The sequence below is a fragment of the Pseudovibrio flavus genome (assembly GCF_009711345.1).
GTDB lineage: Bacteria > Pseudomonadota > Alphaproteobacteria > Rhizobiales > Stappiaceae > Pseudovibrio > Pseudovibrio flavus.
Genome location: NZ_SMMA01000059.1, coordinates 106347 through 155737, shown reverse-complemented (window position 1 = coordinate 155737; position 49391 = coordinate 106347). Strand labels below are relative to the sequence as shown.

52 protein-coding genes (1 of these 52 only partly in view) are annotated in these 49391 nt (G+C 54.2%); 39 read left to right on the top strand and 13 right to left on the bottom strand.

What is annotated here, in order from left to right; translation table 11 throughout:
- The coding region (locus tag E1162_RS08240; RefSeq protein ID WP_155129381.1) for a GFA family protein at positions 1-285 on the top strand (285 nt) is incomplete at its 5' end.
- 4 nt (positions 286-289) lie between these two features.
- On the opposite strand, the gene E1162_RS08235 is transcribed toward E1162_RS08240, so the two are convergent.
- The 3 genes from E1162_RS08235 to E1162_RS08225 are packed head-to-tail and all read right to left on the bottom strand — an operon-like array spanning position 290 to position 2882.
- On the bottom strand, positions 290-1153 hold the full coding sequence (locus E1162_RS08235; RefSeq protein WP_155129253.1) for an SDR family oxidoreductase: 864 nt from the start codon (positions 1151-1153) through the stop codon (positions 290-292).
- Between the two features lie 17 nt (positions 1154-1170).
- Positions 1171-2007: a TrmH family RNA methyltransferase gene (locus E1162_RS08230; protein WP_155129250.1), complete on the bottom strand. Its 837-nt coding sequence runs from the start codon at positions 2005-2007 to the stop codon at positions 1171-1173.
- Entirely contained in the window at positions 2007-2882 is an 876-nt protein-coding gene (locus E1162_RS08225; protein WP_257098869.1) for a class I SAM-dependent methyltransferase, read from the bottom strand. The genes E1162_RS08230 and E1162_RS08225 overlap by 1 nt, the downstream gene beginning before the upstream one ends.
- A 373-nt stretch (positions 2883-3255) precedes the next feature.
- On the opposite strand from E1162_RS08225, the gene E1162_RS08220 reads away from it, so the two are divergent.
- The 4 genes from E1162_RS08220 to E1162_RS08205 all read left to right on the top strand — a co-directional run bounded on the left by E1162_RS08220 (position 3256) and on the right by E1162_RS08205 (position 8049).
- Positions 3256-3954, top strand: coding sequence for an SRPBCC family protein (locus E1162_RS08220; protein ID WP_155129244.1), 699 nt, complete (start codon positions 3256-3258; stop codon positions 3952-3954).
- 176 nt (positions 3955-4130) lie between these two features.
- The gene (locus tag E1162_RS08215; RefSeq protein WP_155129241.1) at positions 4131-4619 is read left to right on the top strand and encodes a (2Fe-2S)-binding protein; all 489 of its coding nucleotides are present in this window, start codon (positions 4131-4133) and stop codon (positions 4617-4619) included.
- A 110-nt stretch (positions 4620-4729) separates the two neighbouring features.
- Entirely contained in the window at positions 4730-7093 is a 2364-nt protein-coding gene (locus tag E1162_RS08210) for a xanthine dehydrogenase family protein molybdopterin-binding subunit (protein WP_155129238.1), read from the top strand.
- A gap of 158 nt (positions 7094-7251) precedes the next feature.
- Entirely contained in the window at positions 7252-8049 is a 798-nt protein-coding gene (locus tag E1162_RS08205; RefSeq protein WP_155129235.1) for an FAD binding domain-containing protein, read from the top strand.
- A 70-nt stretch (positions 8050-8119) separates the two neighbouring features.
- On the opposite strand, the gene E1162_RS08200 is transcribed toward E1162_RS08205, so the two are convergent.
- Positions 8120-8869, bottom strand: coding sequence for an SDR family NAD(P)-dependent oxidoreductase (locus tag E1162_RS08200; protein ID WP_155129232.1), 750 nt, complete (start codon positions 8867-8869; stop codon positions 8120-8122).
- Between the two features lie 122 nt (positions 8870-8991).
- Here E1162_RS08200 and E1162_RS19765 point away from each other — a divergent pair, with 122 nt between their 5' ends.
- Both E1162_RS19765 and bfr read left to right on the top strand, forming a co-directional pair.
- A complete protein-coding gene (locus tag E1162_RS19765; protein WP_155129229.1) occupies positions 8992-9204 on the top strand; it encodes a (2Fe-2S)-binding protein in 213 nt (70 codons plus the stop codon).
- A gap of 71 nt (positions 9205-9275) precedes the next feature.
- Complete coding sequence (gene bfr / locus E1162_RS08190) at positions 9276-9761, top strand: bacterioferritin (RefSeq protein ID WP_155129226.1); 486 nt, start codon at positions 9276-9278, stop codon at positions 9759-9761.
- A 77-nt stretch (positions 9762-9838) separates the two neighbouring features.
- On the opposite strand, the gene hrpB is transcribed toward bfr, so the two are convergent.
- From hrpB to E1162_RS08170, 4 genes are all read right to left on the bottom strand, one after another.
- Positions 9839-12295 (bottom strand): ATP-dependent helicase HrpB, encoded by a 2457-nt coding sequence (hrpB, locus tag E1162_RS08185; RefSeq protein WP_155129223.1) that lies wholly within the window; start codon positions 12293-12295, stop codon positions 9839-9841.
- Between the two features lie 71 nt (positions 12296-12366).
- The gene (gene glk, locus E1162_RS08180; protein WP_155129220.1) at positions 12367-13371 is read right to left on the bottom strand and encodes a glucokinase; all 1005 of its coding nucleotides are present in this window, start codon (positions 13369-13371) and stop codon (positions 12367-12369) included.
- A 27-nt stretch (positions 13372-13398) separates the two neighbouring features.
- Positions 13399-13818: a methylglyoxal synthase gene (locus E1162_RS08175; RefSeq protein WP_155129217.1), complete on the bottom strand. Its 420-nt coding sequence runs from the start codon at positions 13816-13818 to the stop codon at positions 13399-13401.
- Positions 13819-13983: 165 nt separating this feature from the next.
- Positions 13984-14799 (bottom strand): DUF1194 domain-containing protein, encoded by an 816-nt coding sequence (locus tag E1162_RS08170; RefSeq protein WP_155129214.1) that lies wholly within the window; start codon positions 14797-14799, stop codon positions 13984-13986.
- Between the two features lie 599 nt (positions 14800-15398).
- Here E1162_RS08170 and E1162_RS08165 point away from each other — a divergent pair.
- The 26 genes from E1162_RS08165 (at position 15399) to map (ending at position 40120) form a co-directional block, all read left to right on the top strand.
- Positions 15399-16379, top strand: a complete 981-nt coding sequence (locus tag E1162_RS08165) for a sugar-binding transcriptional regulator (RefSeq protein ID WP_371311856.1) — start codon at positions 15399-15401, stop codon at positions 16377-16379.
- Positions 16380-16473: 94 nt separating this feature from the next.
- On the top strand, positions 16474-17430 hold the full coding sequence (locus tag E1162_RS08160) for a BMP family lipoprotein (RefSeq protein WP_155129375.1): 957 nt from the start codon (positions 16474-16476) through the stop codon (positions 17428-17430).
- A gap of 264 nt (positions 17431-17694) precedes the next feature.
- Entirely contained in the window at positions 17695-19233 is a 1539-nt protein-coding gene (locus E1162_RS08155; RefSeq protein WP_155129372.1) for an ABC transporter ATP-binding protein, read from the top strand.
- Positions 19234-19321: 88 nt separating this feature from the next.
- Positions 19322-20428: an ABC transporter permease gene (locus E1162_RS08150; protein ID WP_371311859.1), complete on the top strand. Its 1107-nt coding sequence runs from the start codon at positions 19322-19324 to the stop codon at positions 20426-20428.
- Between the two features lie 12 nt (positions 20429-20440).
- A complete protein-coding gene (locus tag E1162_RS08145; RefSeq protein WP_155129207.1) occupies positions 20441-21409 on the top strand; it encodes an ABC transporter permease in 969 nt (322 codons plus the stop codon).
- A gap of 2 nt (positions 21410-21411) precedes the next feature.
- Positions 21412-21807 (top strand): cytidine deaminase, encoded by a 396-nt coding sequence (cdd, locus tag E1162_RS08140; RefSeq protein ID WP_155129204.1) that lies wholly within the window; start codon positions 21412-21414, stop codon positions 21805-21807.
- A gap of 8 nt (positions 21808-21815) precedes the next feature.
- Complete coding sequence (locus E1162_RS08135; RefSeq protein WP_155129201.1) at positions 21816-22622, top strand: purine-nucleoside phosphorylase; 807 nt, start codon at positions 21816-21818, stop codon at positions 22620-22622.
- A gap of 10 nt (positions 22623-22632) precedes the next feature.
- Positions 22633-23412, top strand: coding sequence for a deoxyribose-phosphate aldolase (gene deoC, locus E1162_RS08130; protein ID WP_155129198.1), 780 nt, complete (start codon positions 22633-22635; stop codon positions 23410-23412).
- Complete coding sequence (gene deoA, locus E1162_RS08125) at positions 23412-24728, top strand: thymidine phosphorylase (RefSeq protein WP_155129195.1); 1317 nt, start codon at positions 23412-23414, stop codon at positions 24726-24728. The genes deoC and deoA overlap by 1 nt, the downstream gene beginning before the upstream one ends.
- Positions 24729-24872: 144 nt before the next feature.
- Complete coding sequence (locus E1162_RS08120; RefSeq protein WP_155129192.1) at positions 24873-26096, top strand: phosphopentomutase; 1224 nt, start codon at positions 24873-24875, stop codon at positions 26094-26096.
- Positions 26097-26298: 202 nt separating this feature from the next.
- Positions 26299-27171: a phytanoyl-CoA dioxygenase family protein gene (locus tag E1162_RS08115; RefSeq protein WP_155129189.1), complete on the top strand. Its 873-nt coding sequence runs from the start codon at positions 26299-26301 to the stop codon at positions 27169-27171.
- Between the two features lie 3 nt (positions 27172-27174).
- Positions 27175-28173, top strand: a complete 999-nt coding sequence (locus tag E1162_RS08110; RefSeq protein ID WP_155129186.1) for an adenosine deaminase — start codon at positions 27175-27177, stop codon at positions 28171-28173.
- A 115-nt stretch (positions 28174-28288) separates the two neighbouring features.
- Positions 28289-29542, top strand: coding sequence for a GTP cyclohydrolase II (locus tag E1162_RS08105; protein ID WP_155129183.1), 1254 nt, complete (start codon positions 28289-28291; stop codon positions 29540-29542).
- Positions 29532-30773 carry a URC4/urg3 family protein gene (locus tag E1162_RS08100; protein ID WP_155129180.1) on the top strand — a complete coding sequence of 414 codons (1242 nt, stop codon included), beginning with the start codon at positions 29532-29534 and terminating at the stop codon, positions 30771-30773. The genes E1162_RS08105 and E1162_RS08100 overlap by 11 nt, the downstream gene beginning before the upstream one ends.
- Positions 30774-30888: 115 nt before the next feature.
- Entirely contained in the window at positions 30889-31518 is a 630-nt protein-coding gene (gene upp, locus E1162_RS08095; RefSeq protein ID WP_155129177.1) for a uracil phosphoribosyltransferase, read from the top strand.
- Between the two features lie 132 nt (positions 31519-31650).
- Positions 31651-32319 (top strand): phosphoribosylanthranilate isomerase, encoded by a 669-nt coding sequence (locus tag E1162_RS08090; RefSeq protein ID WP_155129174.1) that lies wholly within the window; start codon positions 31651-31653, stop codon positions 32317-32319.
- 130 nt (positions 32320-32449) lie between these two features.
- Positions 32450-33367 carry a ribokinase gene (locus E1162_RS08085; protein ID WP_155129171.1) on the top strand — a complete coding sequence of 306 codons (918 nt, stop codon included), beginning with the start codon at positions 32450-32452 and terminating at the stop codon, positions 33365-33367.
- Positions 33368-33423: 56 nt separating this feature from the next.
- Positions 33424-33927, top strand: coding sequence for a retropepsin-like aspartic protease family protein (locus E1162_RS08080; protein WP_155129168.1), 504 nt, complete (start codon positions 33424-33426; stop codon positions 33925-33927).
- A 130-nt stretch (positions 33928-34057) separates the two neighbouring features.
- Positions 34058-34993, top strand: coding sequence for an aldose epimerase family protein (locus E1162_RS08075; protein ID WP_155129165.1), 936 nt, complete (start codon positions 34058-34060; stop codon positions 34991-34993).
- A gap of 37 nt (positions 34994-35030) precedes the next feature.
- Positions 35031-36065, top strand: coding sequence for a histone deacetylase family protein (locus tag E1162_RS08070; protein ID WP_155129162.1), 1035 nt, complete (start codon positions 35031-35033; stop codon positions 36063-36065).
- 134 nt (positions 36066-36199) lie between these two features.
- A complete protein-coding gene (locus tag E1162_RS08065) occupies positions 36200-36634 on the top strand; it encodes a DUF805 domain-containing protein (RefSeq protein WP_155129159.1) in 435 nt (144 codons plus the stop codon).
- 91 nt (positions 36635-36725) lie between these two features.
- Positions 36726-37898 carry a succinyl-diaminopimelate desuccinylase gene (gene dapE / locus E1162_RS08060; RefSeq protein WP_155129156.1) on the top strand — a complete coding sequence of 391 codons (1173 nt, stop codon included), beginning with the start codon at positions 36726-36728 and terminating at the stop codon, positions 37896-37898.
- 32 nt (positions 37899-37930) lie between these two features.
- Positions 37931-38521 carry a hypothetical protein gene (locus tag E1162_RS08055; protein WP_155129153.1) on the top strand — a complete coding sequence of 197 codons (591 nt, stop codon included), beginning with the start codon at positions 37931-37933 and terminating at the stop codon, positions 38519-38521.
- 88 nt (positions 38522-38609) lie between these two features.
- Positions 38610-39035: a hypothetical protein gene (locus E1162_RS08050; RefSeq protein ID WP_155129150.1), complete on the top strand. Its 426-nt coding sequence runs from the start codon at positions 38610-38612 to the stop codon at positions 39033-39035.
- Between the two features lie 118 nt (positions 39036-39153).
- Positions 39154-39363, top strand: coding sequence for a ParD-like family protein (locus tag E1162_RS08045; protein ID WP_155129147.1), 210 nt, complete (start codon positions 39154-39156; stop codon positions 39361-39363).
- Positions 39356-40120, top strand: coding sequence for a type I methionyl aminopeptidase (map, locus tag E1162_RS08040; RefSeq protein WP_257098840.1), 765 nt, complete (start codon positions 39356-39358; stop codon positions 40118-40120). The genes E1162_RS08045 and map overlap by 8 nt, the downstream gene beginning before the upstream one ends.
- 129 nt (positions 40121-40249) lie before the next feature.
- On the opposite strand, the gene truA is transcribed toward map, so the two are convergent.
- The 5 genes from truA to def all read right to left on the bottom strand — a co-directional run bounded on the left by truA (position 40250) and on the right by def (position 44292).
- Entirely contained in the window at positions 40250-41098 is an 849-nt protein-coding gene (truA, locus tag E1162_RS08035; RefSeq protein ID WP_155129142.1) for a tRNA pseudouridine(38-40) synthase TruA, read from the bottom strand.
- 133 nt (positions 41099-41231) lie between these two features.
- Positions 41232-41843 (bottom strand): GNAT family N-acetyltransferase, encoded by a 612-nt coding sequence (locus tag E1162_RS08030; RefSeq protein ID WP_257098838.1) that lies wholly within the window; start codon positions 41841-41843, stop codon positions 41232-41234.
- A 220-nt stretch (positions 41844-42063) separates the two neighbouring features.
- Positions 42064-42591, bottom strand: a complete 528-nt coding sequence (locus E1162_RS08025) for a GNAT family N-acetyltransferase (protein ID WP_155129136.1) — start codon at positions 42589-42591, stop codon at positions 42064-42066.
- Between the two features lie 52 nt (positions 42592-42643).
- Positions 42644-43585 carry a methionyl-tRNA formyltransferase gene (gene fmt / locus E1162_RS08020; RefSeq protein WP_155129133.1) on the bottom strand — a complete coding sequence of 314 codons (942 nt, stop codon included), beginning with the start codon at positions 43583-43585 and terminating at the stop codon, positions 42644-42646.
- 176 nt (positions 43586-43761) lie between these two features.
- Positions 43762-44292, bottom strand: coding sequence for a peptide deformylase (gene def, locus E1162_RS08015; protein WP_155129130.1), 531 nt, complete (start codon positions 44290-44292; stop codon positions 43762-43764).
- Between the two features lie 150 nt (positions 44293-44442).
- Between def and E1162_RS08010 the strand changes: the two genes are divergently transcribed.
- The 6 genes from E1162_RS08010 to E1162_RS07985 form a co-directional block, all read left to right on the top strand.
- The gene (locus E1162_RS08010; RefSeq protein WP_155129127.1) at positions 44443-45192 is read left to right on the top strand and encodes an SDR family oxidoreductase; all 750 of its coding nucleotides are present in this window, start codon (positions 44443-44445) and stop codon (positions 45190-45192) included.
- A gap of 90 nt (positions 45193-45282) precedes the next feature.
- The gene (locus E1162_RS08005; protein ID WP_257098836.1) at positions 45283-46548 is read left to right on the top strand and encodes a DNA recombination protein RmuC; all 1266 of its coding nucleotides are present in this window, start codon (positions 45283-45285) and stop codon (positions 46546-46548) included.
- A gap of 142 nt (positions 46549-46690) precedes the next feature.
- A complete protein-coding gene (locus E1162_RS08000) occupies positions 46691-47119 on the top strand; it encodes a VOC family protein (RefSeq protein ID WP_371311858.1) in 429 nt (142 codons plus the stop codon).
- A gap of 11 nt (positions 47120-47130) precedes the next feature.
- On the top strand, positions 47131-48126 hold the full coding sequence (locus E1162_RS07995; protein WP_155129118.1) for a carbon-nitrogen hydrolase family protein: 996 nt from the start codon (positions 47131-47133) through the stop codon (positions 48124-48126).
- A gap of 86 nt (positions 48127-48212) precedes the next feature.
- The gene (locus tag E1162_RS07990) at positions 48213-49157 is read left to right on the top strand and encodes a 2-hydroxyacid dehydrogenase (protein ID WP_155129115.1); all 945 of its coding nucleotides are present in this window, start codon (positions 48213-48215) and stop codon (positions 49155-49157) included.
- 127 nt (positions 49158-49284) lie between these two features.
- Positions 49285-49391 carry the 5' portion of a Flp family type IVb pilin gene (locus E1162_RS07985; protein WP_257098834.1) on the top strand. 73 nt of this gene lie beyond the right edge of the window, so 107 of the gene's 180 nt are visible here — the first part of the coding sequence; its start codon is at positions 49285-49287; the stop codon falls past the right edge of the window.

The window sequence follows — 49391 nt, the reverse complement described above, 5'->3', positions numbered from 1 at the left end:
GACTCGCTCGTGGTCGATCTGGACCAACTGGCAATTAAAGCCGGTGGCGATGCTCTAAGCTGGTATCAGTCGTCTGCTCTGGTGCATCGCGGCTTCTGCAATAAATGCGGGTCGAGCCTCTTCTGGAAATACCAAGATGCCAACGCCGCAACACCGACAATAGATGTCTCTGCTGGCACGCTGGAAGATACAGGTGGCCTCACGCTTACGCGCCATATCTTCTGTGCATCAAAGGGCGATTATTACGAGATAGACGATCAGGTGCAGCAGTTCGAAACCAGTTAGGGGGCTAATTGTAGCCGTCTGCCCAAAGGGCGTCGAGTGCTTCACGATAGGTTGGATACTTGAAGGTGTAGTTGAGGGCCTTTTTGACCTTCTCGTTCCGGCAGCGCTTCGTCTCGCTATAGAACGAGCGCCCCATCGGTGAAAGCTCTGCATCTTCAAACGCGACTTCTGCTGGCGGTTCAACGCCCATCAACTCTGCTGCGTAGGTTACAACGTCCTGCGGCGGGGCTGGTTCATCGTCGGAAAGGTTGAAGGTGCCGCCCGCACTGTGGTTGAGCGATGCGCCCAGAGCGCCGGAAATATCCTCTACATGGATGCGATTAAAGACCTGTCCGTGCTTGATGATGCGCTTTGCAGTGCCGCGCTCCAGATTCACTAGTGCGTTGCGGCCTTTGCCATAGATACCAGCAAGACGGAAAATGACGAGGTGCAGGTTCTCGTCATGGGCAAGATCAAGCCATTCCTGTTCAGCTTTCGCTCTTGCTACAGAGCGTTTGGAAGCAGGGCGGCACTCGCTGTTTTCATCTACCCAAGCGCCGTAATGGTCACCGTAAACGCCAACCGTTGACAAGTAAGCCATCCATTGCGGCTTGGCCTGTGAAATAGCATTGCGGAAGAAGCGTAGAACAGGATCGCCCAGTTCATCAGGAGCGATGCTGACGAGGATATGAGAGGCGTGGGCAAGAGCCTCAAGAATAGGCTGGCTGGTTTCCAAGCCATCAAACAGATAAGGCTCTACACCAAGTTCGGATAGCTCTTGAAACTTGGAGGCGGAACGGGTGGTCCCGCCAATCCAGTCAAATTGATGTCCGTGATCGCGAATGAACTGCTTGGCGCTGTAACCGGTTCCAAACACAAACAGTTTCATTCTGCGTACCTCGTTTTTTAGAGCTTCAGATGGGCTCTGCGAACCTCGAACAACATAACAGCAGTTGCGATTGCCAAGTTCAAGCTGTCCGCTTGGCCTTCCTGAGGAATTTTTACCAGATGCGAGCAGGCATCTGCCAGCTGATCGGTAATGCCGGACTGCTCGTTACCCATAACCAGAAGAACTGGCTCAGTGTATTCCACATCGCGGTAGTCGTGGGTGCCGCGCAGGTGCGTGCCTACAACAGTGCCCGGCCAGCTCTTGCGCCATTCAACGAACTCCGCTTCAGAACAACGTACAAGCGGCATATGGAACAAAGAGCCCATGGTTGCACGAACGGTTTCTACGGAAAACGGATCAGTCGTATCGCCGATCAGGATAACACCGCTGGCACCGACCGCGTCAGCGGTGCGGATGACAGTACCCAGATTGCCAGGGTCGCGAATGCGATCAAGACACACCCAGGTTTTCGCTTTTCGAGGGTCGATATAAGAAAGGTCATGCATCTGCTGTTCGTAAACGCCAACAACCATTTGCGGGTTGTCGCGGCGGGTTACGCCAGCGAGAATGGCATTGCTGACTTCCAGAATAAGCGTTCCGCGAGATTTCGCGCGCGCAGCTGCTTCCATTGCGATCTGGTTTTCGCGGGCCTCTGGGCCAAGCGCCAGATAGCGAAGTTTCCAGCCAGCATCCAACGCGTCGGTTGCCAGTTTCAAGCCTTCAGCAACAAACAGACCGCTTTCTTTGCGGTGTTTGCGCTGCGCCACAAGACCCTTGATTTCTTTGACAATAGGGTTCGAGTGGGAAGTGATCTGCTTTACCGCGCCCTGACGGGTGTTCGGGGTATGCGACATTATTTTTCTTTCCTATCAGGTGCGCTCCAACGGCAGAACAGCGAGGTGGATAGCATGCGAGAGGAGTTTTCTTCTCGGATGACCAGTTCACCGGATTCGATCGTGCCAGGGAGACCCTTTAGATGTTCCCGCATAAGCTCGTGTGAGGCAATGAAGGAAGCGCGGATTGCGTAACTGGATAGCAGCATGAACTGCGCGTCAGGAGAAAGCAGCTGACGAAGCAGATGCAGCATCTCTGGCATGCATTCAAAGAAATCCCAAACCTCGCCCTTGGTGCCACGACCATATTTCGGCGGGTCGAGAATGATGCCGTCATAAGTGCTGCCACGGCGTACTTCACGCTGAACGAACTTCATAGCGTCTTCGCAGATCCAGCGAATTGGCAGGTCTTCCATGCCGGAAAGCGCTTGGTTTTCGCGTGCCCAGCCAATTGCCTTTTTGGATGCATCGACGTGGGTCACATGTGCGCCAGCAGCAGCCGGCAGAAGAGAAGCAAGGCCGGTGTAACCAAACAGGTTGAGAACCTTCAGCTGGCGCTTCTGCTTTTTGATCTGCCCTTGCACCCAGTCCCAGTGAGCTGCCTGCTCTGGGAATACGCCCACATGGCGGAACGACATGAAGCGGCCGTTAAAGGTTACAGGGCCGTACTGCATCTTCCATGTTTCTGGAAGCTGCTTGGAAAAGCGCCAGCGGCCTGGCCCTTCTTCTTCCATATCGCCGGTAAAGACGGCATCGGCGCGCGCCCACTGGCTTTCAGGCAGGCGAGGCGTGCCCATAGCTTGCTGCTCAGGACGCACAACGGTGAAGCGACCATAGCGCTCCAGCTTCTGGCCGTTGCCCATATCCAGCAGCGCGTAATCTTTCCAGCCTTTCATCTCCAACAGGGATGGAAGCACACTCACCGGCGTATCTTCGTGAACCGGCTTTTCTTTTGAACTTTTTGACGTCGTCAAGGTCTTTGCCTTCAATAGCTCGAAGTGGCGCATCAGGGCGGGGCCCGTGCTGCCGTGCCTGTGTTTGAGCACACCGATTAAGGTGCCTGAGCCTGTGGGTCAATGTTTTCTGCAAAATAAGGGAAAAGAACCGTCAGACTTTGTCTGGGGCTGCCACACTGCAAGAATAAATATGCCTCTTTTTAAAGATAAAAGCTTGTCATTGCACTCCAACTTGAGCCAAGCTACGTAATACTGCTTGTTACAAGAGCTGACTTCCAGTTAGGGCGAAAATAACTTTAGGGGAATTTTTCAAATGGAAATGACAGGTGAACAGCTGATCCCCGCTTCACGCGAGGCTGTTTGGGAAGCGCTTAACGATCCTGAAGTCTTAAAGAAATGCATCCCCGGATGTGAAGAGCTGAACAAAACATCCGCAACGGAAATGAACGCTCTTGTGACCGCTAAGGTCGGGCCGGTAAAGGCAAAATTCAAAGGCGAAGTCACACTTTCAGATCTTGATCCTCCTAAATCCTACAAGATTTCCGGTGAGGGCAAAGGCGGTGTGGCAGGCTTTGCCAAAGGTGGTGCCGAGGTTACATTGGCAGAAGAAGGCGGGCAGACGCGGCTTTCCTATTCTGTAAACGCCAAGGTTGGCGGTAAGCTTGCGCAGTTGGGTGCCCGGCTTATTGATTCCACTGCAAAGAAGATGGCAGACGATTTCTTTTCTGCCCTTAATGCTTACTTCGGTGGTGATTCTGGTGAAAAGGACGAGAATCTAACCCGCATGGAGCTGGATGAAGGGTTGGCTGAGGAAGCCAAAACCATCGCCAATGAAAACGCAGCAGCCGGTCTTCGTGAGGCGGCCGTAGATGCTGAACAAGCGGTAGAAGAAACCGTAAAAGACGTTGAAGAGAAAATCGAGGTCGCTGCTGGTAAAGGCACAATGGGCGGACCAATGGTCTGGGGCTTTGGCGCCCTGCTTCTTTTGATTATTCTCTATTTGATTTTCTAGGGATCGGGCAGGTCTGGCTTGTCGGTTCGGACGCGAAAATGAATCGGCAATTATAGACCTGTCTACCTTGAATATGACTGGCTTTGCGGAACGGCCGTGGGAAGCTTGAATGCAAAGCCAATCAGCGTTTGCGCAGAACGCTCTAAGTGTTCTGTCAGAAAGAGGGAGGAAACCTGATGGGTCAAGTAACCATGACGGTTAACGGCAAAACCGTTAGCGGAACCGTCGAGGATCGCACGTTACTGTCTACATTCATCCGCGAAAATCTAGCACTGACCGGAACCCACGTGGGCTGCGATACGTCCCAGTGTGGCGCTTGCCTTGTGCATGTGGATGGGAAGGCTGTTAAGTCCTGCACCATGCTGGCTGCTCAAGCCAATGGCGGCGCTGTGACCACCATTGAAGGCGTGGGAACACCAGCCGAACTGCATCCGGTTCAAAAGGCTTTCAAGGAAAATCACGGCCTTCAGTGCGGCTTCTGCACACCGGGCATGATTATGTCTGCAATCGACATGATCAATCGTCTCGGTCCGAACCTTGATGAAGACACCATTCGTCATGAGTTGGAAGGCAATATCTGCCGCTGCACCGGTTACCACAACATCGTGAAGGCCATTAAGCAGGCATCTGAAGAGATGGCAGATGTTCTAGAGGCAGCAGAATAATCCGGCACTTGCAAAGCTAGAGGACGGGCGGTTGCGAACCTGCGAGCTAATCCAGTGGGATAGCGTAGGTGCACCGGCTTTGGAGTAGACCGTTTCTGGGAGGGAACGCTATGACCAGTGAGGGAATTGGCGCACGGGTACTGCGCAAAGAAGATAAACGCTTTATTACGGGGAACGGCAATTACACCGACGATGTTAAGTTGCCGCGCATGGGCTATGCGGCTTTCGTTCGCTCTCCCCATGCACACGCGAAAGTAAGGTCAATCAAGACTGATGCGGCGCTGGCAATGCCGGGCGTTGATGCTGTTCTAAACGGCCATCAACTTGTAGCGGACGGTATTGGCAATATCATTTGCGGCTGGATGATCCATTCCAAAGATGGTTCGCCAATGAACATGGGCCAGTGGCGTGCTCTTGAGTCTGAAACTGTGCGCTTCGTCGGTCAGGCTGTGGCTGTTGTTGTGGCCGATACATTGCAACAGGCAATGGATGCTGCCGAGGCCGTGGAAGTTGATTACGAAGAGCTTCCAGTGATTGTCGATAGCCGTGATGCGCTTAAGGAAGGCGCTCCGCAGCTTCATCCAGAAGCGCCGGGTAACCTGATCTTCGATTGGGAAATTGGCGAGGAAGCTGCAACCAACGCCGCTTTTGATAGTGCCAAGACCATCGTAAGCATGGACATCGACAACAACCGTCTTGTCCCGAATCCGATGGAGCCACGTTCCGCTGTTGCCAGCTTTGATGCAGCAGAGGAGCATTACACGCTCTACACCACATCTCAGAACCCGCACGTTGCTCGCCTAGTTCTTTCCGCGTTCTACAACGTAGCGCCAGAACATAAGCTGCGCGTGATTGCGCCGGATGTTGGCGGTGGCTTCGGCTCCAAAATCTACATCTATCCGGAAGAGATCGCCTGTCTTTGGGCTTCCAAGCGTGTGGGGCGTCCGGTTAAGTGGACGTCTGATCGCACTGAAGCGTTCCTGACAGATGCCCATGGCCGCGACCACCACTCTACAGCAGAGATGGCGCTGGACGAGAACAACCGCATCACCGGTCTTCGGGTTAACACCTTGGCGAACCTCGGCGCATATATGTCGCTGTTCTCTTCGTCCGTACCGACCTATCTGTATGCAACGCTGCTTTCGGGCCAGTACAACATCCCGAACATCTACGCTAACGTGAAAACGGTCTACACCAACACCACGCCAGTCGATGCCTATCGGGGCGCTGGTCGTCCGGAAGCGACCTATGTGATCGAGCGGATGATGGAAACGGCAGCCCGCCAGATCGGTATGGATCCGGCTGACTTCCGCCGCCTGAACTTCGTGACAGAGTTCCCGCACCAAACGCCGGTTATCATGTGCTACGACGCGGGCGATTATGACGCTTCGCTCAACGCTGCCATGAAGGCGATCGACTATGCTGGGTTTGCAAGCCGCCGTGCCCAGTCCGAGGCAAACGGAAAGCTACGCGGCATCGGCATGTCCTGCTACATCGAGGCTTGCGGTATTGCTCCTTCGCAAGCGGTTGGCTCGCTTGGCGCAGGCGTCGGTCTTTGGGAATCTGCGGAAGTGCGGGTCAATCCCGTTGGCACAATCGAGGTGCTGACAGGTTCTCACTCGCACGGTCAGGGGCACGAGACGACGTTCTCGCAGCTCATTGCAGAGCGCTTCGGTTTGCCTACGGACAACGTGGCAATCGTGCACGGCGATACCGACAAGGTCCAGTTCGGCATGGGCACTTACGGTTCCCGCTCCGGCGCGGTTGGCATGTCTGCCATCGTCAAAGCGTTGGACAAGGTGGAAGACAAAGCCAAGCGCATTGCCGCCCACCTTATGGAAGCCTCTGAAGGGGATATCGAAATCGAGAACGGCGAGCTTAAGGTTGCCGGTACCGACAAGAAACTTTCCTTCACCGAGATCGCTCTTGCTGCCTACACCGCTCATAACCTGCCAGAGGGAATGGAACCGGGTCTTAAAGAAAGCGCTTTCTACGACCCGACGAACTTTACCTTCCCAGCAGGAACGCACATCTGCGAAGTGGAGATTGATCCTGACACCGGCAAGGTGGAAGTCGTCAACTTCGTTGCAGCCGATGACTTCGGTACCATCATCAACCCGATGATTGTTGAAGGTCAGGTTCATGGCGGTCTGGTGCAGGGTATCGGTCAGGCCCTGCTTGAAAACGCTGCCTATGATGAAGACGGTCAGCTGCTTTCAGCCTCTTACATGGATTACACCATGCCACGCGCTGATGATGTGCCATCCTTCAAGCTGGAAACCACGGTTACCGAATGTCCGGGCAACCCGCTGGGCATGAAGGGCTGTGGTGAGGCAGGGGCCATTGGTTCTCCGCCAGCAGTAATCAATGCGATTACCGACGCGCTGGGCGTGGAGGACTTTGCAATGCCAGCATCGCCGTCGCGCGTTTGGCAGGCTCTCCAGCAAAAAGGGATGAAGGAGGCTGCCGAGTAATCACCGTTCCATAGCCGGAGTGAAAAGTAGGCGTTGCCGCCCTTTTGGAAAAGAACAGGAGTGGCAATGCCGGCAACCGGCGAGAGGGTTCGCTCGCGAACCAGATAAATTCAACCCTTTGCCATAAAACACTTGTTGCAAGTGGGAGGCTTTGAAAAATGTACGAGACTACCTACCACAAGGCATCGTCCGTATCCGAAGCGGTCGATCTATTGAAAAAAGCCGATGACGGTAAGCTGCTGTCAGGCGGTCAGACGCTTATTCCAACTATGAAACAGCGTCTTGCTGCGCCTTCTGACCTTATTGATCTGCGCCAGATTGACGAGCTGAAGGGCATCAGCAGGCAGTCTGATGGGTCTATTCGCATTGGTGCGGCTACCTGCCATGCAGACGTTGCCGGTAGCGCTGATGTTAAAGAGGCCCTGCCGGGGCTTGCTGCTCTTGCAGGCAAAATTGGTGACCCGCATGTGCGCCACATGGGCACGATTGGCGGGTCCATTGCCAACAACGACCCTGCGGCTGACTATCCATCGGCGCTGCTCGCCCTTGGTGCTAGCATCGAGACCAACAAGCGCGAATTCACCGCCGATGACTTCTTCACCGGCATGTTTGAAACCGCTCTTGATGAAGACGAGATCGTTACAGCGATTGTTTTCCCTGCAACGGAAAAGTCGGCTTACGCCAAGTTCCCGAACCCAGCATCCCGTTATGCAATGGCGGGCGTATTCGTTGCTAAGGGAGCAAACGGTACCCGTGTGGCTGTAACGGGTGCGGGACAGGATGGCGTCTTCCGTGTGAAGGAAATGGAAACAGCGCTGAATGGTAGCTGGTCTCCAGATGCTGTCGCCTCCATCTCCGTTTCTGCGGATGACCTTATCAGCGACATTCACGGTTCGTCAGAGTACCGCGCAAACCTTGTTACTGTTATGGCCAAGCGCGCTGTCGCAGCTGCCTGATATAAGCAGTAATCGAAAACAGAAAAGCCGCCCACTGGGCGGCTTTTTGCATTGGCGTCAAACGCCTTACTTAAACGTGCTGCCCGCCGTTAATGTGGATCTCAGCGCCTGTTACATAGGTTGAAGGCTGGGTGCACAGGAAGAAGATGGTTTCAGCAACCTCTGTGGTGGTGCCCAAGCGGCGCATAGGAATGGCCTCAACGATTTTCTCTGTGCCGGGGGAAAGGATAGAGGTGTCGATCTCGCCCGGCGCGATGGCGTTTACGCGAATCCCGTGCGGGCCAAAGTCGGCTGCCATCTCGCGCGTCAGAGCTGCGAGTGCTGCTTTCGAGGTCGCGTAGGCTGCCCCAGCAAACGGGTGGACGCGGCTGCCTGCAATACTTGTAACGTTTACGACGGATCCACGAGCGGCTTTTAGCTCATCAAACAAACCGCGCGCCAAGGATATAGGCGCGAAGAAGTTGACCTGAAAAACGTCCTTCCAAAGCTCTAGAGGCGTGTCCAGCGTATTGAAACGCCCGCCGTCTTCCTGCTTTGGGCTGATGCCAGCGTTGTTTACCAGCGCTTCCAGTTTCGACCCGTCGCGCACCAGTCGCTCTTTGATCTGCTCAACCGCTGCTTCCAGATTTTCAGGGTCGCCAAGGTCTACCTGAATGTGGTCTTCTTCCCCGGACGGCCATGGGCATTTGAGTGAAAACGGATGCCGAGAGCACGTAATCACGCGGTAGCCTGCTTGGGAGAATTTTTTCACGGTAGCATGGCCAATTCCTCGGCTTGCACCGGTCAGGACAACGGTCTTGCGATGATCAGAAGTGCTCATGTGAGTGGTAACTCGCGACAGGGTTGCTATAAGTTGAGTATATTAGTCTAGTTTTGAGTTGTCACCCATGATACTAGCATGTTTTGCTTTCCCTGAAAGCGGAAGCAGGATAAGTAAGTCCGATGATTGTATGCCACTGCAACGTAATAACAGATCATGAAGTGCGCGAAGCTGCGCGCAAATTGAAAGAACAAAAAGGCGGAGGCGTACCAACTCCGGGTGCAGTTTTTTCCCATCTTGGCAAACGTCCGAAATGCGGCGGTTGCTTCCCGACCATTATTGAGCTTGTCTATGCAGAGCACGAAAGTGATTCCGCGGATACGGCAAATTCCTGATAGGCGTTCTGGACATTAGTTTAGAATTATTCTAGTGTTTGGAAGTCATCACAAGGTAGGGAGACGGTGGTATGAAGGGTGATCCTAAAGTACTGGAATATCTTAATAAGGCGCTGCGTCATGAGCTGACTGCAGTCAATCAGTACTGGCTGCACTACAGATTGTTGGATGATTGGGGCTTCACCAAGCTTGCTAAGAAAGAGCGTGAAGAATCTATCGAAGAGATGGAACACGCGGATAAGCTGATTGAGCGCATCATCTTCCTTGAAGGTCATCCGAACCTCCAGACCCTTGATCCGCTTCGCATCGGCCAATCTTTGAAAGAGTGCCTTGAGTGTGATCTTGCTGGCGAGTACTCCGCCCGCGCGCTTTACAAGGAAGCACGCGAAGTCTGCCGCGATCAGGGTGACTATGTGACCATGCACCTGTTTGAAGAGCTGATGATGGATGAAGAAGGTCACATCGACTTTCTTGAAACCCAGCTTGAACTGGTGGACCGCATCGGTATCGAGCGCTACGGTCTTCTGCAGGCATCACCTGCAAACGAAGCGGAATAAGCGCCGCGTCTCTGTGAGTTATGAAAAGGCCGGTTCTCCGGCCTTTTTTGTTGCCGAGTTTCCTCGGTAAAAAAAAACTACTGTTTGCGTGGCTTAGCGCGCTTGGTGGCTTCGGCTTCCAGCGGATTGTCCGGCCAAGGGTGGCGCGGGTAGCGCCCTTTCATATCGGCTTTCACATCGGCCCAAGATCCCTTCCAGAAGCCCGGAAGATCCCTCGTTACCTGAATAGGTCGCTGCGCAGGAGAGAGAAGTTCTAGAGTCAAAGGCAGCTTTCCATCGCAAATGGATGGATGGTCTGCTAGGCCAAAAAGCTCTTGAACGCGGATGGCGATGCGCGGCCCCTGCGGGCCATCATACAAAATCGGTGTGCGTGATCCTGTTGGCGCTTCAAAGTGAGCGGGGGCGAGCTGTTCCAGTTCGTTCATCTGTGCCCACGGCAGCAAGTTTGCCAGCGCATCTCCAAGGATCTGCGCGTTGATCTGGTTCACACTTGTTAAGCCGCTTAAGAACGGGCGCAGCCAGTCGAAGTCATCAGAAAGCGCTTGATCGGAAAGGTCCGGCCATGGTTCGCCAAGCTGGTCACGTACATAGTTTACGCGATCCCGAAGGCGCAGTTGGTCCTTGGTCCACGGCAGCTTAGCAAGCGGCTGGCCGCTGACCACCGAGACCAGCGCATCAAGAATAGCCTCTGGGTCAGGATTGCTGATTTTCTCTTCCGCCAGAACCACCTTGCCCAACTGCAATTGGCGTACTGCGCGAATGGCACCGTTCGGTGAAAAGGTTACATGCTCTTTACGCACCAGTTGGCTGGCAAAATGCTCCTCAATGAAATCACGCTCGATTGGTGCGGCAAGAAGAATACGCCCTTGCGCTGCCGAACCCTGCATCTCCGCGATGGTGATGAACGGTTCAGTTGAAAGCGCGGCTTCGAGGTCCATCTGGCCACCGCGGCCAGAGGCAAGGCGGAAACGTCCCGCACCACCGCGCTGCTGGGCTATGCGGTCAGGGTACGCAAAGGCCATAATAGGGCCAGCCTGTTCAAAGTCTGGACGCTCACCTTTGGAGGCGCTAACCATCTGGCTCCAACGCCCCGCAAGAGCACGGGCGCTTTTCGCTCGTTGAGAGCTGTCATTTACAAGCGCTCGCAGGCGATCACGCAAATCGATGGATCGTCCACCAAGGCCCGGCTCGCTTACGAGTGCGGCGATCATAGATGCCAGCGGATGCTGATCGATCTTGGCTGCTTCCTGCATCATATGCGCAAGGCGAGGGTGTAGAGGCAGCTTCGCCAGAGCCTTTCCACCATCGGTAATGTGCCCTTTGTCATCAAGCGCATCCAGAGAGGTCAGCAGGCTACAGGCCTCTTGCCACGCAGCTTTTGGGGGCGGCGTCATAAACGAGAGCTGAGAAGGGTCGTTTACGCCCCAGCTGGCAACATCCAGCACCAAACCGCAGAGATCGCTTTCAAGGATCTGAGGCAAATCATCGGCTGGCAGCGCCTTGGTCTGCGCTTCGTCCCAAAGTCGGTAGCAAACACCTGCTTCTGTTCTGCCTGCGCGGCCACGGCGCTGGTCGGCGGTAGCTCTGGAGGTGCGAACGGTAACAAGGCGCGAAAGGCCGTGCTGGGCATCGAAATTGCTGGTGCGGGTGAGGCCGCTGTCGATCACCACGCGGACCCCCTCAATGGTAAGGGAGGTCTGTGCAATGGAGGTCGTAAGTACGACCTTGCGCCGCCCTTCAGCGGCGGGCTTGATCGCAAAATCCTGCGCTTTGAAATCCAGCGCACCATAAAGCGGAGCGATATCCACGTTTGCAGGAAGCTTACCTTCCAGACCTTGCTGCACACGATTGATTTCACCTTGCCCCGGCAGGAAGACGAGAACGGAACCTTCTTCCTCGGCTATCGCGGTGCGGACTGCGCGGACAATCTGGTCTTCGATCCGCTGCGCATTATCGCGTCCAAGGTAACGCGTCTCGACCGGAAACTGCCGCCCCTCGCAGGTTATCGTCGGCGCATCGCCAAGAAGTTGGCCTACAGATGCAGCGTCCAACGTTGCGGACATGGGCAGAATGCGCAGATCATCTCGCAGGGCTTGCTGCACGTCCAGCGCCAGCGCAAGGCCGAGGTCCGCTTCAAGCGAGCGCTCGTGAAACTCGTCAAACAGTACCGCGCCGATATCTGAAAGCTCAGGGTCCTGAAGGATCTGCCGGGTGAAAATACCCTCGGTGACGACCTCAATGCGCGTCTTGGCAGAAACCTTGCTTTCCATGCGCACGCGGTAGCCGACAGTCTCACCCGCCTGCTCGCCCAGCATCTGCGCCATGCGGCGGGCTGCAGCACGGGCGGCCAGACGGCGGGGCTCCAGTACAATAATCTTGCGCCCTTCAAGCCATGGCTCATCAAGCAAGGCCAACGGTACACGGGTGGTTTTACCCGCGCCCGGTTCAGCAACAAGCACGGCGTTGCGATGGTCGCGAAGGGTTTGTTTCAGGCGCGGGATCACGCCTTCAATTGGCAAGGTCGTCTCGGTCATGGGCGCGTTTTAGAGCATATTCTTCAAAAGGTGCAGCACAGAATACGCGCCCCTCACAAAAGTGCCTGTGATTATTTAACCCAGCGCCGCCCAGTGGTGTCTACCAGATACCCTTCGGAGTTACGCGCGTATGCGGCGAGCCCCTCAAGGGCGGGGTTGTCATGGGTTACTATGAAGGTTGGTATCTCGGCCATAATGGCGTTATGCGGGGCTTTAGCTTCAAATGCCTGACGAAACGCACCGCCGCGGAGCCACGGAGCAATCTTCGGCGGAATGCCACCAGCGAGATAAACGCCGCCGCGAGCAAGAATGGTTAGGGCAAAGTCACCGGCAACGCGGCCCAATGCGGCGCAGAAGAGCTGCATGGCCTTTTCGGCGATCTCGTCACCGCTGCTTGCAGCTTTGGGTACATCGGCAGGGTCTTCATAGCTACGCGATGCACCAGCCTGAGCCGCAACGGCTGAGGCGAGGCGCACAAGGCCGCTGCCGCATAGAATTTGCTCCGCGCCGATGCGTCCGCCTTCCTTCTCGATAAACGGCCAGATGCGGTATTCTTCTTCGCTCACGGGGCCAAGTTCTACATGCCCGCCTTCACCGGGGGTGGGAACCCACTTGCCGCAAGCGTGGACCATTGCCGCTGCACCTAGGCCAGTGCCGGGTCCAAGCACAAACTTGCTAGCATCTTTTGCGGGAAGCTTCGGCCCAAGCTGTTCCAGATGAGCGCCGTCTAGGGAAGGAAGCGCAAGTGCCTGCGCTTCGAAATCGTTTAGTACGACAACGCTGTCTAGTGCCAGCGCAGCGATCACCGAGCGGGGCTCAATCACCCAATGGGCGTTCGTCAGCGGAATGATGTCGCCGGTAACGGGACCGGCAACAGCCACAACAGCGCTTCTAGGAGCTGCGCCATCCCAGTTTGAAAGACATGCCTTCGCCGCATCCTGCAGGCTCTCGTGATCCGCCGTGGGAACCTGTCCAAGAGACAGGCTCTCGCTATCGGGTGTTTCAACAAGGGCAAAACGGGCATTAGTCCCGCCAATATCAGCAATAACTACGGGAAATTGGAGGGACGAAGGCATGGAATAATCAAACTCGAATGTTGGGGGTCAGGACGCCTCAGGAGTAGAGGACGTGGAAGAAAGACCGGCAAGACGCGACGAGCGCAAAATGATACCTGCGGTGCTGCGGTTCAGCGCCATTGGCAGGTCATAAACAAGCGCAAGACGCATCAGCGCCTTAACGTCCACATCGTGTGGCATCGGGCTTAGCGGGTCTACGAAGAAGAACAGGCCGTCCAGTTTACCTTCAGCAATCATACCGCCGATCTGCTGGTCGCCGCCAAGGGGACCGCTCTTCATGCGGGTTACGGTTAGCTCAGGACAAGCTTCCAAAATGCGCCCGCCTGTCGTGCCGGTAGCATAAAGGTCGTAGTCTTTCAGCTTTTCGCGGTGCTTGCTGACGAAGGAAACCATCTCGTCTTTTTTTGCATCGTGAGCGATTAGTGCCAGTGCGCGAGGTTTTTCCATGAGGAGTACGGTCCACTCTACAAGTGCTTATGATGATGTCAGGTTTAACGGCTCAAACCGCTGCTGAAAAGACCGAAAACGCAGCATAGGTGCTTGCCACCTTATGAGACAGCGGCCAGCAATGATTGCCAGCCGCTGTAAGAGTAAGAGGTTGCGCGGGTTTGGTTAGTTGAACAAGGAGCAGGCGATTTTGGGCCGCTCCTCTGCAACTTGAACCACCTTTGGCTTTTCTTGGGTCAGTCCGGCAATTTCTAGAACCAGCTTCATTCGAATCGCATCACCAAAGGCTTCCTGCGATCTAACGGGAATGGAGAATGCACCCGGCCCGCCAATCACACAGTCCTCATAGTACTTGTCGAGATGCAGCATAGACTGCCAAGAGATACTTTCCATCTTCAGCATTAGGGGAAGGCCGTTGATGGTAATGCCGTTGGAAATGGCCAAATCTCTAGCCTGCGTAACATCAGTGCCTTGGTTGTTAGGACCGTCGCCGGAAATGTCGATCACCTTGCGCAGGCCTTCAAAATTGTTTTGCAAAACCATAGCTGTAGAGGCTGCTAAAGCGCTGGAGATGGAGGTACGCTGTACCCTGCGCAAAGGGGCCTCCGCAATTTGATTGGCGAACACTACGGCGGAATCCAGACCGTCGATAACCGCCCAATCGGCAACCACAAACTGCTCGCCCTTGCCACCCCACTCAAGATAGGTAACGGCGATACGGCCGATGGGGCCATATTTAACAGCTGCCATAACTTCATCAGAGGTCAGAGCTGCAATGTAACCCTCGCGCTGTACCTTTTGCTCGTCGGGGTCCATGCTTTGGGAAATGTCGACCGCAAGCACCAACTCCAGATCGACCTCGTTTTGCATGGGCAGGTTTGCCCATTTGTCGCTGGCATAGCTGCTTGAAGCGGCAAGAAATGCGCCGGCAGTGGCAGACAGGAAAAGGGACGCAGTGGGTTTTGTGCACTTTGACCGCATGGGCTGGCCTCCTTTTATCAAGGACAGGGTTTCCGCTAGTCCCCCGTACCTAGTTCTTATTATTTTTAGGCTTGTCAGCGCATAGATGTTTTTGTTTTAGGCTTCTGTAATCTTGAAGATTCGAGACTATCAAAAACTCAAGACTTCTCGATTGATATAATTATTTACATTCTATTCTCTAAATTCAGAAATAGTAAATATTATAATTTTGTTAGTGATTTACGAATTGTGTTCTATTCATTGTTTGAATGTTTAGCCATATGTATGGTTTTAAAAACAATTTTCTTTAGGGTAACGATATTATCAATAATCCGTAATGCTATCGGGCTAGGATCTTCCTGACCAAAGGGTTGCCGATTGGCAACACCTTGCTTTGTCGGTGAAACAATCAAGGGTGGAGCAGCTAAGTCGGTGCTCTCTCCGCCGCTTTATAGGTGTTGACAGTTAGCCTTCAAAACGGCGTAACAGGTAATTTGCCTTATAAGTGACTTGACCTAGGTTCCCAGTTTATGAAACTGTCATCAGTGAAAGATTCTGCATCAGTTGAAGATTTATTCAAATTCAACCGATGTTCATGGTGATTGAAACGGGGACAGAGAGTGAGCGAGCAGGACTGGACGACTTCGCTAGCTGTGCGAGCAGCATGGATGTCTTTCATCGGACGCTCCACGCAAGGAGAGATTGCAGCTCGTCTTGGCGTGTCGCCTGCTAAGGTACACCGTTTGATCGCCTCGGCCCAGAAGCAGGGCCTAATAAAATTCTATGTAGATGCACGCCCCAACGAATGTCTGGAGTTAGAAAGTCACCTGGCACAAGAACTAGGGATTTCTAACTGCTTTATTGCGCCAGATGTTTCGGCCAGCAGCGAACAGTCGCCTTTTGCGTCTGTCGCCTCTTTCGCAGGACAATACCTCCATTCCCTTCTTAGCGGTGGTTCCGTGGACCGCATCGGCGTCGGCATGGGCCGCACTTTGAAGGCGATGGTGGAGGCTATGCCTCGCCTGCAGCGCTCTGATCTGGAAATTATCTCAATTTCCGGCTCACTAACCCGCCGATTGTCTGCCAACCCTTACGACGTTGTTCAGCAGCTTCAAAGCACCGTGGGCGGGGAGGCTTATTACCTGCCAGTGCCTTACCTTGCCGAAAGCACAGAGGAGCGGGACACGTTCCTAGCGCAAAGGGCAGTTCAGGATCTGCTCTCCAAAGCCCGCTCGGCTGATTTGTTTGTCGTGGGTATAGGCTCGGTTGAGGAGGAAGGGCACCTTATCCAGCGCCGCTTGGTTTCTCGCGATGAGAGTAAGGAACTGGCAAAAAGCACAGCCTGCTCTGATATTTGCGGACGCTTCGTCGATATCAACGGCAAGGAATCCTCGGTCAGCCTGAACCAAAAGGCCGTCGGTCTTCACTACAAGGATATCCAGCAGGCGCGAGTAATCGCAGTTGCGGGCGGGGAAGGTAAAGCAACTGCCACCTTGGCTGCAACGCGCACTGGCGCCATTACAGATCTCATTATTGACGAGGGAATTGCAAAGGAACTTGCATCACTACTGCAACAGAGCCGCCAGCCGGAGCTTTGTTGATTGCTAATAATATCCCGTCCCGGAAAACCGGGCTAGAAGAAGGAAAAGCACAGTGCCATCCCGCAAACTAATCGGCTCAACCCTCCTCGGTCTCATGATGTGTACCGCAGCTGTGGCTGATACCATCAAGCCGGGCATTGTCTATGACTTTGGCGGTCGCAATGACCGTTCATTCAACCAAGCAGCCTACAACGGTGCAAAGACCTTTCAAGAGCGCACCGGCATTGCCTTCCGTGATTTTGAAATCCAAAGCGCCTCTCAAAGCGAACAGGCGATGCGCAACTTCGCCCGTCGCGGCCTGAACCCGATTATCGCAATTGGTTTCTCGCAGGCTGGTGCTCTTGAGCGTGTGGCTAAAGAGTTTCCAGATACTGATTTCGCGATTATCGATGCAGAGGTCAATCTGCCGAACGTTCGCTCAGTGCTGTTTCAGGAAGAGCAGGGCTCCTATCTCACCGGTATGCTGGCTGCTATGGCCTCCAAAACCGGAAAAGTTGGCTTTATTGGCGGCATGGATATACCGCTCATCCGCAAATTCGCCTGCGGTTATGAGCAGGGCGTAAAGGCCGTTGATCCAAAAGCCGAGATCTTCATCAATATGACCGGTACTACGGGTTCTGCATGGACTGACCCTGTGAAGGGCGGTGAAATTGCAGAATCCCAGTTCGCAAGAGGGGCTGATGTTGTGTTCCACGCAGCAGGTGCCACCGGTATTGGCGTGCTGCAGGCAGCAGCCGATAAAGGCAAGCTGGGCATCGGTGTAGATTCTAACCAGAACTATCTCCACCCGGGATCCGTGCTCACCTCCATGGTGAAAGCGGTGGATGTTGCGGTGGATAGTGCATTGGAAGATGCCAAGAACGACCAATGGACAAATGGCGTCCAGATTTTGGGTTTGAACGAAAACGGCGTCGCCTATGCTCTTGATGAATATAACGAAAAGCTCATCACACCGGAAATGAAGGAGAAGGTTGAAAAGGCCAAGGCCGAGATCATCTCCGGTAAAATCAAGGTGCATGATTACATGAAGGATGGAACCTGCACCTACTAAATAAGCAAAAACGCGGTGCTCGCTCTTGCATTACGGCGGGCATTTGCGTTTACACTAAAAATCAGAATTGGCAGCAAATGCCGACGCTTTAACGGGAGGGGCCAAAGGACGGATTGGCCTGAAGCCCGCACAGACATTGTGCACCTTGGGAGATGGAAAGCGTTACCACGCTGGTGAGGAGCGGGCAGTGGTAGCGGCTTAATGCATTCGGGTGTCGGTTGGGGTGAGTGCTCTGACCTGACAGATCAAAAGGGCCAATTGGCTATGACGGAACAAAGCGTGCCTGCCATTGAATTGAGCGGCATCAACAAAAGTTTTGGACCTGTCCACGCAAACAAGGACATCAATTTGCGTGTTGGCAAGGGGTCTATTCACGGCATTGTCGGTGAAAACGGGGCTGGCAAGTCTACCCTGATGTCCATCCTCTACGGCTTCTATCATGCTGACAGCGGTGAAATTCACGTTGATGGTAAGTCGGTCCATATTACAGATTCCAAGCGGGCCATCGAACTCGGCATCGGTATGGTGCACCAGCACTTCATGCTGGTTGATCCGTTCACCGTGGTAGAGAACGTAATGCTGGGCGCAGAAGGCGGCGCGATGCTCAACAAAGGCATCGACCAAGCCCGCACCGAGCTAAAACGCCTTGCTGACGAATACGATATGAAGGTTGATCCGGACGCTGTAGTGGGCGAGCTGTCCGTTGGTCTCCAGCAGCGCGTGGAAATTCTCAAAGCGCTCTATCGTGGTGCCGATATTCTCATTCTGGACGAACCTACTGGTGTTTTGACACCGGCTGAAGCGGATCACCTTTTCCGCATCCTTCGCGTGCTGCGCGATCAGGGTAAAACGGTTCTGCTGATCACCCATAAGCTGCGTGAGATTATGGACGTGACCGACGCGGTATCCGTCATGCGCCGTGGTGAGATGGTCTCCTCTCTCAAGACAGCTGATACGTCCATGGCAGAACTTGCCGAGCTTATGGTTGGCCGCAGCGTTCTGCTGGAAGTAGACAAAAAGCCTGCGGAACCGGGCGAAGTGCTACTGCGAGTGGAAAATCTCAACGTCAAAGACGAGCGCGGCGTGATGCGCGTGAAAGACGTTAATTTTGAAGTGCGCGCTGGTGAAATTCTCGGCATTGCGGGCGTTTCCGGCAATGGTCAGTCGGAGTTGCTGGAGGCAATTTCCGGTATTCGCCGTGCCCAGACAGGCACCATGGACCTTGCTGGTGATCATGTTGACCTCAGCCATTCACACAATGCCGGCCAGATGCGCCAGATGGGCATGAGCCATGTGCCGGAAGACCGTCACCGCATGGGCCTTGTCACCAGCTTTGCAGAATATGAGAACTCTATTTTGGGTTATCACCGCGAGCCGGAGTACTCAAAAGGCTGGTTTCTTGACCTGAAAGCGATCCGCTCTGAAGCCGAACATCGCATCCAGAAATACGATATCCGTCCGCCGAACCCTGATCTGAAAGCCGCCAAGTTCTCCGGCGGTAACCAGCAGAAAATTGTTCTGGCGCGTGAAATCGAGCGTGACCCTGACGTACTGCTCGTCGGTCAGCCGACCCGCGGCGTTGATATCGGTGCTATCGAGTACATCCATAAGCGCATCATCGAAATGCGTGATGCTGGCAAGGCTGTGCTTCTGGTGTCCGTTGAGTTGGACGAAATCCGCTCCCTTTCCGACCGCATCATCGTGATGTTTGACGGTCAGGTTGTTGGCGAGCGCGGCGCAGATGCTTCCGAAGGTGAACTGGGTCTCTTGATGGCCGGTGTTAACGAGGAGCATGCGGCGTGATCTTGAAGCTGTTTTCTAAAAAAGAATATTGGGCAGCGCCGTACGGGTGCCTGCAAGCCAAGGGACGCAAAGCGTCATCAGGGGAGCTATTGGGATGACAAAGGGGCAACTTCCTAAGTGGGTCGATTACGGACTGCTACCGGCCCTTAATCTGATAGCTGCATTTGCCGTCTCGGGCCTTGTTGTTGTTCTCATTGGTGAGGACCCGTTCGAGGCAGTAAAGTGGATGCTGTTTGGCTCGTGGGGCTATGGTGAGGGCGTTGGTTTTACCTTGTTCTACACCACAAACTTCATCTTCACCGGTTTGGCTGTTGCGGTCGCATTCCATGCGGGTCTGTTTAACATCGGTGGTGAAGGTCAGGCTTACATCGGCGGTCTTGGTATCGCTGTGGCCTGTCTTGCTTTTGATGCCTATGTTCCGTGGTACATAACCGGCCTGTTCGCCATCGTTGGCGGCGCGACCTTTGGCGCGGCATGGGCTCTTATTCCTGCATATCTGCAAGCTAAGCGCGGTTCGCATATCGTTATCACAACGATTATGTTCAACTTCATCGCAACCACGCTGATGGTGTACCTGCTCTCTAACGTTCTGCGTCCGCAAGGCTCCATGCAGCCATCCACCAGAACGTTCACAGAGGGCGGTCAGCTTCCGCTGCTCCGTAACATCTGGCCGTCGCTGGACCTTGGGCAGTCACCGGTCAACCTGTCGTTCTTCCTTGCGCTTATCGTTTGTGTGCTCGTTTGGTACCTCATCTGGCGCTCTAAACTGGGCTACGAGATCCGCGCTTTTGGCGCCAACCCAACCGCTTCCGTTTATGCTGGCATCTCGCCTGTTCGCATCACCGTCATCACCATGCTCATCTCTGGCGGCCTTGCAGGTCTCATGGGTATGAACGAGGTCATGGGCTCCCAGAACCGTCTGTTGCTCGACTTTACCGCCGGCTACGGCTTCGTGGGTATCGCGGTGGCTCTCATGGGCCGCGGGCATCCGATAGGCATCATTCTGGCGTCCATTTTGTTTGGCTCGCTCTATCAGGGCGGTGCAGAACTTGCCTTTGAAATTCCGGCAATTACCCGCGACATGATCGTGGTTATTCAGGCCCTTGTGATCCTCTTCGCAGGCGCTCTGGAAAACCTCTTCCGTCCGGCAGTTGTTGCCTTCTTCAACCGTTTCTCAGACGAAGCTGCGGCATAAGGGGGCACGACAATGTTTGAAGATATCATCCTCATTCTCGATAGTACGCTCCGTCTATCAACGCCGCTGCTGTTTGCATGTTTGGCCGGCCTTTTCTCCGAGCGTTCCGGTATCGTAGATATCGGTCTGGAAGGGAAGATGCTGGGTGCAGCCTTCGCTGCAGGTGCCGCCGCTTACATGACAGGCAGTCCATGGATGGGCTTGCTGGCCGGTATTATCGTTTCCGTTATGCTGGCGATTATTCACGGTTATGCATCTATCACCCAGCGCGGCAATCAGGTGGTTGCAGGTGTGGCGATCAACTTCCTTGCAGCGGGCCTTACGGTTCTGTTGGGGCAGGCGTGGTTCAACCAAGGTGGACGAACACCGCAGCTTGCAATCTCGGCCCGTTTTGACGACATAACTCTGCCATTTGCGGAAGCCTTGCAGGATGTTCCGTTTGTTGGGCCGATTTATCACGACCTCATTTCCGGCCATAACCTGCTGGTGTACCTGTCATTCGTTATGGTGCCGCTGACGTGGTGGATTGTGTTCCGCACCCGCTTTGGCCTGCGCCTGCGTGCAGTGGGTGAAAGCCCTGCTGCGGTCGATACGGCGGGTATCTCCGTTACTTGGCTGCGTTACCGTGCGGTTATTCTGTGCGGTGTTCTTTGCGGCTTTGCCGGTACCTATCTTGCGATTGCCCAATCAGCCGGTTTCATTAAGGACATGAGTGCAGGTAAAGGCTTTATCGCCCTTGCAGCGCTTATCTTCGCCAAATGGCGCCCGGTAAGCGCTATGTTTACCTGCCTGCTCTTCGGTTTCCTTGATGCTCTGGCTATCCGCATGCAGGGACAGGAAATTCCGGGCATCGGAGAAGTACCAGTACAGGTTTTCCAAGCTCTGCCTTATGTTTTGACGGTTGTTTTGCTTGCAGGGTTCATCGGTCGCGCAATTCCGCCAAAAGCCTCCGGTATTCCTTACGTTAAGGAGCGCACATAAGCATGAGCATGTTCGACAAATTGTTCGATGAGGCAAAGGCGGCGTTTGACGTCGCCTATGCCCCGTACTCCAACTTCAACGTCGGCGCGGCCATTCTTACCAAAGACGGCGCTATCGTCTCTGGCTGCAACGTGGAAAATGCGGCCTATCCGGAAGGCACCTGCGCCGAGGCTGGGGCAATCGCAGCCATGATCCGTCAAGGCCACAAGCGCATTGCTGAAGTTGTTGTCATTGGTGATGCCGCGCTATGTTCGCCATGTGGCGGCTGCCGACAGAAAATTAAAGAATTCGCAGATGAGGACGTCAAGGTGCACATCGCAAACCTCGACGGTCTGGTCACCACACTGACGGTTGGCGAACTGCTGCCAGCCGGTTTTGAGCTTCACGGAAAAAAGTGAGGGATATAATGAGCGGTTATGGAAAAGAGTGCGCTGATATTGTTCGCGCTGCCCGTCCGGGTTCTTACAAGGTTGGCCTCATTCTGGGTTCTGGCCTTGGGTCACTGGCAGATGAAATTGAAGACGCGGTACGCGTTCCATATAGCCGCTTGACCGAGTTTCCGGTGTCCACCGTTTCGGCCCACGCCAGCGAGCTGGTTGCCGGAACGTTGGAAGGCGTGCCGGTCGTTATCCTGTCTGGCCGTGCGCATTACTATGAAAGCGGCAACCCGTCCATCATGCGCACGCCTTTGGAAACCCTCAAAGAGCTGGGCTGCGAAACGGTTATTCTGACCAACGCTGCCGGTTCCTTGCGTGAGCAGATCGCACCGGGCTTCCCGATGCTGATTAATGACCACATCAACTGGTCCGGCCTTAACCCGCTGATCGGTGAAGAAGACGAAAAGCGCTTCCTTGATGTATCCGCTGCTTACGATCCAGAAATCCGTAAAGCGCTGAGCGCCGCTGCAAAGACAGTTGGCGAGGAAATGCATGAGGGTGTTTACATGTGGTTCTCCGGCCCGTCTTTCGAGACACCGGCTGAAATCCGCATGGCGCAGACCCTCGGTGCTGACGCTGTAGGCATGTCCACCGTGCCGGAGGTTATTCTGGCTCGCTTCCTTGAAATGCGCGTTGCTGCCATCTCCACCATCACCAACATGGGTGCTGGCCTTCAGGCAACCAACCTGTCGCATGACGAGACCAAACAGATGGCACCGCTTGGCGCTGCCAAGATCAAAAAGATACTGCGCCAGTTCCTTAAAGACATGGCGTGAGGACGATCAGATGAGCGATAAAAACCTGAAAGAAGTGGCACTGCGCACACTGGGCCTGATTGACCTGACCAACCTCAATGACGACTGCACGCCGCAGGACATTGAAGACCTTTGCAAGCGCGCTGTGACGCCATACGGCCACACAGCGGCAATCTGCGTATTCCCGCAGTTCGTCAAGCAGGGCGTTGAGCTGCTCAAAGGCACCGGCGTTCGCGTTGCGACTGTGGTGAACTTCCCGCACGGCGGCGAAGACATTGAAGCAACCGTTGCTGAGACCAAACAGGCGATTGCCGACGGTGCGGACGATATCGACCTTGTGATGCCTTACAAGGCGTTCATGGATGGTCGTCGTGGTTACGCTGAAACCATGATCCGCCGCGTGCGTGAGGCCATCCCAGAGCCTGCGATCTTGAAAGTCATTCTGGAAACGGGCGAGATCAAAGACGCGCGCATCATCCATATGGCCTCGGAAACTGCAATTGCGCAGGGCGCTGATTTTATCAAAACCTCTACCGGTAAGGTGGAAGAAAACGCCACGCTGGCATCTGCTGAAATCATGCTCAACGTGATCCGCGAGGTGAGCTTGGAAAACCATCGCCCAGTTGGTTTCAAGCCAGCTGGCGGCATTCGCTCTGTGGCAGAAGCCAAGCAGTACCTTGACCTTGCAGACGAGCTTCTGGGTCACAACTGGGTATCCGCTGCGACCTTCCGCTTCGGCGCAAGTGGTCTGCTGGGCGATGTACTGGCAGCCCTTGAAGGTACCACCAATGTGAACACGGAGGCGTACTAATGCTTCCTCAGGAAATTGTTCGCAAAAAACGTGATGGCGGTACGTTGAACGCTGAAGAAATTCAGCTCTTCGTCAAAGGCATCACCGACAACAGCGTCACAGAAGGGCAGGTCGCTGCCCTTGCTATGGCTATCTTCTTTCGCGGTCTAAGCATCGACGAGCGTATATCTCTTACCCTTGCCATGCGTGACAGCGGTGATGTGCTGGATTGGTCCAGCATTGACGCGCCTGTCGTTGATAAGCACTCCACCGGCGGTGTGGGCGATAACGTTTCGCTTATGCTTGCTCCAGCTCTTGCAGTTTGCGGGGCGGCAGTGCCGATGATCTCCGGCCGCGGTCTTGGTCATACCGGCGGTACGCTGGATAAGCTGGAAAGCATTCCCGGCTATGTCGCCAAGCCGGACAACTCGTTGTTCCGCCGCGTGGTGAAGGAGGTTGGCTGCGCCATCATTGGCCAGACCGCAAACCTTGCCCCTGCCGACAAACGCTTCTACGGCATTCGTGACGTAACCGCGACGGTGGAAAGCATCGACCTGATAACCGCGTCCATCCTTTCCAAGAAGCTTGCAGCTGGTCTGCAGAGCCTTGTGCTGGATGTGAAGTGGGGCTCCGGCGCGTTTATGAGCACCTATGATGAAGCTAAGGCGCTGGCAGAAAGCCTAGTGCTTGTCGCTAACGGTGCAGGCACCAAAACCACCGCACTGCTTACCGATATGAACGAGCCTCTGGCATCAGCTGCCGGTAACGCTGTGGAAGTGCTCAACGCCGTGAACTTCCTCAAGCTCAGCCATGTCGACAATCGCCTTTGGGATGTGACTGTGGCGCAGGGCGGCGAGCTGCTGCACACCTGCGGTCTCTACCCATCTGCTGAAGCTGGTTGTGAAGCGATGGAAAAGGCATTCCACTCTGGCGCAGCTGCCGAGACTTTCGGCAAGATGGTAGCTGAACTGGGTGGTCCGGTTGACTTCATGGAAAAGGCTGAGGTTTATCTGCCATCTGCACCAATGGAAGTGCCGGTTTATGCAGAAGAAACCGGCTTCGTTACGCAAATTGACAACCGCGCTGTCGGCCTTGCCGTGGTAGAGCTGGGCGGTGGCCGCGTGAAGCCGGAAGACGATGTTGACCCGGCCGTTGGCCTTGTGCATTTGGCAGGCGTTGGCTCTCCGGTAAACAGCGACAACCCGATTGCGATTGTTCATGCCCGTAACGAAGATCAGGTAAAACGGGCGCAGGCCGTGCTTTTGAAAGCCTATAAGGTTGGCGGCGCGGCAGATGTGCAGGAAACAACACTGGTCGGTGAACGCATCGCGCCATAAGATTTGTGAGGAGCCAGACACCACCTTTGATCTGGCTCCCGCACCAAAAAGAAAAAACAGAAGCCGTGAAAAGGGCGGGCTGCCTGAATTGGTGACCCGCTAAGGTTCAAAAAAAGAACCGGCGAAGACCCAAGGAATTTGAAAATGCCTCGTGCAATATTGTGTGTACTCGACAGCTTTGGCATTGGCGGCGCTGATGATGCGGCCGACTATGGTGATGCAGGTGCCGATACCCTCGGCCACATTGCAGATGCCTGTGCAGCAGGAACTGCTGATAAGGACGGCCTGCGCTCTGGTCCACTGTCGTTGCCGAATATGGATGCACTGGGCCTCGGCGCTGCCGCAACCATGTCTACCGGCAAGAAGGTCGTAGGGCTTGACTTTGCAGGCACTCCAAAGGGTATCTACGGCTACGCTAAAGAAACCTCCAAGGGCAAGGACACGCCGTCCGGCCACTGGGAAATTGCAGGCGTACCGGTTCTGTTTGACTGGGGCTACTTCCCTAAAGAAGACCCGACTTTCCCGCCAGAGCTGATTGAAGAGATCATTAAGGTTGGTAACTTGCCGGGCGCGCTGTGCCTTGCGCACGGTTCTGGCACCGATGTTATCGATGCGCACGGGCAGGAGCACGTCGAAAGCGGCAAGCCGATCTTCTACACCTCAGTGGACAGTGTGTTCCAGATCGCAGCGCATGAAGAGACCTTTGGCCTTGAACGCCTTTTGAAGCTCTGCGAGGAAGTGCGCACGCTGGTTGACCCGTACAACATTGGCCGCGTGATTGCCCGCCCGTTTGTTGGCAACAAGGAAGAGGGCTTCACCCGCACTTCCAACCGCCGCGACTATTCTGTTCTGCCGCCAGCACCAACTGTTCTGGACCGTTTGGCTGATGCAGGTCGTCAGGTTATCGGTGTTGGCAAGATTTCTGACATCTACGCCCATCAAGGCGTTACCAAGGTAATGAAGGGCGCAGGCAACGACGACCTGTTCGACAAGACCTTGGACGCAATGGACTTGGCAAAAGACGGCGACCTCGTGTTTTCCAACTTCGTAGATTTCGACATGCTTTACGGTCACCGCCGTGACGTTGCTGGTTATGCAGCAGCGCTGGAGCATTTTGACCGCCGCCTGCCGGAAATCATCGAGAAGATGAACGATGGCGACCTGCTTATTCTAACCGCTGACCACGGCTGCGACCCAACATGGCCGGGCACTGACCACACCCGTGAAAACGTGCCGGTTATCGCGTTTGTTAAGGGTCAGGAAGGCGGCACCTTGGGAGCGCGTGAAACGTTCGCAGATATTGGCGAAACTGTCGCCGCGCATCTTGGCGTCCAGCAGGGCGAGGTTGGAACGAGCTTTCTTAAGTAACTAAAACTAACGGGCCCCTTGCGGGCCCGTTGTCATATTAGCCCTTTGGCCGATGACGTAAGGCCAAGGGGAGGGGCTTTTGTAATTTTTTGTTGAGCCAACACTTGGTGATTTTGACTTCATAAGTACCTTCACTAATGTTGTTGTAAGAGTAGATTTTGATGGTCTGATCTCATGGGGAGATCAGGGAGGGGAGCGAACGATGAAAGCACGCAGCTTCAAGGCAACAAGTGACGGATCTTTGACGCCTGAAATGCTTGAAGCATACAAGGAGGATGGTTTCCTTGTGCTTGAAGATTATGTAACCGCGCAGGAGTGTGACGGGCTTCAAAACCGGATGCGTGATCTGATCGACGCGTTTGACCCTGCCTCTGTGTCTTCGGTTTTTGAAACTGGTGCTCAAACCCACGCCCGTGATGCATACTTCCGTGAAAGCGGCGATAAAATCCGCTTCTTCTTTGAAGCAGAAGCGTTTGGCGAAGGTGGAAAGCTGACCAAAGACAAGCAGGTAGCACTTAACAAGGTGGGTCACGGCCTACACGATCTTGATCCGGTTTTCCGCCAGTTCTCCCGCAATAGCAAAATGGAACGTACCGCCAAGGATTTGGGGCTGGTAGAGCCGCTGCTGGCTCAGTCCATGTATATCTTGAAGCCGCCTCATATCGGCGGTGAGGTGAACTGCCATCAAGACAGCACGTTCCTGCACACGCAGCCACTAAGCTGCACGGGCTTCTGGTTCGCGCTGGAAGATGCTGATGCCACCAACGGCGGCCTTTACGGTGAGCCGGGCGGCCACAAGGAGCCACTGCGCCAGCGCTTCCACTACGATGGCGACAAGCTGGTGATGGAAACGCTGGACGAAACCCCAATGGGCGGAGATGAAAAGCATGCGCCGCTGGTAGCGCCTAAGGGTACACTGGTCATCTTGCACGGTCAGGTGCCGCATAAGTCCGCGCCAAACCGCTCTGACCGTTCCCGTCATGCTTATGCCGTGCATATGGTGGATGGTAAGGCCAAGTGGTCAAAGGATAACTGGCTGGTTCGCAGTGAAGACAACCCGATGCAAGGCTTTTAATTTATGATTACCAAACCAACTGTAGTACCGCGCGCCGAGCTTCACTGTCATATCGAAGGCGCAGCACCTCCAACCTTGGTTCGCAAAATGGCGCAGCGCTATAACGTGGATCTAGGCGATCTGTTCAACAGCGCTGGTGAATACGCGTGGCACGACTTTACCACCTTCTTGAAGGCCTACGATGTAGCGGCAGCGCTTTTCCGCAAGCAGGAAGACTATGCCGAGTTGGCGGAAACCTACTTCCGCATGCTGGCCGCAGAAGGCGCAATTTATGGTGAGGTCTTTATCTCTAGCGACCATGCTGCCAACGCTGGTCTGAGTTACCGCGCCTACGTGGAAGGCATTGCCGAGGGTATTAAGCGGGCCAACGAGGCAACAGGCATTGAAGGACGTATGATCGCAACAGGCGTGCGCCACTATGGTGCCAAGTCCGTTGAAAATGCTGCCCTTACCGCAGTGAACGAGCCGCACCCGATGGTTACCGGCTTCGGCATTGCAGGTGATGAACGCGAGGGGCACCCGTCCAACTACGCCAAAGCCTTCAAAATGGCGAAAGAGGCTGGCCTTGGCCTAACGGCTCATGCTGGTGAGTTTGGCGGACCGGAAAGCGTTATCGGCGCTCTCGACTATTTCGGCGTGAGCCGCATCGGCCACGGCGTGCGTGCTGTTGAAGACCCTGAACTGGTGAAACGCCTCGTTGATGAAGGCATCGTGCTGGAAGTCTGTCCGGGCTCTAACGTCAGCCTCGGCGTTTACACAAACCTGCGCTTCCATCCGGTCAATATTCTTCGTCAGGCAGGCGTGAAAATCACACTGAACTCTGATGATCCGCCGTTCTTCAAGTCCACGCTTGGCCATGAATACGCAGAGACTTCAAGGGTTTTCGGCTGGGATCGTGCGATCCAGAAGGAAATTACCAAGACAGCGATTGATGCTGCTTTCTGTGATGAAGCGACGAAGAAGAAGCTTTACGAAAAGCTGGAAGCTGGAACCGCTGATTAACCGCAAGTCTGGCACAGTCTAACAAGAGCCTTTCCATCACCTGTCAAAAAGGGCACACTACCTTCCCTCAGGGTAATGCCTAAGTGTATGGAGGGTCTGTTAGACTGCCAATGCCATGACAGCCAAGGCACCGCACATTCGGCTTACAAGCCATCCTGATGCCAATGATACTGCTGCTTTCCCCATTCACTGGGGGGAGCGCACCGCCAAGAAGCGCGGACCTATCGTGGCAACAGTGACCAATCCGGCAAACCGCAACACCATCGGTGTGCACGGCGGGTCTTACTCGCTCTATCGCGCTCTTGCGGTTTCTTCCGGTTCACTTGATCCCATGCAAACGCCTGACCTGCAAAATACCAGCCCAACGGTGAAGGTTGGTCCACATAAGTCATGGTTTGCCAAAAACAAAATCGTTTCCCTCGACCCGTTCGGTCACCGCGTGGCGGCGGATTTCAAGGATCTCATCGCCCAAGGCGTCGATGTACGGCCTACAATTGCCATTACCAAAGCCAATCTCGATATGCCGGAGATTAAGAGCGCTGTTGAGGCGGGCCGCCTGAAAAAAGACGGCAAGATCGTCAAGGACAATGGCGAGGCTGTTGTGACCAAAGTGGCGGTTGATCCGGTGTGGTATCTGCCCGGTCTTGCCGCCCGCTTTGAAACTGACGAGATGGCCCTGCGGCGCGTTCTGTTCGAACAAACCGGCGGTATGTATCCTGAACTGGTCACGCGGCCCGATATCTCTGTGTTCCTACCGCCCATTGGCGGGGCAACGCTCTATATCTTTGGTGAAGTTGAAGACCTTGCAAGCGGCAAAAAGGAAATCACCTGCCGTGTGCATGATGAGTGCAACGGATCAGACGTCTTCGGTTCCGATATCTGCACCTGCCGCCCTTATCTGCTCCACGGCATTGAAGAGTGCATTGCAGCAGCACAAAACGGCGGTGTTGGGCTTATCGTCTATAACCGCAAGGAAGGCCGTGCACTGGGCGAGGTCACCAAGTTTCTCGTCTACAACGCGCGTAAACGACAGGAAGGCGGCGACAGCGCAGCCACCTATTTTGAGCGGACAGAGTGTGTTGCAGGTGTGCAAGACGCACGTTTTCAGGAGCTGATGCCAGATATTTTGCACTGGCTCGGGATAACCCGCTTGAATCGGTTCATTTCCATGTCAGATATGAAGTACGATGCAATTGTAAACTCCGGTATCGAAATTCTTGAGCGGGTGCCTCTTCCTGAAGAGCTTATTCCGCTGGATGCAAGAGTTGAAATGGAGGCCAAGAAGGCCGCCGGATATTACACTCAGTCGCCAGTGCTTGAAGAGCACGATCTGGAGAAGATTGTCGGTCGATCAAACGATGACTATTGAAAACGAAGCCTCAGAAGCGCTTTCGCTTCTTACCGCCAAAGCTGTGCGCGAGCGTGCCCACCAGCTTTTGGACCTCGGCCTGCAAGGTCAGCTCGACCATTTCGAGGTGGATCTATCCCGCCTTTCTGAAGCAGCTCGCAGAACGCTGGCCTGTATGCGGACCAATTATCCGGATATGCAGATCCCGCTGCATTCGCGCTGGCGTCACTTCGAGATTGATGGCGTAGACCGATGGGCGATGCTGGCCGGTGCCCGCCGCTTTTCCGACGTGCGCGGCATGGGACGCGCTGCCTATGATCTGGCAATCACCTCAGTGGTTCTGGATGCAGGCGCGGGCAGCAAGTGGACCTATCATGAGGCGGTGACGGGTGAAACCTTCTCCCGCTCGGAAGGCTTGGCCGTTGCGTCTTTGTCTATGTTCGCCTCCGGCATGTTCTCCGGCAAGGCGCTGGACCCTCTGCGGGCCGATGCCGTAACGCTGTTCCGCATGGACCCTGATGAACTGGCAGATGGTTTTCAGGTGAGCGAAGACAATCCTCTCGTTGGCCTTGAAGGGCGCGCAAAACTGCTGCGCCGTCTGGGTGAAGCGGTTTCCTTGCGTCCTGATCTGTTTGGCGAAGAAGACGAGCCGCGTCCGGGTGGTCTCTTCGATATCCTCTATGATGAAGGGCAGGCTGGCCCTTTGACTGGCGAGCGTATTCTTGAGCTTGTGCTTGATGGTCTCGGCCCGATCTGGCGCGGTCCTGTAGAGATCGACGGCGTTAATCTGGGTGATGTTTGGCGTCATAAAAAGGTAACCGGCTCTGAAAAGACCAAGGGCCTGATGCCTTTCCATAAGCTCTCCCAGTGGATTGCCTATTCCCTTATCGAGCCTCTGGCGTGGGCAGGCATTGAGGTAACAGATCTTGATAGCCTGACTGGCCTTGCCGAATACCGAAATGGCGGTTTGTTTATCGATACAGGTGTTTTGAAGTTCAAAGACCCTGCTGCAGCGCTGCGAACCTACGAGGTCAGCAACGAGCTAGTCGTTGAATGGCGCGCCCTTACCGTTGCGCTGCTCGACAAACTGGCCGACTGGATCCGCACTGATCTTGGTGTAGGAGCAGACGTGTTGCCACTTGGCTGCGTGCTGGAAGGCGGAACTTGGTCTGCAGGTCGGCAGATTGCCGCCGAGAAACGGCAGGGCGGTACACCGCCAATTGAGATTATTAGCGACGGAACCGTATTTTAACGGCCAAGACGCTGGACAATACGCAATGCCTGAGGCAAAAGCGCTAGGATTTTTGCGAGGATGATAGGCCCCGAGTCAAACCAACGCTGGAAGGGGCCAGATAAAGAGGAAGACGATGTCTGGAGCCACTGTCATAGACCACCCGCTCGTGCAGCACAAACTGACCCGCATGCGGATGAAGGAGACGTCAACTCAGGAATTCCGCCGTTTGTTACGCGAAATCTCCCACCTTCTGTGCTATGAAGTGACCCGCGATCTCAAGACGACCACGACCACGATCGAAACACCGATCATGGAAATGGAAGCGCCGATCCTTGCTGGTAAAAAGCTTGTTTTTGCTTCTATTCTTCGTGCTGGCAACGGTCTTCTGGAAGGTATGCTGGAGCTGATCCCATCCGCTCGCGTAGCGCATATAGGTCTTTACCGCGATCCTAAGACCCTGACCGCCGTTGAATACTACTTCAAAGCGCCTTCCGAAATGGGCGAGCGTCTGGTGATTGTTGTTGACCCGATGCTGGCAACTGCGAACTCCGCAATTGCAGCAGTTGAGCGCCTTAAAGAGCGCGGCGCACGTAACATGCGTTTCGTATGTCTGCTGGCAGCACCTGAAGGTATTAAAGCGTTCAACGAAGCGCACCCTGATGTGCCTGTCTACACCGCTGCTATCGATCAGCAGCTGAACGACAAAGGCTACATCATTCCAGGTCTTGGCGACGCTGGCGACCGTATGTACGGCACCAAGTAAGCGCTGGAAACAAATTACGATCTCTAAAAGCAGGGCCGGAAACGACCCTGCTTTTTTCGTAGGTCCCTCTTTTTCTGGCAAAGAGTGCGCTGTACGCTGGCGCAAATCAGTCTGGAGGGAGTGCTGCCTGCCATGCCAATAAACGCTCACCGCACACGGGTAAAAATCTGCTGTATTTCCAATGCGCAGGAAGTCAGTCTGGCGCTGAAGTATGGCGCGGATGCTCTGGGTTTTGTCGGTCCTATGCCAAGTGGTCCGGGTGTCGTAGAGGACGATGACGCGATCCTCGCCATGACCAAACAGGTACCTCCGCCAACGGCGACCGTGCTGCTAACCTCCAACGAGACTGCTGGCGATATCGTCACTCATGTCCTTGCTTGCGGAGCCAACACCATACAGGTGGTCAATCATGTCTCTCCCAAGATCTACGAGGACCTTCGGCTGGATCTTCCCGCCGCTACTCGCATCCTTCAAGTGGTGCATGTGGAAGATGAGTACTCTGTCGAACTGGCGCAGGACTACGCCACCAAGGCAGACTCGCTGCTCCTCGATTCAGGACGCCCTTCTGCCAATGAACTAGGCGGGACTGGAAGAACCCACAATTGGGAACTAAGCCGCGCAATCGTTGAAAGCGTAACGGTTCCAGTCTTCCTTGCTGGTGGCCTGAATGCGCAAAACGTAGGTGATGCGATCCGCACCGTTCGCCCCTATGGCATTGATGTTTGCTCTGGCGTGCGTCGCGGGCTGGCGCTGGACGAGGCGATGCTATCGGAGTTCATGACCGCAATCGCCAGTAGGTAATCATCACTGCCGATCTGACAGCTTTGCAAATGGGCCTCAATGATAAGCGAAAAGACTAAGTTCACCGCTTGAGCTTCTTCTCCTTTGCGCTTACAAAAAAGAGCAAATCATTGAGGGGCATAGGAAAACTATGATTACCGTGTTCGGGTCGATCAACCTTGATCTTGTTGTCATTGTCAGCGAACTGCCAAAAGCAGGAGAAACGGTCATTGGGCCGGATCACCAGCACTTTGCAGGCGGTAAAGGCGCAAACCAAGCGCTGGCTGCCCGCCGTGCTGGGGCTGATGTTGCAATGGTCGGCGCGATTGGTTCGGACGCTTTTGGAACACTCGCAATTGAGAACTTGAAAGCAACCGGTGTTGACCTTTCTGCTCTTCACCAATTGGCAGGAACGACCGGCATCGCGATGATCGGCGTGGAAAGCTCCGGCGAAAACCAGATCATCGTTGCAAGCGGCGTAAACGCCCGCGTTGAGGCGAATTGGCTGGAGCCGCTCCTTGCAAAAGCTGGCGTGCTTGTCACACAGATGGAAGTGCCGGCAGATGCAACCCGCGCAGCAATGCAGCTTGCCAAAGAGCGCGGCGTGCAGATCATCTTTAACACCGCTCCTGCAAAGGGGGCGGAAACGGCGGAGCTTGCAGGCCTTGCTGACTTTGTAATCGCCAATGAAACCGAAGCGATGGATATCGCGGCGGCAAAGGGTCTGCCGACCGATCTCACAACTTTTGCTGAGGCAATGGGCAAACTGGGCCATACCACCGTTGTTACGCTGGGTGCAAAAGGGGCTATTGCCCACGATGGCAAGAATGCCTACGCTGTGTCAGCACCGCAAATCATTCCGGTTGATACAACAGGGGCAGGGGATGCATTTGTCGGGGCCTTTGCAGCAGCAATTGATGCAGGCAGAACTCTGGAAGATGCTTTGAAAGAAGCAAGTGCAGCGGGCGGGCTTGCCTGCACGAAAACCGGAGCGCAGTCCAGCGCGCCGGACGCCGGAGAAATCGCAGCGCTCGCTCTGCAAATCGAGGTAACCAAGTCGGCAGCCTAGCGGCGTCAGTAAGTGGGAACCAGTGCAAAGCACTGGTACAGGGGCACAGAAGTAGGATGGGGCGTTTTCTGTCAGTTCTGATCGTTGCTGTGGTGGCTGCGTTGGCGTTGCCGCCGCTGCTCCAGTCATACGTTGACAGTCAGGGCCAGAAAGAGCGCATCCAAACAGCCGGCACTGGCAAGAAAGCGGGAGAGATCTCAATTCCCCGCAACCGCATGGGCCAGTTTGAAGCCCGCGTCTACTTGAACAACACCAGCGTTAACGCGCTCATTGATACCGGAGCTTCCTTACTGGCTCTTCCAATGAGCGTTGCCCGCCAAATTGGCCACGAGCCATCTCCCGTCGCATTTCGCCATCGCATTAAAACCGCCAACGGCACGGTAAGAGCTGCTCTCATCCATATTGATGTTCTTGAGCTTGGACCGCTTGAAGTGCGCAATGTGGAGGCAGCTGTCCTGCCCGATGGGGCGCTTTCGGTTGTGCTGGTGGGAATGTCCGTGCTTGAACGCTTCGATGAGTTCACCATCAACGATGATGGACTATTGTTGTCGCTGCGTTAATTGGGGCTTTCGTGCAACGCAGAATATCTATTCTTTAGAAGGGCTTGCCCAACCTGCATATCGCAGGCACCATGATTCTACGTAGGACATCCGTCTGAGGGGGGACGTAAGATTCAGGGGAGCGTGCGCTATGACCATTCGTGAATTTGGAACCTTGCCAAGCGGAAAATCCGTTGAGGAAGTCACCCTTTCCGGTGGCCGGATGAAAGCAAAGGTGCTGACATACGGCGCTGTGCTGCGCTCACTTGAACTTGATGGAAAGCCGTTGATCCTCAGCTTCGACAAGCTTGAGGATTACCTTGCCAATGATGCCCACTGCGGTCTGCATTCTGGTGATTTTAGCCCTTCTATTATTGCGGAGGGCCTTTCTGACGCCTCATGGCAAAAGGACCTTCATCAACGCGTTTGGCAACTGGAGGAAGTCTCCGGCAATAGCGTGCTTCTTTCCTGTGTTTCTTATGCAGGTGAAAAGAGCACTGCCAATGCTGTAGAGGTTTCCTGCCGCTTTACACTCACCCATCGCGATACACTGCGTATCGAGATTGTTGGCAAGGCAGACAAGCCTTCGCGCTTTAGCCCTAGCTTCCATAGCTACTTCAATCTAGGCGGCGGCTCTCACGTCAATCATCACCGCATCATGATCCCTGCAGACGGTATTGTGTCGGGCAAGGCAGATAGCGCAACTAGCCAACATATCGAAGATGTGGCCGGAACACCTTACTGCCTGCGCGAAATGCGTGAGATCGGGGCAGAGCAAGCCTACGACCATGACTACTGCCTGCGAATGCAGCGTCTGTCGTTTCCAGGTCTTAGCGCCGTAGTGCAAGAGCCGGAAAGCGGTTTGAAGATGGAGGTCTGGTCAACAGAGCCGGGCGTGCATTTTCAAGATGTTCAGGGCCATGAGGCAAAGGGGCCAGCCCACCTGTCATCACCATTCGGCAACCGCAGCGGCATTTGTCTTGAGCCGCGTAGCTGGCAAAAACGGGCAGGAGCCCGAGAGTATTCTGAGGAGACAATGAGCCGGAACAAGCCATACAGGCAGGTTACCGAGTTCCGCTTTTGTTAGGAGCGGCAGCTCAAAAAGTTGATTTTGGAGTTTATTTTTGAAGACTATTTTCTCGCAGGACCAGCTTCTGCATGCGCCGCGTTTTGAGGTGTCGGACGGCCGCCTTGAACCGGCAAAGGAAATTCCAACCCGCGCCCAAATGGTGCTGGATCGTATCCATGCGGTTGAGCTGGGAGAAGTATTTGAACCCAATACCTTTTCTTTAGAGCCGATTAAAAAGGTTCACGATGAAGGCTACCTCCGGTTTCTGGAAGGCTTTTGGGAAGAGTGGCTTGCAGCAGGGCGAAAGGAAGAGGAAGCATTCCCGTTCGTCTGGCCTGTCCGTGAGTTGCGTAACGACGTGGTGCCAGAGCAGATTGACGGAAAACTTGGCTACTACTCGTTTGATGCCGGTTCGCCGCTAGGGCCTAACACTTGGAAGGCCGCCCGAAAAAGTGCTGATACCGCTCTGACTGGAGCCTCGCTCATTTCTGGCGGTGAGCGCACGGCGTTTGCCCTTTGTCGCCCTCCGGGGCATCACGCGCATAACAAGTTCTTTGGTGGCTACTGCTTTTTGAACAACGCAGCAATTGCGGCGCAGTCTCTGCTTGATAGTGGAGCCAAGAAGGTTTCCATCCTCGACGTGGACTATCACCACGGGAACGGTACGCAGGCTCTGTTTTATGACCGCGCAGATGTGCAGTTCCTCTCTATCCATGCCGACCCGAAGGCAGAGTTTCCCTATTTTCTGGGCCATGCGGATGAAAAAGGCATTGGTGCAGGCGAGGGTTTCAATCACAACTATCCTCTGCCGCTTGGCACTGCTTGGGATACGTGGTCGTTGGCGCTGCACCAGTCTCTAGAGCAGATCAAACGCTATGACCCGGATGTTGTGATTATCTCTTTGGGCATGGATCCATTTGAGGAAGACCCGATCTCTTGGTTCAAGCTGCAAAGTGATGACTTCTTGCGCCTCGGTCAACGACTCGCGGCACTTGGCAAGCCAACACTCTTCGTCATGGAAGGGGGCTATGCTGTTGAGGATTTGGGAATCAATTGCGTAAACGTTTTGACCGCCTTCGAAGAAGGCTAGTCAGTTTACCCGATAGATTTGGAAAAAACGTCAGCCACAGGCGGCAGGACTAGTCATTTCACCGGTAGCCCCTTGAAAGGCAAGGGGAGAGCGCGTAGATCAAGGCAGAAACTCAAACGCAAGTGATAGGGTAAATGCCAAAGTCGCCACGTCCTCAACTCGGTTTTTTATGGCTGTTTTTGTCGCCTTTTGGCCGTCTGTCCCGCCAACCATTCTGGCTGGCAATGGGCTTGATGTGGTGCATTATGTTCATTGCGTTCAATGTTACGGCAGGGCAGGTGCTCTCCAGCATTGACCCGAACACGGCCACGCCTATCACCATTGATCACTTCATCAGCCAGAACTCGTTGCTGCCGTTTATGATTCCGGCAACCAAGGTGTTTGAGCTGGCTCTGGTTATCAAGCGTTTGCAGGATAGAGGCTGGAACGGCTTTCTCGCACTGTTTACGTTCCTGCCGTTGTTGAACTTCCTGTTCATCTTCTTCGTTGGTATCCAGCCAAGCGAGAAGGGCCCTAACAAATACGGCCCGACACCGGACAGCAAATACACACGCACTCGTAATAAGTGAAAACGAAACTGGTGCAGAAGTGGTGCATTACTACTCTGCGCTGGTGACGAGTAGAATTGACGTAGCCGAGCAGGGTCGTTAGACCTCTGTTATGACTGATTTTCTATCTCCGGCGGTGTCTATTTGCCGTGATCTAATCAAGTGTCCATCCGTGACCCCTTTAGAAGCGGGCGCACTTGCAACACTAGAAAAAATCCTCGTTGATGCTGGCTTTTCCGTCGAGCGTCCTGTGTTCACACAGGAAGGCACGCCTGACGTAGAGAACCTTTTCGCGACAATCGGCTCCGGCAAACCCCATTTCGTTTTCGCAGGCCATACGGACGTTGTTCCGGTGGGTGATGAAGCGGCATGGGTGCATGATCCGTTCGGCGGCGAGATCGAGAACGGCTTCATTTATGGCCGTGGTACTGCGGATATGAAGGGCGGCGTTGCTTCCTTTGCAGCAGCAGCTCTTGCTTACCTTAAAGAAAACGAAGGCAAGGTTCCGGGCACCATCTCCTTCCTCATCACCGGTGATGAAGAAGGCCCTGCGATCAACGGCACCAAGAAGCTTCTTGAGTGGGCTGATGAGCGCGGCATCAAGTTTGATGCGTGCATTGTGGGCGAACCTACCAACCCTGATTATCTGGGCGAGGCTATCAAGGTCGGCCGTCGCGGCTCGCTTTCCGGCACCATCGTTGTCAACGGCGTGCAGGGGCACGTTGCCTATCAGCATCTGGCAGAAAACCCTGTTCCGGGTATGTTGAAGCTGCTGGGTGCTCTTGAAGCAATGGAGCTGGACAAAGGCAACAACCGCTTCCAGCCTTCCAACTACGAATGCACCACTGTTGATGTTGGAAATGCGGCCAACAACATCATTCCGGCCAGCGTCAAGGCGCGCTTCAACATCCGCTTTAACGACATGTGGTCTGTGGCGACGCTTCAAGCGCACCTGACCGAGGTGCTGAATGAAGCAGCTCCAGAAGGGTTGGAATGGTCTATTGAATTTGCACCAGACCATTCCGATAGCTTCCTTACGCATGATGAAGCGCTTATCAATACACTATCGGCCTCTATTGAAGCGGTCACCGGCCATAAGCCGAGCCTTTCAACGGGCGGGGGCACCTCGGATGCACGGTTCATCAAGAACTACTGCGCTGTGGTGGAATTCGGTCTTGTTGGTCAGACCATGCACAAAGTGAACGAGTGCGTGGCCGTAGATGACCTCGACAAGCTTGCCGAGATCTATCTGAAATTCCTACAGGACTATTTTAAGTCCGCGTAGTACCGAAAGACAGGGGAACGGAAATAGCGGGAATGCTGCCATCTCGTCAGGAAATTGAAAATGCCTTGATCGGTTCTTGGGAACTGGTGCGTGGACGCGCACAGGGCATCAACAGGTTCGATCTGACGGTAGATGGGTTCTGGCGCTCTTTCTCCGTTCTCTTCCTTCTACTGCCATTTTACGTGGTCGCTGTGGCCGCTGACAGAAAGCTGGGCCTCGTGCTTGGTGATCAAGAAGCGGTCATGTCCGGCGCTTCGTTCTACACGGCCAAGATGGTTGCTCTGGTGATGGACTGGGTGACCTATCCGGTCGTTCTGGCCTTCCTTGCCGGAACCATTGGCATCAAGTCCACCTACGGGCCGTACATAACGGTACGAAACTGGACCACCATTCTCGTCATCGTTCCCTATACCGTTCTCAACCTTTTGTTTTTGATCGGTATTTTGTCTGGCGAGGCTCTCGTTTTCAGCAGCCTTTTGGTTGTTGGCTGGATTATGTGGTTCCGCTTTTTTATTGCCATCAAGATTGCTCAGGCCAGCTTTGGCCTAGCAGTGGGCATGGTGGTAATGGACTTCTTCCTAGGGCTGGTCATCACGCAGCTCGTCACCCGCCTGTTCTGGTAGGGTCGTTGTTTCAACTATATATGGCTCTGGCCAGAATCGATGTAGTTCTTTGAATGCTCAGGCAAAATAGTGTGCCATCGGAGTGACCATGAACTACGAAAAGATGTCTGAAGAGCAGCTCAAAACGCTCATCTCAAATGCCCGCAGGCTCCTGAATAAGGATGCCGAGAACCAAAAAGCTAGCTTGGTACTTTGGGAGGCTGGTCTTCAACTGGGAAGATTGGAAAGCACAAAAGAGCGCCGCCCGCCTATTAATTACTTCACATGCGGGCTGTCTATTGGTGACAAACTAACGTTTTCTGCCTCTCCTGACGAAGACATCGAGGTCTATACCGAGCGCACGCTTTATTGGCGCGGGCAGGAGATCCATCTTACGCCCCTTCGGGAAACTCTTTGCGCCGAATTGGGGATTCCAAATGACGCCAACAAGTATTGGTTCGTTGGAGATGTTTCTCTGACTAAGATCTACGATGATACATATGGGCCAGCGCCCTCTCGATGCGACTTACGGTAGCTACCCTCCTTCTTCTCATGAAGTGTTGTGTAGCGATATATAGCAATTAATAATAATTTATTGCGGATCTTTTCCATTTGGTCTACAGCGAGGGGAAATGCTCTTCCAGAGGTAACCAATGGGTATCGTAAAAATTTCGGATGATCTCCATGATGAGGTCCGCAAGGCCAGCATCGTGATGTCTAGGTCTATGAATTCGCAGGCGGAATTCTGGTTGAAGATGGGCAGGCTGGCAGAGCTGAACCCGAACAAGACGTTCACGCAAATCATCGAGGGCTTGCTGGAAGAAGCCGATGTTCTGCCGACCAAGGACAAGATTGATGATTAAAAGCCCTGCTGAAATCGAGCTGATGCGCGCTTCTGGCAAGCTGCTGGCTCAGGTCTTCGATATGCTTGACGAGTTCGTTGTGGTTGGTCGTACCACGATGGAAATCAACGATAAGGTAGAAGACTTTATCGTCAATGAGCTAAAGGCACGCCCTGCCAGTAAAGGCCAATACGGCTACGCCTATGTGCTCAACTCATCAGTAAACGATGTGGTTTGCCACGGTATGCCAAGCGCCACATGCAAGCTGGCTGCCACTGATATCGTCAATCTTGATATCACGCTGGAGAAGGACGGCTTCATCGCTGATGCAAGCAGAACCTATGTAATGCCGGAGGCCTCTCCCGCGGCTCGTAAGCTGGTTGATACGACCTATAAAGCGCTGCTGGCAGGTATCAGGGTCGTTAAACCGGGTGCGACCTTGGGCGATATCGGGTTTGCTATCCAAAGCTACGCGGAAAAGCGCAAGTACAGCATAGTGCGTGATTATTGCGGTCACGGTATCGGGCGAGAAATGCACGAGGAGCCAAGTGTTCTGCATTTCGGCCGACGCGGCGCTGGTAAGAAGCTGAGGGCGGGTATGACCTTCACAATCGAACCGATGCTTAATCAGGGCGGGGAAAGAACCCGCACCAAGAAAGACGGCTGGACAGTGGTTACCGTTGACAAAAAACTCTCTGCCCAGTGGGAGCATACGGTGCTGGTGACCGAGACCGGATACGAAATCCTAACTCTGGGTGCGAACGAACGCATCGGGTAAATGAGCGGGTGCTCTCACTGCCAGAATGGCAAGGAGCAGCGCTGCTTCGGTATCAGGTAATCTTGCCAAAACAGAAAAAGGCCCGCGTGACGGGCCCTTTGCATAAGCTCTATCTCTTAGAAGACGCGCTTAAGCGTCTGCATCCTCTTCCAGATCGCGGGCATTGTCGCCAGCGCTGTCCGCCTGCGCTTTCTGGCTTTCCTGATACTCACGCAGCGAGCGCAGATCTTCTTCAGGCGAGCGGTAATCAACCTGTGTTAGATATAGCCCGTCCGGCACAGCAACGGGGCCGCAGGCTTTGCGGTCTTTGGCTTCCAGCGCATTACGCAGATCGTCCTTGGTCCAGCGGCCTTCGCCAACCAGCTTCAAAGAGCCAATCATGGAGCGCACCTGATTGTGCAGGAAGGAGCGCGAAGAGCATTCCATAAAAACGCTCTGTTCACGGCGATAAACCACAACGCGTTCCATGGTCTTCCACGGGCTCTTGGCCTGACAACGGGTGTGGCGGAAGGTGGTGAAGTCGTGATGACCCAGCAGAACCTGCGCAGCATCGTTCATGGCTTCGGCATCAAGTTCCGGCTTCACATGCCAAGCAAGACCACGGTAGTGGGTCAGCGGCATCGGGCGGTTTTCGATGCGGTAGCGGTAATGGCGACGGATCGCGGAAAAGCGTGCGTCAAAGCCTTCGCCAGCTTTTTCTACTTTGAGAATGGCAACGGCATCGGGCTGCAAATGGAAGTTCAGCGCATTGAGAATAGTGTCTTCCGGCCATTCCTTGGAAAGGTCGATATGGCAAACCTGACCAATGCCGTGCACGCCGGAGTCTGTGCGGCCCGCAGCGCCAATGGTTACCGTTTCGCCGCTAAACGCTTTTACGGCACGCTCGACGGAGCCCTGAACGGTGGGGCCATTATCCTGTCGCTGCCAGCCGAAGAAATTGCGGCCATCATACTCAACGGTAACTTTATAGCGGGGCATTCTCTAGTCTCTACTGCCTGAATAAAAACATCGCCCTGCTTAAGGCAGAGCGATGAAATGTAAAGGCCTGTTAGCGCACTCCGCCTTCTATGACAACCCGCAAGGGGTAGAAGGCGGTAGGCTCTGGTGTTTCTTACTCTGCTGCCATCAGCATACGCTGACGTTCCATCAGGTAGTCAGCATTGTAGGAAAGACCCAGCAACGTGTCCCATGGACGAATGTTGATGGTCTTCACGATGCTATAGCCGCGGCGCTGGTAAAGAGCCTGAGCGCGGACGTTGGTCGTGGTCACCTTAAGCTGCAAGCAGTCGATCAACTGTTCGTCTGCATAGGCTTCCAGCGCATCAAACAACTGGCTGCCGATACCCTGACCGGAATGCGCAGGATCAACTGCGATGGTGTAAACGTAAAGGCTGCCTGGATGCACCTTGGTGTTCATCAGCTCTTCAAGCAGCCACGCACGCAAACCGCGCATCACCCAGCTAAAGTGCTGCTTCAGATCATCCATAGTGATGTCCAGAGCAGGGGCTTCGCTTGTGCCGAGTGTAAGCAAGCCAACCAGTTCGCCATCTTTTTCAGCGGTCAGGCAGAGCGTTTTGGCCAACGCACCCTCGATAAGAGCGAGCGAAGCTTTCTCGCTACCCAAAATACCGAGAAATTCGTCTGTTGCCGCATGCATTACCAGCTCGGCCCCGCGCACACGCATGTGCTCTGGCAGGCCGTGCCTTACCGTGATCACTGTCATTTTTATTTGGTCCTTTCGGGGGCTGCGCTCAAATTGGCTCTTTGAGCCTGCGCGCCTCACCATTTTTGTAAGTGCCGATAAACTAGCCGATACCGCTGGCTAAAGTCTCTGCGACAAGGTGTAGCCCGCACGCGTAGAATATCGCCGCGCAGCTTCTACGGGCAGATAATGGCAGCAGCGAGACAGCCGGAAAAAACTTTCGTATGGGAAGCGGTGCGCTCTAATCCATATCCGTAAACGGGGTAGGGTAGGAAACCTCTGCGGGAAGGTCAGCGCGTCCTTTGGCCGTTAGCGCAAGAGCCATGAAGACAGGGCCTGCGTAGGGGCCGGTTACCTTTTTGGCAAGCTCGACATCAAAGCCAAATCGGGAGAAATAAGCGGATGGGCCAAGGGCCAAAATGAGATCCTCTCCCATGCCGGTCAGCTGGTCAATCGCCTCTTGAATGAGCGCCGATCCCACGCCTTGCCCTTCAAAAGCTGGATCAACGGCTACAGGTGCAAGGGAGGAGATGTAAAGCGCGTGGGCAGGTCCGCTACCGGTGACGCGGGAAAGAACAATGCAGCCGATAATGTTTCCGGCATTATCTTTGGCAACAAGTTCAAGGATTATCGCGCCGCAGCCGCGCAAGGAGGCCACAAGGCTGGCCTCCAATCCGCTGATAAAGCAGCGTTTAAGCAAGTCATCGACAGCGCCGTCTTCACCCGCTGTAAACGGGTGGATCGTGAAGGATGTGATGTCCTGCTCCATAAATACCTCACTGGGTCGGGCTCATCGCCTTACACTAGATGAGTTCTTCGTCTTAGGAAACAGTGGTTCCGGCCTTAAGGTTGGCACCGCGCAAAAACTCTTCAGCAGGCGCTGCACGCTTACCGGCACGCTGAACCTGCACCAGCTTAACCGCGCCTTCGCCGCAAGCGATGGTGAGAGTGTCACCTTCTGCAACGAGAACGGTGCCTGCTTCGCCCTGACCTTCAGCCAATGCGCTGCGTAGAACCTTCACGCGCTCCATTTTGCTGCCAAGCGGCATTTCGCACCAAGCACCCGGGAATGGAGAGAGGCCGCGAATGTGGTTGTGAACCGCCTGCGCAGGCTGCGACCAGTCGATGCGTGTTTCGCTCTTTTCCAGCTTCTTGGCGTAGGTCACGCCTTCTTCTGCCTGAGCGACCTCACCAAGGCCGCCACGCGAGAGTGCGGAAAGTGCGCGCACCATCACATCACCGCCTAGGGTAGAGAGGCGATCATGCAACTCGCCAGCGGTCATGTTTTCCGTGATAGCTACGGTTTCGCTCATGCAAACTGGGCCGGTGTCCAGCCCTTCTTCCATGCGCATCACCTGAATAGCGGTCTCTTTATCGCCCGCCATAATCGCGCGGTTGATTGGCGCTGCGCCGCGCCAGCGTGGCAGCATAGAAGCGTGACCGTTCAAGCAGCCATGTTCTGGCGCATCAAGAATGGCTTTTGGCAGCAGCAGGCCGTAGGCAACAACGACAGCAACATCGGCGTCAAACGAACGGAAACGTTCCTGTTCTTCCTCGGACTTCAGCGAAGTTGGGGTGAAGACGGGAATGCCAAGGCTTTCGGCTGCTTCATGAACAGGGGTCTTTTTAAGCTCCATACCGCGGCCCGCTTTGCGCGGAGGCTGCGAATAACAGGCTACGACATCCCAGCCCTGACCAACGATCTCCATAAGAGTTGGAACGGAAAAGTCGGGTGTACCCATAAAGATGACACGAAGGGACATGGTGTTAAGCCTGCCTGTTGCTTGGAGTATCAATTAATTTCATTGCAGGGAGCAGAAGCGCAATATGGGGCGGTTCTGCAAGGCCCATAGCAGCAAGCCCGCTATGGGTTTTATCGCGGCAGCTTTCCTTTCATCCTTGCGTGGCAAGGGGCGGCGAAAGGCAGCGCCAAGCCCGATTAGTCGCTATTCTTTGCTTTCTGGGCTTTGGAGTACTTCTTCATGGTACGCTCACGCTTCAAGCGGGAGAGGTGATCCACGAACAGAACGCCATCGAGGTGGTCATACTCATGCTGGATGCATGTTGCCAGCAGACCATCAGCTTCGATCTCGCACTCTTTACCATCACGGTCCAGATAAGAAACACGAACACGTTCCGGGCGCTCGACGTCCTCGTACACATCAGGAATAGACAAGCAGCCTTCCTGATAGAAAGAGGTTTCCTCAGAAGCCCATGTGATTTTCGGGTTGATGAAAACCATAGGTTCTTTTTTGTCCTCTTCACCGGCCTCACGCTCGGCTACATCGAGAACAAAAAGGCGCTTGGTCACGCCGATCTGAGGTGCAGCGAGGCCAATGCCAGGAGCAGCATACATTGTCTCCAGCATGTCATCAGCTAGTGCACGGATCTCGTCGTTGACCTCTGCCACCGGCTCGCATTTTGTACGAAGGCAGGCATCAGGCACCAAATAAATTTCGCGTTTTGTCATGCAGATCAGATAGAAAATCACTGGCAGAACGTCAACGCCAGAAACACAGCAAAATGCAGGTTTACGCGGGTCTGGGCCTTATACCATAGACATAGGTGGTGAACCTGAGCATTATTCGCAGCAAGACAGGCCACAACAAGCGAGGAAACAATGACACTGGGAGCACTGCTGGTTACTGGGGGAAGTCGCGGTATTGGCGCACAAGTTGCGCGTATGGCTGCAAAGGCTGGTTATCCCGTTTGCATCAACTACACGGCAAACGATGAGGCGGCCCGCAGGCTGTTAACCGAGATCGAAGAAATCGGCGGTCAGGCAATCATCGCACAGGCAGATGTAAGCCGTGAAGATGAAGTTGTCGCCATGTTTGATCGCTGCGAGGCTGAGCTTGGTCCGCTTGGTGGTTTGGTCAATAACGCTGGTGTTATGGGACGCAATTCCCGTCTCGATGCTATGGACTTTGGCCGCATCGATAGAACGCTGAGAGTAAACGTGCTCGGCACTATGCTATGCGCTCGTGAAGCCGTGCGGCGCATGTCCATCGCCAACGGCGGCAAGGGCGGTGCAATCGTCAATGTGAGTTCTGTCGCGGCCAAAAATGGTGCAGCTGGTGAGAATATCGACTACGCAGCCTCCAAAGGCGCGGTTGAGGCATTCACCATCGGCCTTGGCAAGGAAGTGGCAGGTGAGGGCATCCGCGTTAACTGCGTGCGTCCGGGAATGACAGATACAGAGCTGCATGCAAGCACGGGCGATCCCGAGCGCATTGTAACCATCGCGCCGACTATTCCAATCAAACGCGTGGCGACAGCAAACGAAATTGCCAAAGCAATTATGTGGTTACTGTCTGACGACGCCTCTTATTGTGTTGGCGCTATTTTAGAAGCAGGTGGCGGCCGCTAAGGCCGCTTCCTAAGCGATGCCTTGGTAATTTGCTTGGACAAACTTTAGCTGGCAATACTTTGTTGACCAGTTTTGTTCTATTTTTGTTTCATGCAGAATACCGTTTTTTCCATTGGGTCTATCGCCTTTTCCATGCAATCCGTGCTCATCGTCATACTGGCGGTGGCTTGTCTTGGCGCTTTATGGTCTGCCTACAAAGCGCGGCAGGCATTAAAGCAACGCGATTACGGCTATGACCTTGGCGGGCAGGATGATCTGGAAGCCAAGCTTGAGCGTTTGATGGAAGCCCAAGGTGAAATGACGGGACGCATGCAAACCATGGCGGAGATTTTTGGCTCCCGTCAGGCTGATCTCATGCGAACGGTCAATGATCGTCTTGACGGCATGGGCAAAACGTTGGGCGCATCGGTTTTGGAAACCCATCGCCAAACCCACAACAGCCTGCGCGGTTTGCATGAGCGTATGGCGACGCTGGATCGCGCTCACAAAACTATGGGCGAGCTTGCGGGGCAGGTGACAAACTTGCAGCAGATTTTTTCTGACAAGCAAGCCCGCGGTGCGTTTGGCCAGCGCCGCATGGAGCAGATCATCGAGGATGCGCTCGCGCCTTCCAGCTTCTCTTTTCAGTTTACACTATCTAACCGCACAAGACCGGACTGCGTGGTGCATATGCCAGCGGGCGCGCCGCAGTTGGTTATCGATGCCAAGTTTCCGCTTGAGGGCTATAACCAGCTTCAAGATGCTGAAACGCAGGAAGACTATAAAGCTGCCGGAACGCGTTTTCGTCGTGATATCACGCGTCACATAGACGATATCTCCTCCAAGTATCTCATCGCGGGAGAGACGCAGGAAACGGCGCTGATGTTTGTGCCCTCCGAAAGCGTGTTTGCCGAGATCTACGAGAATTTTCCTGATCTGGTGCAGAAGGCTTTCCGCCAGCATGTGGTGATCGTTTCGCCATCGCTGCTTATGCTCTCCGTTCAGGTTGTTCAGTCGGTTTTGCGTGATGCGCGCATGCGCGAGCAGGCCCACACCATTCAGGCAGAGGTTTCCAAGCTGCTTGAGGATGTAGGAAGACTGACAGAGCGCGTCTCTAAGCTGCAAACCCATTATGCGCAAACAAACAAAGACATAGAGCAAATTCTGGTCTCTTCTGGAAAGATCCAGAAGCGGGGAGAACGCATTGAGGAGCTGGAGCTGGGCACCCCTGTTGTAACCCACGAGAGCGCGCCACCTGCCCACCCTGCGCCAGAGCTGCCACTAGAAGAGCCGAGAGACTATATTCGCCCCGTTGATGCGCCGGAGTTGGAAGAAGACGAACTTCCACCGCTTTACAGTTTGTATCGCCGCAAATAACGGCTGAAGCGCTACAGTCTTATGCCAATTATCGAGAATGAAAGTTGGTGTAAGTGCTTTTCTATATGTGTTTAACCCCTTACAGATAAACCGAATGCCGAAAAGGCACTCCTATTTGTCTGGTGGGGAGTTACATAAAATGATACGTCCGTTTCACTTGGCTTTTCCGGTAGTAGATCTGGAAAAGACCCGAGACTTTTACTGCAATATTCTTGGCTGCGATATTGGCCGCGAAAGTGCAGGAAAGTGGATCGACTTCGATCTTTATGGGCATCAAATGTCCGCTCACCTTCGACCTACTTCATTGAATAGTAATGATGATTCCTGCGGCGCTGTTGATGGAGACGCGGTACCTATCCCCCATTTCGGGGTGGTGCTCACCATGGTGCAATGGCGCGAACTGGCTGAACGGCTGAAAGCTGCCGAAGGCATCAAATGGGTACTGGAGCCGAAAGTCCGTTTTGAGGGACAAGCTGGCGAACAGGCAACGTTCTTTATTCTCGACCCATCTGGCAACGCCTTGGAATTTAAAGGCTTTGGTTCGGATGAAGGTATTTTTGCAAGCAAGTGATGAGTGAATTGATGGAAATTATTAGCGCACAAAGTAAGGGCTCAAACCCATCATCAGCGGACCTATTGAAGATCGGCGTCGTGCAAATGGCACCAGTCTGGCTGAAGCGCGATGCGACACTTGAAAAGGTCTGTGCTTGCATTGAACTTGCTGGAAAAGAGAATTGTAAACTTGTCAGTTTTGGTGAAGCGCTGGTTCCCGGATACCCGTTCTGGCTGGAGCGCACCGACGGCGCACGATTTAACGACGCCAAGCAAAAAGCCATTTATGCCCAGTACGTAGACCAAGGTGTCGATATCGATGCAGGTCATCTCGACGGCGTTTGTGAGATGGCGAAAACCTACGGTATTTCAGTATACTTAGGCATCATGGAGCGCGCGCGTGATCGCTCCGGACACAGCCTTTATTGTTCGCTTGTCTATATAACGGGCGCGGGTAAAATCGGATCTGTTCACCGTAAATTACACCCGACCTACGAAGAGCGTCTGGCATGGGCGCAAGGTGATGGTCACGGCCTTCGCGTTCATGATCTTGGTGCGTTCAAGGTTGGCGGTTTGAACTGCTTTGAAAACTGGATGCCGCTTTCCCGCGCAGCTCTTTACGCGCAAGGGGAAGATCTTCACATCTCCGTTTGGCCGGGCGGTCTGCACAACACCTTTGATTTAATGCAGGTAATTGCCAAGGAAGCTCGCTCTTACGTGGTCGCGGCAAGTGGACTTATGCGCCCGGAGGACTTTCCTGAAGATACGCCAGCACTCGATGAAATTCTGGCTGGCGGCGACGAGTTTTTCGCAAATGGTGGCTCGTGTATCGCAGCTCCGGATGGCTCATTCGTGGTTGAGCCTCAAGTTGGTAAGGAAGTGCTTATCACCGCTGAGATCGATCATGCTCTGGTGCGCGGTGAACGGCAGAACTTCGATCCGACCGGACACTACAGCAGGCCTGATGTAACCCGTTTGGTGGTTGATCGTACCCGCCAAGGTGTTGCGACTTTCATTGATGACTAAACAGCGCTAAAAATGCGTTGGGGTAGTGCGGCGGAGTAGATTCTGCCGCGCTCTAACGAATTGATTTTAATTGTTAAAGGCCGCGGATGTCTCTCGCTATTGCTGTAAAGAACTTTGATCCCGATGCGTGGGTAGAGCGCATGCAAAAGGTGTTGCCGAACCGCTCTGTGGAAGCATGGGAAACGGCCGCGCAGTCCGCTGAAAGTGTTCGCTATCTTCTGGCGTGGAAGGCACCGGAAGAAGCCTTGAATGCCTTTCCCAATGTGGAAGTTATCTTCTCCCTTGGAGCGGGGGTTGATCACCTTCTTGGCAGTGCGAAACTACCAGACGTACCAATCGTTCGTATCGTCGATAAAAACCTCACTATGCGTATGACCGAATGGGTTACACTTCAAGTTCTTCTTCATCACCGCGATCAGCTGACTTATTCGCACCAGCAAGCGCAGGCGAATTGGAAAAGCCACTCCCAGCCGGCAGCTTCTGACATTCGTGTTGGTATCTTGGGGCTAGGTGAGCTTGGCGCAGATGCTGCTAAGGCATTGGCTGGTTTAGGCTTTAAAGTTGCTGGCTGGTCCCGTTCTGCCAAGCACGTGGACGGCATTGATAGCTACCACGGAGCAGATCAGTTGGATGCCTTTTTGGCGCGAACAGATATTCTCGTTAATCTCCTCCCGTTTACCCCAGCAACAGAGGGGCTGGTCGACTATGCCTTCCTCTCCAAACTGGCAAAGGATGGCAAAGGCGGCGCTCCAGTCTACGTAAACGCAGGGCGCGGTGGCACGCAGGTTGAAGGCGATCTTGTAAAGGCGCTCAAAGATGGAACGCTGAAAGGCGCGAGCATTGATGTCTTTGCAGTTGAACCTCTTGATTCCCAAAGTGAACTCTGGGCATTGCCGAACTGCATTGTGACACCACACGTTGCCGCTGAAAGCGAACCGGATGCACTGAGTCGTTATGTGGCCGACCAGATTGCAGAATATGAAGCTGGACGACCATTGAAAAACGTCGTGAACCGTAGCGCCGGTTACTAACCCACCAAAAATCAATGGCAGCGCCACGCGTCCCTAAAAATCCAAGGGCCGCGCGGTGCTCTTTGTTCACCACTGCGAAACTCCGCCTTTCTACTCTGTGATAAGCAAAGTTTTGAAAGGCAGTGGAATGAACCTGTTAAAAATACTAGCAGAATTCGCAAGGGAAGAGCGTGGTTCCTTAGCCGTAGAGTACGGTCTGATCGGCGGTTTAATCGCCATTTCCCTCATTACAAC

Excerpts from the sequence above, each read along its gene's own strand:
- E1162_RS08235 (WP_155129253.1), bottom strand. The coding sequence starts at position 1,153 with ATGAAACTGTTTGTGTTTGGAACCGGTTACAGCGCCAAGCAGTTCATT.
- E1162_RS08230 (WP_155129250.1), bottom strand. The coding sequence starts at position 2,007 with ATGTCGCATACCCCGAACACCCGTCAGGGCGCGGTAAAGCAGATCACT.
- E1162_RS08225 (WP_257098869.1), bottom strand. The coding sequence starts at position 2,882 with ATGAAAGGCTGGAAAGATTACGCGCTGCTGGATATGGGCAACGGCCAG.
- E1162_RS08220 (WP_155129244.1), top strand. The coding sequence starts at position 3,256 with ATGGAAATGACAGGTGAACAGCTGATCCCCGCTTCACGCGAGGCTGTT.
- E1162_RS08215 (WP_155129241.1), top strand. The coding sequence starts at position 4,131 with ATGGGTCAAGTAACCATGACGGTTAACGGCAAAACCGTTAGCGGAACC.
- E1162_RS08210 (WP_155129238.1), top strand. The coding sequence starts at position 4,730 with ATGACCAGTGAGGGAATTGGCGCACGGGTACTGCGCAAAGAAGATAAA.
- E1162_RS08205 (WP_155129235.1), top strand. The coding sequence starts at position 7,252 with ATGTACGAGACTACCTACCACAAGGCATCGTCCGTATCCGAAGCGGTC.
- E1162_RS08200 (WP_155129232.1), bottom strand. The coding sequence starts at position 8,869 with ATGAGCACTTCTGATCATCGCAAGACCGTTGTCCTGACCGGTGCAAGC.
- E1162_RS19765 (WP_155129229.1), top strand. The coding sequence starts at position 8,992 with ATGATTGTATGCCACTGCAACGTAATAACAGATCATGAAGTGCGCGAA.
- bfr (WP_155129226.1), top strand. The coding sequence starts at position 9,276 with ATGAAGGGTGATCCTAAAGTACTGGAATATCTTAATAAGGCGCTGCGT.
- hrpB (WP_155129223.1), bottom strand. The coding sequence starts at position 12,295 with ATGACCGAGACGACCTTGCCAATTGAAGGCGTGATCCCGCGCCTGAAA.
- glk (WP_155129220.1), bottom strand. The coding sequence starts at position 13,371 with ATGCCTTCGTCCCTCCAATTTCCCGTAGTTATTGCTGATATTGGCGGG.
- E1162_RS08175 (WP_155129217.1), bottom strand. The coding sequence starts at position 13,818 with ATGGAAAAACCTCGCGCACTGGCACTAATCGCTCACGATGCAAAAAAA.
- E1162_RS08170 (WP_155129214.1), bottom strand. The coding sequence starts at position 14,799 with ATGCGGTCAAAGTGCACAAAACCCACTGCGTCCCTTTTCCTGTCTGCC.
- E1162_RS08160 (WP_155129375.1), top strand. The coding sequence starts at position 16,474 with ATGATGTGTACCGCAGCTGTGGCTGATACCATCAAGCCGGGCATTGTC.
- E1162_RS08155 (WP_155129372.1), top strand. The coding sequence starts at position 17,695 with ATGACGGAACAAAGCGTGCCTGCCATTGAATTGAGCGGCATCAACAAA.
- E1162_RS08145 (WP_155129207.1), top strand. The coding sequence starts at position 20,441 with ATGTTTGAAGATATCATCCTCATTCTCGATAGTACGCTCCGTCTATCA.
- cdd (WP_155129204.1), top strand. The coding sequence starts at position 21,412 with ATGAGCATGTTCGACAAATTGTTCGATGAGGCAAAGGCGGCGTTTGAC.
- E1162_RS08135 (WP_155129201.1), top strand. The coding sequence starts at position 21,816 with ATGAGCGGTTATGGAAAAGAGTGCGCTGATATTGTTCGCGCTGCCCGT.
- deoC (WP_155129198.1), top strand. The coding sequence starts at position 22,633 with ATGAGCGATAAAAACCTGAAAGAAGTGGCACTGCGCACACTGGGCCTG.
- deoA (WP_155129195.1), top strand. The coding sequence starts at position 23,412 with ATGCTTCCTCAGGAAATTGTTCGCAAAAAACGTGATGGCGGTACGTTG.
- E1162_RS08120 (WP_155129192.1), top strand. The coding sequence starts at position 24,873 with ATGCCTCGTGCAATATTGTGTGTACTCGACAGCTTTGGCATTGGCGGC.
- E1162_RS08115 (WP_155129189.1), top strand. The coding sequence starts at position 26,299 with ATGAAAGCACGCAGCTTCAAGGCAACAAGTGACGGATCTTTGACGCCT.
- E1162_RS08110 (WP_155129186.1), top strand. The coding sequence starts at position 27,175 with ATGATTACCAAACCAACTGTAGTACCGCGCGCCGAGCTTCACTGTCAT.
- E1162_RS08105 (WP_155129183.1), top strand. The coding sequence starts at position 28,289 with ATGACAGCCAAGGCACCGCACATTCGGCTTACAAGCCATCCTGATGCC.
- E1162_RS08100 (WP_155129180.1), top strand. The coding sequence starts at position 29,532 with ATGACTATTGAAAACGAAGCCTCAGAAGCGCTTTCGCTTCTTACCGCC.
- upp (WP_155129177.1), top strand. The coding sequence starts at position 30,889 with ATGTCTGGAGCCACTGTCATAGACCACCCGCTCGTGCAGCACAAACTG.
- E1162_RS08090 (WP_155129174.1), top strand. The coding sequence starts at position 31,651 with ATGCCAATAAACGCTCACCGCACACGGGTAAAAATCTGCTGTATTTCC.
- E1162_RS08085 (WP_155129171.1), top strand. The coding sequence starts at position 32,450 with ATGATTACCGTGTTCGGGTCGATCAACCTTGATCTTGTTGTCATTGTC.
- E1162_RS08080 (WP_155129168.1), top strand. The coding sequence starts at position 33,424 with ATGGGGCGTTTTCTGTCAGTTCTGATCGTTGCTGTGGTGGCTGCGTTG.
- E1162_RS08075 (WP_155129165.1), top strand. The coding sequence starts at position 34,058 with ATGACCATTCGTGAATTTGGAACCTTGCCAAGCGGAAAATCCGTTGAG.
- E1162_RS08065 (WP_155129159.1), top strand. The coding sequence starts at position 36,200 with ATGCCAAAGTCGCCACGTCCTCAACTCGGTTTTTTATGGCTGTTTTTG.
- dapE (WP_155129156.1), top strand. The coding sequence starts at position 36,726 with ATGACTGATTTTCTATCTCCGGCGGTGTCTATTTGCCGTGATCTAATC.
- E1162_RS08055 (WP_155129153.1), top strand. The coding sequence starts at position 37,931 with ATGCTGCCATCTCGTCAGGAAATTGAAAATGCCTTGATCGGTTCTTGG.
- E1162_RS08050 (WP_155129150.1), top strand. The coding sequence starts at position 38,610 with ATGAACTACGAAAAGATGTCTGAAGAGCAGCTCAAAACGCTCATCTCA.
- E1162_RS08045 (WP_155129147.1), top strand. The coding sequence starts at position 39,154 with ATGGGTATCGTAAAAATTTCGGATGATCTCCATGATGAGGTCCGCAAG.
- map (WP_257098840.1), top strand. The coding sequence starts at position 39,356 with ATGATTAAAAGCCCTGCTGAAATCGAGCTGATGCGCGCTTCTGGCAAG.
- truA (WP_155129142.1), bottom strand. The coding sequence starts at position 41,098 with ATGCCCCGCTATAAAGTTACCGTTGAGTATGATGGCCGCAATTTCTTC.
- E1162_RS08030 (WP_257098838.1), bottom strand. The coding sequence starts at position 41,843 with ATGACAGTGATCACGGTAAGGCACGGCCTGCCAGAGCACATGCGTGTG.
- E1162_RS08025 (WP_155129136.1), bottom strand. The coding sequence starts at position 42,591 with ATGGAGCAGGACATCACATCCTTCACGATCCACCCGTTTACAGCGGGT.
- fmt (WP_155129133.1), bottom strand. The coding sequence starts at position 43,585 with ATGTCCCTTCGTGTCATCTTTATGGGTACACCCGACTTTTCCGTTCCA.
- def (WP_155129130.1), bottom strand. The coding sequence starts at position 44,292 with ATGACAAAACGCGAAATTTATTTGGTGCCTGATGCCTGCCTTCGTACA.
- E1162_RS08010 (WP_155129127.1), top strand. The coding sequence starts at position 44,443 with ATGACACTGGGAGCACTGCTGGTTACTGGGGGAAGTCGCGGTATTGGC.
- E1162_RS08005 (WP_257098836.1), top strand. The coding sequence starts at position 45,283 with ATGCAGAATACCGTTTTTTCCATTGGGTCTATCGCCTTTTCCATGCAA.
- E1162_RS07995 (WP_155129118.1), top strand. The coding sequence starts at position 47,131 with ATGGAAATTATTAGCGCACAAAGTAAGGGCTCAAACCCATCATCAGCG.
- E1162_RS07990 (WP_155129115.1), top strand. The coding sequence starts at position 48,213 with ATGTCTCTCGCTATTGCTGTAAAGAACTTTGATCCCGATGCGTGGGTA.